This is a genomic window from Thermostichus sp. OS-CIW-20 (assembly GCF_054061455.1).
Genome location: NZ_JBSSEF010000009.1, coordinates 1 through 56879, shown reverse-complemented (window position 1 = coordinate 56879; position 56879 = coordinate 1). Strand labels below are relative to the sequence as shown.

At 62.1% G+C, this 56879-nt stretch carries 51 protein-coding genes and 1 pseudogene (1 of these 52 running past the window's edge); 37 read left to right on the top strand and 15 right to left on the bottom strand.

The genetic code is table 11. The features are described 5' to 3' along the window. Nucleotides 1-114 carry the beginning of an anti-sigma factor domain-containing protein gene (locus ACVWXC_RS05500; RefSeq protein ID WP_011430880.1) on the bottom strand. Its footprint begins 720 nt before the window's first position, so only the first 114 of its 834 coding nucleotides appear in the window; it begins with the start codon at nt 112-114; the stop codon falls past the left edge of the window. Between the two features lie 238 nt (nt 115-352). Then, nucleotides 353-631 carry a twin-arginine translocase TatA/TatE family subunit gene (tatA, locus tag ACVWXC_RS05495; protein ID WP_011430879.1) on the bottom strand — a complete coding sequence of 93 codons (279 nt, stop codon included), beginning with the start codon at nt 629-631 and terminating at the stop codon, nt 353-355. Nucleotides 632-831: 200 nt separating this feature from the next. On the opposite strand from tatA, the gene glgB reads away from it, so the two are divergent. After that, entirely contained in the window at nt 832-3144 is a 2313-nt protein-coding gene (glgB, locus tag ACVWXC_RS05490) for a 1,4-alpha-glucan branching protein GlgB (protein WP_457391512.1), read from the top strand. Nucleotides 3145-3168: 24 nt separating this feature from the next. Then, a complete protein-coding gene (locus ACVWXC_RS05485; RefSeq protein ID WP_457391510.1) occupies nt 3169-4560 on the top strand; it encodes a TldD/PmbA family protein in 1392 nt (463 codons plus the stop codon). Between the two features lie 38 nt (nt 4561-4598). On the opposite strand, the gene ACVWXC_RS05480 is transcribed toward ACVWXC_RS05485, so the two are convergent. Then, the gene (locus tag ACVWXC_RS05480) at nt 4599-5906 is read right to left on the bottom strand and encodes a class I SAM-dependent methyltransferase (protein ID WP_240530957.1); all 1308 of its coding nucleotides are present in this window, start codon (nt 5904-5906) and stop codon (nt 4599-4601) included. 99 nt (nt 5907-6005) lie between these two features. After that, complete coding sequence (gene lpdA, locus ACVWXC_RS05475; protein WP_457391508.1) at nt 6006-7388, bottom strand: dihydrolipoyl dehydrogenase; 1383 nt, start codon at nt 7386-7388, stop codon at nt 6006-6008. Nucleotides 7389-7532: 144 nt separating this feature from the next. On the opposite strand from lpdA, the gene ACVWXC_RS05470 reads away from it, so the two are divergent. The 13 genes from ACVWXC_RS05470 to ACVWXC_RS05410 all read left to right on the top strand — a co-directional run bounded on the left by ACVWXC_RS05470 (nt 7533) and on the right by ACVWXC_RS05410 (nt 18801). Further along, the gene (locus ACVWXC_RS05470; RefSeq protein ID WP_457391527.1) at nt 7533-8309 is read left to right on the top strand and encodes an HAD family hydrolase; all 777 of its coding nucleotides are present in this window, start codon (nt 7533-7535) and stop codon (nt 8307-8309) included. Continuing rightward, entirely contained in the window at nt 8306-9154 is an 849-nt protein-coding gene (locus tag ACVWXC_RS05465; RefSeq protein WP_457391506.1) for a M28 family peptidase, read from the top strand. The genes ACVWXC_RS05470 and ACVWXC_RS05465 overlap by 4 nt, the downstream gene beginning before the upstream one ends. A gap of 246 nt (nt 9155-9400) precedes the next feature. Beyond that, nucleotides 9401-10162: a ChaB family protein gene (locus tag ACVWXC_RS05460; protein ID WP_011430870.1), complete on the top strand. Its 762-nt coding sequence runs from the start codon at nt 9401-9403 to the stop codon at nt 10160-10162. Between the two features lie 121 nt (nt 10163-10283). Continuing rightward, nucleotides 10284-11216 carry a DnaJ C-terminal domain-containing protein gene (locus tag ACVWXC_RS05455; RefSeq protein WP_011430869.1) on the top strand — a complete coding sequence of 311 codons (933 nt, stop codon included), beginning with the start codon at nt 10284-10286 and terminating at the stop codon, nt 11214-11216. Then, nucleotides 11213-11494: a chaperone modulator CbpM gene (locus ACVWXC_RS05450; RefSeq protein WP_011430868.1), complete on the top strand. Its 282-nt coding sequence runs from the start codon at nt 11213-11215 to the stop codon at nt 11492-11494. The genes ACVWXC_RS05455 and ACVWXC_RS05450 overlap by 4 nt, the downstream gene beginning before the upstream one ends. A 52-nt stretch (nt 11495-11546) precedes the next feature. After that, nucleotides 11547-12296, top strand: coding sequence for a PRC-barrel domain-containing protein (locus ACVWXC_RS05445; protein ID WP_011430867.1), 750 nt, complete (start codon nt 11547-11549; stop codon nt 12294-12296). 157 nt (nt 12297-12453) lie between these two features. Then, nucleotides 12454-12861 (top strand): 50S ribosomal protein L21, encoded by a 408-nt coding sequence (rplU, locus tag ACVWXC_RS05440; protein ID WP_011430866.1) that lies wholly within the window; start codon nt 12454-12456, stop codon nt 12859-12861. 59 nt (nt 12862-12920) lie between these two features. Next, nucleotides 12921-13190, top strand: coding sequence for a 50S ribosomal protein L27 (rpmA, locus tag ACVWXC_RS05435; RefSeq protein ID WP_011430865.1), 270 nt, complete (start codon nt 12921-12923; stop codon nt 13188-13190). 126 nt (nt 13191-13316) lie between these two features. After that, nucleotides 13317-14810: a cellulose synthase gene (locus tag ACVWXC_RS05430; RefSeq protein ID WP_099834820.1), complete on the top strand. Its 1494-nt coding sequence runs from the start codon at nt 13317-13319 to the stop codon at nt 14808-14810. A gap of 258 nt (nt 14811-15068) precedes the next feature. Further along, nucleotides 15069-16835: an MBL fold metallo-hydrolase gene (locus ACVWXC_RS05425; RefSeq protein ID WP_457391502.1), complete on the top strand. Its 1767-nt coding sequence runs from the start codon at nt 15069-15071 to the stop codon at nt 16833-16835. Nucleotides 16836-16894: 59 nt separating this feature from the next. Continuing rightward, on the top strand, nt 16895-17638 hold the full coding sequence (locus ACVWXC_RS05420; protein WP_011430862.1) for an ABC transporter ATP-binding protein: 744 nt from the start codon (nt 16895-16897) through the stop codon (nt 17636-17638). A gap of 87 nt (nt 17639-17725) precedes the next feature. Next, a complete protein-coding gene (locus ACVWXC_RS05415) occupies nt 17726-18310 on the top strand; it encodes a TIGR04376 family protein (protein WP_011430861.1) in 585 nt (194 codons plus the stop codon). A 197-nt stretch (nt 18311-18507) separates the two neighbouring features. Next, nucleotides 18508-18801 (top strand): PipX family protein, encoded by a 294-nt coding sequence (locus ACVWXC_RS05410; RefSeq protein WP_457391499.1) that lies wholly within the window; start codon nt 18508-18510, stop codon nt 18799-18801. Between the two features lies 1 nt (nt 18802). Here ACVWXC_RS05410 and pheS read toward each other — a convergent pair whose 3' ends face one another. Beyond that, complete coding sequence (pheS, locus tag ACVWXC_RS05405; protein WP_011430859.1) at nt 18803-19804, bottom strand: phenylalanine--tRNA ligase subunit alpha; 1002 nt, start codon at nt 19802-19804, stop codon at nt 18803-18805. Nucleotides 19805-19955: 151 nt separating this feature from the next. Further along, complete coding sequence (locus ACVWXC_RS05400) at nt 19956-20567, bottom strand: chromophore lyase CpcT/CpeT (protein WP_041438454.1); 612 nt, start codon at nt 20565-20567, stop codon at nt 19956-19958. Between the two features lie 719 nt (nt 20568-21286). Here ACVWXC_RS05400 and ACVWXC_RS05395 point away from each other — a divergent pair. From ACVWXC_RS05395 to murJ, 6 genes are all read left to right on the top strand, one after another. Beyond that, nucleotides 21287-21805 (top strand): globin family protein, encoded by a 519-nt coding sequence (locus tag ACVWXC_RS05395; RefSeq protein WP_011430857.1) that lies wholly within the window; start codon nt 21287-21289, stop codon nt 21803-21805. 187 nt (nt 21806-21992) lie between these two features. Then, nucleotides 21993-22475 (top strand): globin family protein, encoded by a 483-nt coding sequence (locus ACVWXC_RS05390; RefSeq protein WP_011430856.1) that lies wholly within the window; start codon nt 21993-21995, stop codon nt 22473-22475. Between the two features lie 274 nt (nt 22476-22749). Further along, a complete protein-coding gene (locus tag ACVWXC_RS05385) occupies nt 22750-23607 on the top strand; it encodes a phycobilisome rod-core linker polypeptide (RefSeq protein WP_011430855.1) in 858 nt (285 codons plus the stop codon). A gap of 32 nt (nt 23608-23639) precedes the next feature. Continuing rightward, entirely contained in the window at nt 23640-24467 is an 828-nt protein-coding gene (locus tag ACVWXC_RS05380; protein WP_099813014.1) for a HEAT repeat domain-containing protein, read from the top strand. 213 nt (nt 24468-24680) lie between these two features. Further along, on the top strand, nt 24681-25046 hold the full coding sequence (locus ACVWXC_RS05375; protein ID WP_011430853.1) for a DUF4278 domain-containing protein: 366 nt from the start codon (nt 24681-24683) through the stop codon (nt 25044-25046). A 165-nt stretch (nt 25047-25211) separates the two neighbouring features. After that, the gene (murJ, locus tag ACVWXC_RS05370; RefSeq protein WP_011430852.1) at nt 25212-26846 is read left to right on the top strand and encodes a murein biosynthesis integral membrane protein MurJ; all 1635 of its coding nucleotides are present in this window, start codon (nt 25212-25214) and stop codon (nt 26844-26846) included. Nucleotides 26847-26856: 10 nt separating this feature from the next. Here the strand turns inward: murJ and sigC are convergent, their stop codons facing one another. Then, entirely contained in the window at nt 26857-27951 is a 1095-nt protein-coding gene (gene sigC, locus ACVWXC_RS05365; protein WP_011430851.1) for an RNA polymerase sigma factor SigC, read from the bottom strand. 458 nt (nt 27952-28409) lie between these two features. Between sigC and ACVWXC_RS05360 the strand changes: the two genes are divergently transcribed. Continuing rightward, complete coding sequence (locus ACVWXC_RS05360) at nt 28410-29066, top strand: cofactor assembly of complex C subunit B (RefSeq protein WP_083759167.1); 657 nt, start codon at nt 28410-28412, stop codon at nt 29064-29066. 2 nt (nt 29067-29068) lie between these two features. On the opposite strand, the gene mutS is transcribed toward ACVWXC_RS05360, so the two are convergent. Then, nucleotides 29069-31756 (bottom strand): DNA mismatch repair protein MutS, encoded by a 2688-nt coding sequence (mutS, locus tag ACVWXC_RS05355; protein WP_457391494.1) that lies wholly within the window; start codon nt 31754-31756, stop codon nt 29069-29071. Between the two features lie 209 nt (nt 31757-31965). Here mutS and ACVWXC_RS05350 point away from each other — a divergent pair, with 209 nt between their 5' ends. The 6 genes from ACVWXC_RS05350 (at nt 31966) to ACVWXC_RS05325 (ending at nt 40243) form a co-directional block, all read left to right on the top strand. Further along, a complete protein-coding gene (locus ACVWXC_RS05350) occupies nt 31966-33246 on the top strand; it encodes an RNA-guided endonuclease InsQ/TnpB family protein (RefSeq protein ID WP_457391492.1) in 1281 nt (426 codons plus the stop codon). A 391-nt stretch (nt 33247-33637) separates the two neighbouring features. Continuing rightward, nucleotides 33638-34681, top strand: coding sequence for a FecCD family ABC transporter permease (locus tag ACVWXC_RS05345; protein ID WP_011430847.1), 1044 nt, complete (start codon nt 33638-33640; stop codon nt 34679-34681). Continuing rightward, nucleotides 34678-35523, top strand: coding sequence for an ABC transporter ATP-binding protein (locus tag ACVWXC_RS05340; protein ID WP_011430846.1), 846 nt, complete (start codon nt 34678-34680; stop codon nt 35521-35523). Before ACVWXC_RS05345 ends, ACVWXC_RS05340 begins: the two co-directional genes overlap by 4 nt. A 37-nt stretch (nt 35524-35560) precedes the next feature. Beyond that, nucleotides 35561-37981: a TonB-dependent hemoglobin/transferrin/lactoferrin family receptor gene (locus ACVWXC_RS05335; RefSeq protein WP_099813016.1), complete on the top strand. Its 2421-nt coding sequence runs from the start codon at nt 35561-35563 to the stop codon at nt 37979-37981. Between the two features lie 40 nt (nt 37982-38021). Further along, on the top strand, nt 38022-39341 hold the full coding sequence (locus tag ACVWXC_RS05330; protein WP_011430844.1) for an energy transducer TonB: 1320 nt from the start codon (nt 38022-38024) through the stop codon (nt 39339-39341). Nucleotides 39342-39370: 29 nt separating this feature from the next. Next, nucleotides 39371-40243 carry an ABC transporter substrate-binding protein gene (locus tag ACVWXC_RS05325; RefSeq protein WP_457391489.1) on the top strand — a complete coding sequence of 291 codons (873 nt, stop codon included), beginning with the start codon at nt 39371-39373 and terminating at the stop codon, nt 40241-40243. A gap of 54 nt (nt 40244-40297) precedes the next feature. Here ACVWXC_RS05325 and ACVWXC_RS05320 read toward each other — a convergent pair whose 3' ends face one another. Further along, complete coding sequence (locus ACVWXC_RS05320) at nt 40298-40690, bottom strand: hypothetical protein (protein WP_414401376.1); 393 nt, start codon at nt 40688-40690, stop codon at nt 40298-40300. A gap of 78 nt (nt 40691-40768) precedes the next feature. On the opposite strand from ACVWXC_RS05320, the gene rppA reads away from it, so the two are divergent. From rppA to recF, 5 genes are all read left to right on the top strand, one after another. Next, a complete protein-coding gene (gene rppA / locus ACVWXC_RS05315) occupies nt 40769-41458 on the top strand; it encodes a two-component system response regulator RppA (protein WP_457391486.1) in 690 nt (229 codons plus the stop codon). Between the two features lie 21 nt (nt 41459-41479). Then, complete coding sequence (locus tag ACVWXC_RS05310; RefSeq protein ID WP_011430840.1) at nt 41480-41737, top strand: hypothetical protein; 258 nt, start codon at nt 41480-41482, stop codon at nt 41735-41737. Between the two features lie 223 nt (nt 41738-41960). Next, nucleotides 41961-43202 (top strand): sensor histidine kinase, encoded by a 1242-nt coding sequence (locus ACVWXC_RS05305; RefSeq protein WP_457391484.1) that lies wholly within the window; start codon nt 41961-41963, stop codon nt 43200-43202. A gap of 90 nt (nt 43203-43292) precedes the next feature. Beyond that, nucleotides 43293-43985, top strand: a complete 693-nt coding sequence (locus ACVWXC_RS05300) for a DNA-binding protein (RefSeq protein ID WP_457391482.1) — start codon at nt 43293-43295, stop codon at nt 43983-43985. A 103-nt stretch (nt 43986-44088) separates the two neighbouring features. Next, nucleotides 44089-45231 carry a DNA replication/repair protein RecF gene (gene recF / locus ACVWXC_RS05295; RefSeq protein ID WP_011430838.1) on the top strand — a complete coding sequence of 381 codons (1143 nt, stop codon included), beginning with the start codon at nt 44089-44091 and terminating at the stop codon, nt 45229-45231. A 61-nt stretch (nt 45232-45292) separates the two neighbouring features. Here recF and ACVWXC_RS05290 read toward each other — a convergent pair whose 3' ends face one another. Further along, the gene (locus ACVWXC_RS05290; RefSeq protein WP_011430837.1) at nt 45293-46843 is read right to left on the bottom strand and encodes a YifB family Mg chelatase-like AAA ATPase; all 1551 of its coding nucleotides are present in this window, start codon (nt 46841-46843) and stop codon (nt 45293-45295) included. Nucleotides 46844-47051: 208 nt separating this feature from the next. Between ACVWXC_RS05290 and ACVWXC_RS05285 the strand changes: the two genes are divergently transcribed. Continuing rightward, nucleotides 47052-48926 (top strand): gluzincin family metallopeptidase, encoded by a 1875-nt coding sequence (locus ACVWXC_RS05285; protein WP_011430836.1) that lies wholly within the window; start codon nt 47052-47054, stop codon nt 48924-48926. A gap of 121 nt (nt 48927-49047) precedes the next feature. Here the strand turns inward: ACVWXC_RS05285 and ACVWXC_RS05280 are convergent, their stop codons facing one another. Next, nucleotides 49048-49485: a hypothetical protein gene (locus tag ACVWXC_RS05280; RefSeq protein WP_457391479.1), complete on the bottom strand. Its 438-nt coding sequence runs from the start codon at nt 49483-49485 to the stop codon at nt 49048-49050. Between the two features lie 186 nt (nt 49486-49671). Between ACVWXC_RS05280 and ACVWXC_RS05275 the strand changes: the two genes are divergently transcribed. Further along, nucleotides 49672-50199, top strand: a complete 528-nt coding sequence (locus tag ACVWXC_RS05275; protein WP_414346831.1) for an adenine phosphoribosyltransferase — start codon at nt 49672-49674, stop codon at nt 50197-50199. 12 nt (nt 50200-50211) lie between these two features. Here the strand turns inward: ACVWXC_RS05275 and ACVWXC_RS05270 are convergent, their stop codons facing one another. The 3 genes from ACVWXC_RS05270 to glyA are packed head-to-tail and all read right to left on the bottom strand — an operon-like array spanning nt 50212 to nt 53290. After that, a complete protein-coding gene (locus ACVWXC_RS05270) occupies nt 50212-50829 on the bottom strand; it encodes a hypothetical protein (protein ID WP_457391477.1) in 618 nt (205 codons plus the stop codon). A gap of 7 nt (nt 50830-50836) precedes the next feature. Further along, complete coding sequence (locus tag ACVWXC_RS05265) at nt 50837-51940, bottom strand: glycosyltransferase family 4 protein (RefSeq protein ID WP_240527843.1); 1104 nt, start codon at nt 51938-51940, stop codon at nt 50837-50839. 24 nt (nt 51941-51964) lie between these two features. After that, complete coding sequence (gene glyA, locus ACVWXC_RS05260; RefSeq protein WP_457391475.1) at nt 51965-53290, bottom strand: serine hydroxymethyltransferase; 1326 nt, start codon at nt 53288-53290, stop codon at nt 51965-51967. Nucleotides 53291-53523: 233 nt separating this feature from the next. Between glyA and psaM the strand changes: the two genes are divergently transcribed. Beyond that, nucleotides 53524-53616 (top strand): photosystem I reaction center subunit XII, encoded by a 93-nt coding sequence (gene psaM, locus ACVWXC_RS05255; protein WP_041438450.1) that lies wholly within the window; start codon nt 53524-53526, stop codon nt 53614-53616. Between the two features lie 159 nt (nt 53617-53775). After that, the gene (recG, locus tag ACVWXC_RS05250; RefSeq protein ID WP_414389654.1) at nt 53776-56199 is read left to right on the top strand and encodes an ATP-dependent DNA helicase RecG; all 2424 of its coding nucleotides are present in this window, start codon (nt 53776-53778) and stop codon (nt 56197-56199) included. A gap of 14 nt (nt 56200-56213) precedes the next feature. Here recG and ACVWXC_RS05245 read toward each other — a convergent pair. After that, a pseudogene (locus ACVWXC_RS05245) lies at nt 56214-56786 on the bottom strand (RNA-guided endonuclease InsQ/TnpB family protein); the annotation flags it as partial. Nucleotides 56787-56879: the final 93 nt, after the last annotated feature.

Sequence of the window (56879 nt, the reverse complement as noted above, 5' to 3'; positions counted from 1 at the left end):
GGACAGCGCGATCTCCAGCAGGCGCTTTTGGTAGCGATCCTTAAGTAAAAAGTGGCTGCGGCGATCCCGCAGTTGGATCTGGCGCATCAGCTCGAAATCGGTCGGCTCCGCCATAGCCCCCCATCTGCTGCGCCTGTCCAGCCCGGCTTTGGGTCAAGCGGTAGCGCCAGGCCGGTAGCTTTTTCAAAAATATACATCAGCCCTGGATCCAGCTCACCGGCAAGCCGACTTCATTTTGTTGCGGCTGGTGCAGATGCCGGCCGTGCAACTTGCGGTATCCGCTTTTACTCGCACCTATCTCCTACAAAACGAGGAGCCGACCCAAGACACCATTTTTTCAGTGCAGATGCCCTCAGGCGGCATCTTTCTCGACCACCTTCTCCGCTTCTACCTTCAGGGACTCCGTCCCGCTGACGCGATCGGCACCGGCGGTGGGCTCGTCATCGCTGCTGGGGTTGTTCATCTCTTGCTTGAAGCTGCGCAACGCTTTGCCGAAGGCGCTGCCCAACTCCGGCAGCTTCTTGGGGCCGAACACGACCACTGCAATTATCCCAATCACGGCCAGCTCTGGCAGGCCCATGCCGAAGATGCTCACGGCCAGGATAGGTTCGCTCGACAGCAGGATAGCCATAAGTCCCCAAAACCCCAAAAATAGAACAAGCCAACCAACCTCGCTGGCAAGGAGGGGAATTATCCCCTCCCAACTCTAGCAGGTTTTCCCGGGGGCAGAAAGGTTTGGCTGCTACTGCCATGGCTCTGGAATCCATGAGCTGCCAAAAGCGGCAGCCGACGACCGCTAGACTGAGATTGTTGCTTTGTTGAAGCTTGCCGATGGGCTTTCTCCTGTCTGCCGAACAAGTGCTTCAGTTCGTCACCAACCAGTGGCAGGATCCCTATGCTGTTTTGGGGCCGCAGCAGATAGAGCAGGGGGAGACGTCCTTCTGGCTGGTGCGGGCCCTGGTGCCCAATGCCAAACAGGTTTGGTTGGTAGAACGCGCCACTGGGCAGGCCTACCCCATGCAGCCGCTGCATCCAGAAACGTTGTTTGAGCTGTGCTTTGCGCCTGGCACGCCGGTTCCAGACTACTTTCTGCGGGCGCAGCGGGTCTGGGATCCGGAGGGCCAGCACTTGGAAGAGTGGGAGGATCCCTATCGCTTTCCCCTGGAGAAGGTCAACCACATCGGTGAGCTGGATCGCTACCTCTTCAACGAGGGCAACCACCACCGCATCTACGAGAAGTTGGGCGCTCATCCCATCAGCGTAGATGGGGTTCAGGGAGTCCACTTTGCCGTCTGGGCTCCCAACGCCCGCAATGTCAGTGTCATTGGCGACTTCAACCACTGGGATGGCCGCCAACACCAGATGAAGCGGCTGGGCGAAAGCGGCATCTGGGCGGTGTTCATCCCTGGTGTTGGGCCAGGAGCCGTCTACAAGTACGAGGTGAAAACTGCCTGGGGGGATATCTACGAAAAGTCAGATCCCTATGGCTTTCAGCAGGAGGTGCGACCCAAAACCGGCTCAATTGTAGCCGACCTCCACACCTATACCTGGCACGACCAGGAGTGGCTGGAAAAGCGGGCTGCCACCGACCCCCTGCGCTCGCCCATCTCGGTGTACGAGGTGCATTTGGGATCCTGGATGCACGCCTCCACCGAAGACCCGCCCGCTGATGGGCACCTGGTGCCGGTGGAGCAAAAGCCCAACACCCGCTTTCTTACCTACCGGGAGCTGGCGGACAAATTGATCCCCTATGTCAAGGAGCTGGGCTTTACCCACATCGAGCTCTTACCCGTGGCCGAGCACCCCTTCGACGGCTCCTGGGGCTACCAGGTTATTGGCTACTACGCGGTAACCTCCCGCTACGGCTCGCCCCAAGACTTCATGTACTTTGTCGATCGCGCCCACCAGGAAGGGATCGGCGTCATTGTCGATTGGGTGCCGGGGCATTTCCCCAAAGATGGGCATGGGCTGGCCTTTTTTGACGGTACCCACCTCTACGAATATGCCGACCCCCGCAAGGGCGAGCACAAGGGCTGGGGCACTTTGGTTTTCAACTACGGCCGCAACGAGGTGCGCAACTATCTAATAGCCAATGCCCTCTTTTGGTTTGACAAATACCACATCGACGGCCTTCGGGTGGATGCGGTGGCCTCAATGCTCTATCTGGACTACGACCGCAAAGAATGGATCCCCAACTGCTACGGCGGGCGAGAACACCTGGAGGCCATCGACTTTTTTCGCCAGCTCAACACCCTTATTTTCAAGTACTACCCTGGCGTTCTTTCCATTGCCGAGGAATCCACTGCCTGGCCAATGGTAACCTGGCCAACCCATGTGGGTGGTCTGGGCTTTAACCTCAAGTGGAACATGGGCTGGATGCACGACATGCTGAATTATTTTCGCATGGATCCCTGGTTCCGCCAGTTCCATCACAACCTAGTGACTTTCAGCCTCATGTATGCCTTCAGTGAAAATTACATGCTGGCTTTTTCCCACGATGAGGTAGTGCACGGCAAAAGCCACATGTTGGGCAAAATGCCAGGGGATATGTGGCACAAGTTTGCCAGTTTGCGGGCCCTCTACGGCTACATGTTCACCCACCCCGGCAAGAAAACTTTGTTCATGAGCATGGAGTTTGGCCAGTGGAACGAGTGGAATGTTTGGGCAGATCTAGACTGGGAGCTGCTGCAGTATGAGCCCCACGCTAAACTGCGCCACTACGTAGCCACCCTCAACCATCTATTGCGCTCGCAGCCAGCTCTCTACACTCAAGACACCAAGCCAGAAGGGTTCCGCTGGATTGACTGCAGCGACCATCGGGGCATTATCTCCTTTATCCGATATGGGGAGGATCCCAGGGAGTGGCTAGTGGTAGTCTGTAACTTTACGCCGGTGGTTTGGCCGAATTACCGCATTGGCGTGCCGCAGCGAGGGTTTTACCGGGAACTGCTCAACAGCGACGCGGTAGAGTTCTGGGGCAGCGGGGTTGGCAACCTAGGGGGCAAGTGGACGGATGACTGGCCCTACCACAACCTGCCCTACTCGCTTGAGCTCTGCCTGCCCCCTCTTTCAACCTTGGTGCTGAAGTGGCAGCCGCCCCAGCTGGCGGAGGATTCAGGCGAAAACAAAGCTATGCTGGAGTGAGTACGGCCTTCCCTGCTCATTGCCATGCGAGATCTGCTGCGCGACATCCTTCGAGACTATTCTGGCTTTGTGGAACTGCGCTACCACAGCAAAGTCTTTCGCAGTGTCACGGCGGAAAAGGGGCGCATTGAGCGCACAGCGGTTCGACGGCGCTCAGGTGTGGGGGTGCGGGTGCTAGAAGCCGGCACCTGGGGCTTTGCCGCCACCGGGGATCCCTCGCCAGCAGCCATTCGCAAGGCCATTGCCGAAGCTCAGCAAGCGGCCCGCGCCAGCGCCGACTGCCGCAGGCAGAAGCTGAAGGCTTTGCCCAGCGTATCCCTGGCCCAGGGGGAGTTCTGCGAGCCCGGCGTGGAGGAGGTGGTCAACAAACCCCTGGAGGCCAAGATCCAGTTGGCTCTGGAAACAGAAGCCCAGGCGCGCAAGTCTTCCGCCCGCATCACCTCCGCCAGTTGCACTTACAACGAGATCTACGAGGAAAAAGCCATTGTTACTACGGATGGGGCGGATGTGGCCTTCCGGCTGGTGCGCCCTGAGCTGCGGATCCAGGCGGTGGCCGAGGCGGATGGCCAACTCAGCAGCGGTACTGAGTCCATTGGCGTGACGGGGGGGTGGGATTGCCTTTTTCGGACGGATCCCTTGCAGATGGCGGAGAAGGCGGCTGCCACGGCAGTGGATCTCCTCTCTGCAGGCTATGCCGAGGGGGGATGGGCCACCGTCATCCTCTCTCCTTCCATCGTGGGACTGCTGGTGCATGAAGCCATTGGCCACACGGTCGAGGCCGATTTCGTCCTCGCGGGCTCGGTGGCGGCTGGCAAGCTAGGGCAGCGGGTGGCCAGCGAACTGGTTACTCTCAAGGACTCTGGCCGTTCTGAATTGATGCCGGGGGCAGGGGGAACGCTGCCTGTGGACGATGAGGGCGTCCCCACCCAAACCACCACCATCATCCAGAACGGCATCCTGGTGAGCTACCTGCACAACCGCGAAACGGCTGCCCACTTCGGCGTCGAGCCCACCGGCAATGCCCGCGCCTGGGAGTACGCCGACGAGCCGCTCATCCGCATGCGCAACACCTATCTCGAGCCGGGATCCCAGACATTGGAGGAGATCATCGCCAGCACTCCCGACGGCTACTTCCTGGATGGGGCCAGAAACGGGCAAGCCGACTCCACCGGTGAGTTCATGTTTGGCGTGGAGCGGGCCTACCGCATTCGCAACGGCAAGCTGGCGGAGCTGCTGAGGGGAGTTACCATCACGGGCAATGCCTTTGAGGTGTTGCAGTCGGTGGATGCCGTGTCGCGGGATTTCCGGTGGGACTTGGGATCCGGCCACTGCGGCAAGGGTCAGCCGGCCAAGGTAGACGCCGGAGGGCCCTACATTCGCTGCCGTGCCATTGTGGGGGGCCGACAGCCTGCTTAGCCCTCACCCCCAGCCCCTCTCCCAAAGGGAGAGGGGAGTTAGGGAGCAACTCTTAGAACCAGCCGGTCGGCTTCCCACTGCTGGAAGAGGCGGAGGACGTGGCCGGCTCTCTCGCGATGGTCGGCCAAGATCTCGGCGCCGGAACGAGCTTGCTTGGCCAATGGCAGCAGCAGCTCCACCACCTGGTAGCGGCTAGAAGCGATCATCTTGCCCGGGATGCGGGCGATGGGCCAGAAGATGTCCATCTTTTGGGTCACGATCTGGGCCGGATCCACTTTGCCCAGCAGATCCGAAAAGGGGATCTTTTGATCCCAGTAGCGCACCTTGCCGTACTGGAGAAAGAGGGGGTTGAGCTGCCAACGGGAGCTTTGGAAAAACTCGGGAGTAAAGGGATCCCAATGGGCCAACTTTTTGCCCTGGTGGCAGCACCAAAAGAGATTTTGCGTGTGGTAGAGGGGCTCCAGGTACTCGATGACCCGCAGTTGGTCAATGCGGGCAAGGGCCTCGTAGCGGCGGTGGAACTCCGGGTGGGTGGCGGCAATCAAGGGCCTGGCGTTCCAATAGTCCAAGTAGGGGGCGACATCGATAAACTCCAGTCCCGCCTGGGCCACCAGGTCGGGAATCTCGCCGATGTCAAAAGGGATGTCGTTGGCGTGGAAAAAGTTATCGACGATATTTTCATCGTGGAGGTAGTAGTCCTGGTGGGCCTTGGCATGCTGGGCCAGCATGGAAGTAGGATGAGCTGCCTTTAATAATTGCCGCACAAATTCGATCTTTTCCGGCGTGGCCGGTGGGGTAATCCCCAGCAGCTCCAGAGCGCGGCGAATGCGGTAGAGGTGCCAACGACCAGAACGGTTGTAGAGCATCAGGGCCATTACCCCGTCAGGGGCCAGGCGCGAGGCCAGGTTCTGCAAAGCCTTGACCGGATCGGCGGTGTGGTGAATTACCCCATAGGAGCTGATCATGTCGAAGCTCCCCTCCGGCCAGGTGGAGGGATCCATGAGATCGCCGTAGTGCACCGAGCAGTTGCGCAGGCCGTGGTACTTGATCCGCTTCTGGGCAATCTCTAGGGCCGGGCGACTGAGGTCGATCCCGACCACGGCGCCATAGCCGGGGTTGCTGGCGGCAATGCCGTGCACCTCCCAGCCGGTGCCACACCCGGCCACCAAAAACCTGGCCCCAGTGGGCTCTTGCAAGGTGCGGGTGCGGGCATATTGGGCCAACGTATAGCTGCCCAGGCTGGAGAAGCCCTCAAAGGGTTGGTCGTAAGGCACAGGCGGGTAGGGAAACGCCTCGTACTGGGCCTGCACTGCCTGGGTGATCTCCGCTTCGCTTGCCAAAGGCACGTCCTCCCACCTCTTCCCCCCTATCCTAAGAGTCTTTGTAGATTCTTAGACCGGTTTTGGCCGTCAAGTCGGCCCGTGTCGGTCGGCAGCAGGGCAGGGCTAGGCCGCCGTCAAACTGTGGGCAGCTCGCCGGTAGGCCTCCTCCAGCGTCTCTGCCAAGGTGGGGTGAACATGCACCAGGCGGGCCAGCTCTTGCACCGTGGCGCGGCGGGCGATGGCCTGGGCTGCCTCGTGGATGAGATCGGCGGCATGCGGCCCAAAAATGTGGGATCCCAGCAAGAGGCCCGTCTCTTTATCAAAGACCAGCTTCACCATGCCCTCAGTCTCGCCAGCAGCAATGGCCTTGGAGTTGCCGCCAAAGTAGGTGCGCACCGTGCCTACACTATAGCCCTCGGCTTTGGCCTGCGGCTCGGTTAGCCCCACAAAGCCCATCTCCGGATGGGTGAACACCGCCGCCGGGATGCTCAGGTAATCCATGTAGGCAGGGCGGCCACAGATGTTTTCCACGGCCACTCTCCCCTGGGCTGCCGCCGCGTGAGCCAACATCATTTTGCCGGTCACATCCCCAATGGCCCACAGGTGGGGCAATTCGGTGGCCATGCGGCTATCCACCGGCACAAAGCCGCGCTTGTCCGTAACAACCCCCAGCTCCGCCAGGCCCAGCCCTTCTGAGACCGGGATCCGCCCAGCGGCCACCAGGCAGCCATCCACCTGCAGCGTCTCCCCGTTGGAGAGGTGGATCGTCACCGGCTGGCCGGGGATCACCTGCTTGGCCAGCACGCCCACATAGGTCTGGATCTGGCGGGGTTTAATCAGCACCCGCTGGGCCAGGCGGGCAATGTCGGGGTCAAAGGCCGGCATCAGGGTCTCCAGCGCCTCGATGAGAATAACTTGGGATCCCAGCGCCGTGTAGACGTCGGCAAATTCCTGGCCGATGTAGCCGCTGCCGATGATGGCCAGCCGCTCCGGGATCCACTCCAACCGCACCGCCTCGTCGCTGGTAAACACGGTGCGGCCATCCACCTGGATCCCCGGCGGCACAAAGGGTCGAGAACCCGTGGCCAGGATCACATCCCGCGCCGTGTAGGTCTGGGATTCCTTCTCTTCCTGGACTTCGACCGTTTGTGGCCCCGCCAGCCTGCCCCGCCCCCGCAGGATTGTTACCCCCAGCTTCTCTAGGGAGCGGGTCATGTCGGTGCGGATCTTCTCCACCACCTGGGCAGCATGGGCAGCAATGGCTCCTCGGTCGGCCTGGACGGATCCCACTTGGATGCCCAGCTCAGGGGTGTGTTGCAGTTCCCGCAGGCGTCCGGAGGCGGCCAGGAGAGCTTTGGAGGGGATGCAGCCGCGGTTGATACAGGTGCCGCCCATTTCCGCACCTTCGACGATGGCGGTTTTGAGGCCGGATTCGACGGCATGCAGCGCCGCGCCATGGCCGCCGACGCCAGCACCGATGATGATCAAGTCAAAATCAAAGCTCATGGCGAGACTTGGATAACCGGTGCCTCATTTTCTCATCTTGTTGGCCTTCCCAGGAACCTGGCTGAGAGCATCCAAACCATGAGGTAGCATAGGGTCGCTTGCCCAGTTGACAAGAGGCTGGCGGGGTGGGAACGGGGGATGCGCATGGAACTGCAGGCGTTCATTTTTGATGTGGATGGCACGCTGGCAGATACGGAGCGGGATGGGCACCGCGTGGCTTTCAACGCCGCCTTTGCCGAGGCAGGGTTGGACTGGCACTGGTCGGTGGAGCTCTACGGCCAGCTCCTGGCCATCACCGGCGGCAAAGAGCGCATTCGCCACTTCGTCCAGACCTGCCAGCCGCCCCTGCCTGCCGGCGAAGACCTGACCAGTCTAATAGCCCGGCTGCACCAGGCCAAGACCCGCCACTACACAGCTCTGTTGGCCCAAGGAGGGATCCCTTTGCGCCCCGGCGTCAAGCGCCTCTTACAGGAAGCCAGAGCCGCCGGGATCCGCCTGGCCATCGCCACCACCACCACGCCCGAAAACGTGACGGCCCTTCTGGAGCACACCCTGCCAGAAAGCCTGAGCTGGTTTGAGGTGATCGCTGCCGGCGATATTGTCCCCGCCAAAAAGCCAGCCCCCGACATCTACTGCTACACGCTGAAACAGATGGGGCTGCGCCCCCAGGAGTGCCTAGCCTTTGAGGACTCGGAGAACGGGCTGCGCTCGGCCCAGCAGGCGGGCGTCCCGGCCGTGGTGACAGTAAACAACTATACGCGGGAGCAAGACTTTTCGGGAGCGGCTTTGGTGTTGGATCACCTAGGGGAGCCTGGGCTGCCGTTTCAGGTGTTGGCGGGAAGGGCGGGATCCCACAGCCACTTTACTCTGGAGCTGGCTCGCCAAGTCCACGCTCAAGCCCTCGCCGGACAAGAAAAGTGACCCGAGAGCCCAATCTGCAACAGCGCCTCCGGGAGCACCTGCAGCAAGTAGCTCAGCCCCGCGATCCCGACTGGTCGCCTTTGGGCCATCGGCAGGTGGAGCAGTATGTCCAAAAACAGCTTTCCGAGTGCGGCCCGGTGGAGCCCTTCCCCTTTGAGGCCAATGGCTGCCAGCACCGCAACTGGATCTTGAAATTGCCGGGATCCCAGCCTGGCCGCAGGCCCATTTTAATCGGGGCCCACTTCGACGCCGCGCCTGCTACCCCCGGCGCCGACGACAACGCCAGCGGCGTGGCGGTGTTGCTGGAGTTGGCCCGCCATTTTGCCGCCGAGCCCGCCCCTTCCCCCCTGTGGCTAGTGGCCTTCGACCTAGAAGAGCGGGGCCTGCTAGGGAGCAAAGCCTACGCCCGCTTTCTCAGACAACAGCGCCAACCCCTGCGGCTGATGCTCTCTCTGAAGATGCTGGGCTACCGGGATCCCACGCCCGGATCCCAGCGCTACCCCGCCGGCCTGGAGCGGCTCTACCCCGACCGGGGAGATTACATCGGTCTCATTGGCAACTGGCCCGCCCTGGGGGATCTGCTTAGGCTGCAGCGCGGTTTTCAGCAGGTGGGGATCCCGTGTTGCTGGCTGCCAGCCGGCCAGCGGGGTTTGTTCCTGCCGGTTACCCGCCTCAGCGACCACTCCCCCTTTTGGGATGCGGGCTACCCTGCGGCTATGGTGACCGACACCGCCTTTTTGCGCAACCCCCACTACCACAAGCTGAGCGACACCCTCGAGACCCTAGATCTTGCCTTTTTGAGTGGGGTCTGCCGCGGCTTGAGGCAGGGTCTTGGATCCCTCTAGGCCGTGAGATCCCTCGATTCCCAACTCCCCTCTCCCTCTGGGAGAGGGGCTGGGGGTGAAGGCCAGCGGCGCGGGGCGCTTGGGCAGGCCTCCTCAGTACGGAGATCGCTCCAGGAGTTTCGCGATCCCTCGACTCCCGCTTGGGCGACAGAGGGAGATAATAGGCGGCATAGGCAAAGAGGGGAAAAGTTTGCCAAAAAACCTCCCTTAGCCTTTTGGGTCAAAACTTTCACAGGAGCCTTTTTCATGAATACCTTCGCCCAAGCCCCCAAAAAGTGCGTCTCTGCCGTTTTCAAAGAAGAAGCCAAAGTCCAAGAGTGCATCCAGCGCCTGCTCAACCGCGGTATCCCCAACGACCGCATCTCCATCATTGGCCGCAACTTTCAAACGGAAGCCAAAATTAGTGGCTTTATCACTCGCAAAGATGTGGTTCTCGATGGCTTGACCAGCGGCGCCATCTACGGATCCCTGTTTGGATCGCTGCTGGGGCTCCTCACGGGGGTAGGGGTGCTGTTTATTCCCTTTTTGGGGGCGGTGGTGGCCGCCGGGCCACTAGGAGCGGCGCTGCTGGGGGCAACCGGTGGCGCTCTCTACGGGGCGCTGGGAGCGGGGCTGGGATCCGCCCTCATTGCCCTGGGCATGCCACAGGAGAAGGCCGCCATCTACCAGACGCGGGTGCAGGCGGGCGAATTCCTGTTGGTGGTGCAGGTGCCGGAGGAAAAAGCGGGCGAAATCTACTTGCTGCTGCAAAGTGCCGGCGGCGAAGAGGTGGCCACTGCCGACTTGAACTTGCCCAGCGAGCCAGAGGGATCCCTGACTCCCGAAACCATCTCCCCCGAGATCCGCGCCGATCTCTCAGAAGAAGCCCAGCAAACCTTTGTGGAAGCCTATAACCAGGCCAAGGCAGAGGGCAGCCCGGTCACCCAGGCGCTGCTCAAGGCTTGGGAAAAGGTCAAACAAGTTTTCACAAGAGACGACAAGGGGATTTTCTCCAGGCGCAAACCCTAGGGGAGTGCTCTCAGGGGCAAGGACAGAGCTAAGTGTTTCTCCCTCGCTCTGGGTTTTCCGATTGCACCTCTAGCCTGAAGGTATCCTAAAAGCCTTAACCTGATTTCGTAGGGGTGAGCTTATGGCTGCGAGCGATTTCAAGGACTACTACCAGATCCTGGGCGTCAGCCGAGATGCCTCTTTAGAGGAGATCAAGCGCGCCTATCGCAAGCTGGCTCGCCAGTATCACCCCGACGTCAACCCCGGCAACAAGGCGGCCGAGGAGCGCTTCAAGCAGATCAACGAAGCCTACGAGGTGCTCTCGGATCCCGACAAGCGGCGGCGCTACGACCAGTTTGGCCAGTACTGGCAACGGGTGGGCAGCGGCGCGGCGGCGGGGCCGGGCATGGAGGGATTTGCCCAGTACGCCAGCTTCGAGGACTTCATCAACGAGCTGCTGGGCCGCATGGGATCCCGCCGCGGCGGCTTCCAGGGCTTCACCACGGGGTTTGGGCCGTTTGTCTCGGTGGATCTGCCAGGGCAAGACGTAGAAGCCACGCTGGGCCTCACCTGGGCAGAGGCCTTCCACGGCACCCAAAAGCGGCTGAGCGTGGATGGCGAAACCCTCACCATCCGCATTCCTCCCGGCGCCAAACCGGGCAGCCGCATCCGCGTCAAGGGTAAAGGCCAATATAGCCCCTTTGGCGGGCCGAGGGGGGATCTCTACCTCACCCTGGAGCTGCCCCCGCACCCCTTCTTCCGCTTCGACGGCGACAACCTGCTCTGCGAGCTGCCCATCACCCCTGACGAGGCGGTTTTGGGCGGCACAGCGGAAGTCCCCACCCCCACCGGTCGGGTGCAACTGAAGATCCCTGCCGGGGTAGACAGCGGCCAAACCCTGCGGCTGCGCGGCCAGGGCTGGCGGGATCCCCAAGGGCAGCGGGGCGACCTGCTGGTGCGGCTGAAGGTTGTCACGCCCAAATCCCTCTCCCCTACTGAGCGGGATCTCTACGAGAAGCTGCGGCAAAATCGGAGCTGGGATCCCCGCGCCTACTTGCAGGAGGTGAGGCTATGAGCTTGGCCATTGTGCGGGTAGAAGAACGGCTCTACACCTTTGAGCAGGCCAGTGAAGTAGCCGGGATCCCGACCCACCTGCTGGAGTGGCTGCTGTTGCAGGGGCTGGTGGAAGCGCAAAGCAGCTACCTCACCCCCCAACAACTGCGGCGCCTGCTGCAGATGATCCGCCTGCATCGGGACTTGGGCCTCAACTGGGTTGGGGCGGCCATGGTTTTGGATATGGCCCAGGAAATTGCCCGCCTCAGGGCGCAGCTACACTACTACCGCGGAGGCTAAGCAGCCCAAGCCTCCATCTCCCTTAAATCCCGCAAGTCAGGAGAACTTCTCTATGGAACAAGTCGTCCGACGCAGCCAAGTGGTGGGCCTGCTGGCCCTGGATAGCAGCACTGCCACGGCCCTGGGCACTGTCGAAGAAATCTGGGTCGATGGACAAGGGCGGGTCTGCTACTTCACCAGCCAGCAGGGCTACACCCCCCTGGAGCAAATCTCTCTCATCGGGCCGGACGCGCTGCTGACCTACTCCACCGTCTTCGCCACTCCGGCAACGCCGCTTAGCTCCCTCTACCGGCGAACCGTGCGTATTGGGGATCAGCCGGTGGGCTGGATCGAGGATTTTCTCTTCGATTGGGAAACCGGAACGATTGCCGCCTACATCCTGGGGGGCAGCATCGCCGAGCCCTGGGGAGGGCGCGCCGTCCTGTTGCCGGAGGATGTAGAGGCCATCGACGTAGATGCCGTGGTGGTCAAGGAAGATGCGCCGCAGCGCCTCAAATCAGAAACTGAGGGCCTAAAGAACTTTTGGAGCGAAAAGTCTCGCCAAGTCAAGCAGCTCATCCAGCGCATGGGGGATCGCCTCAAATCCCTGGTCGGCCCCCAGGATCCGCCGGAGGTGGTGCGCGTCAAGGTCAAGCAAGTGCGGGACGAGCTGGCCAAAGGGGGCAAGTTCGACCTCTCCCTGCTCGATGAGGCGGCAGAGTTTTTGCAGCAAAAATGGACAACCTGGCAGCAGCGCCTTAGCCGCGCCGCCCAGCGCATGCAAGCTGCCCTCCAGGCCGCCTGGGAAAAGCTGACCGAATGATGCTCCAACTCCCCTCTCCCAAAGGGAGAGGGGATGGGGGTGAGGGAATAGCCCTAGCTGACAGAGGGCAGGTTTTTCCGCTAGGATTAAGAATCGCTGTCAATGCTCGGATCAGGTTGCAAGACCCCTAGGGGCACCTGTACGGCAAGGAAAAGGCATGACCTACGCAATTGTGGAAACCAGTGGCAAGCAGCTTTGGGTAGAGCCAGGGCGCTTTTACGACGTCGATCGCCTGCCCGGCACAGAGGAAAACAGCCCCTTGGCCCTGTCCCAGGTGTTGTTAATCAACCACGAGGGACAGGTGACGCTAGGGCATCCGTATGTTCCCGAGGCAGTGGTCAGGGCACGGGTCTTGCAGCACCGCCGCGGCAACAAAATCATCGTCTACAAGATGAGGCCGAAGAAGGGAACCCGCAAAAAGAGAGGACACCGGCAGCCGCTCACCCGCGTGCTGATCGAGTCCATCGAACTCAACGGCACAACCCTGGCCACGGCCCAGTCTGCTCCGCCATCCACTTCTGAGGCGACCACTGACACCACAGGGATCCCAGCGGCGGAGGAATAGATCCTAAACTCAGGATCCCAACTTATCTTTGGCGACGACACAGTTGCAGAGGAGGCGTTATGGCTCACAAGAAAGGAACCGGCAGTACCCGCAACGGTCGCGACTCCAATGCCAAGCGGCTGGGGGTGAAGTGCTTTGGCGGCGAGCTGGTGCACCCTGGCTACATTTTGGTGAGACAGCGGGGCACCAAGTTTCATCCAGGGGTGAACGTGCGCCGCGGCGGCGACGACACCTTGTTTGCGGTGGCCACCGGCATTGTTACCTTTGAGCGCTACGGCAAGTGGCGGAAAAAGGTGAGCGTCTACCCGGTTGAGGCGGCTGCCCAATAGGCAGTGAGCTTCCCGTTCTGGCTGGGCAACTGGGCAAGACAGCTCAACTGGTTCCATTCCTCAGCCTGCAGCTGGGCAAAGGGGGGATCCTGGCTTGGCCCAATCCCAATCCTGTGTGGAGCGCCTGTGAGATCCAGGGCTGTGCGGGTGTACTTGTTTCGGGGAGTGGGGTTGCTCCACCTTATCGCTGGGGTGGCGTACCTCTACTGGCGCATCAGCGAGGGGCTGACCGGTCTGGGATCCCTTCTGTTTTGGGGGGCAGAGCTGTACGTTTGGCTGGCGGCGGTGGGCTTTATCCTCAGCCGCTATCCCCAGGTGCCGCAGGAGGGGGTGCCCGCGCCCGAGGTGCTGCGGCGGGCGTTTTTTCAACTGCCGCGGGTGGACGTGCTGGTGCTGCGCCAGCGGGATTCCGTGGAAGCGACCCGGCAGACGGTGCTCTCGGCCCTGCGCCTGGATTACCCCTGGGAGCGGCTGTTTGTCCATATTGTGGATCGGGTGGAAGATGCGGAGATGGCTAAAGTGGCGCGGGCCATCCCCTGCGAGTACTGGTCTTGCCCAAGCCCCACGACCGATCCCCTAGCCTACATGCTGGGATCCGGCCAGCTCCAGGGAGAATATCTGCTCCTGCTGCATCCCGGCCATTTTGTCGAGCCGGATTTTTTGTGGCAGACGTTGCCCCTGTTTTACGACTTTCCGGAGCGGGCCCCGATTGCCAATGCCACCGGCTTTGTGCAGGCAACGCTGCGCACCCTGGGCCAGCCCAGGGCGGTTCACCCGCTGCAGCAGCTTTTGGCGGTGGGATCCCAGGGCTACCAGGCGGCGCCGCTGCTGGGATCTGGCTGTCTCATTCGGCGGGCAGCTTTGGAGGGGATCCCGCAAATCGACATTCGCCGCCCTGTGCAGTTGGGGTGTCAGATGCACTGCCGCGGCTGGCAGTCCCACCTAGTGCGCCCAGCCCAGGTCACTGGCATTTTGTTGCCGTTGCGCAACCGCCGCGTCGCTCTGCTGGCGGTGTTTTCTGCCCTGCGGGAAAACCCCTTCTGGAGCAAGCCCACCACGCAGCAGCAGCGCTTTCAGTACCTGTGGCTGGCCCTCTGGGCTGCGGGCGGGGTGGCGGAGCTGGCCTATTTGGCGGTGCCCATCCTCTTTCTCTGCACAGGCTGGATGCCGGTGCCGGCCTTTGATAGAGTCTTCTTTGCCTGGTTTCTTCCCTACGCCCTGCTGGGGCGCCTCACCTGGCTGTTGGCTTTTCCCCCGTCGCTGTGGGGAGCGGCGTGGCAGTCGGAGCGGCAGACGGGCAGCCAGTTTTTCCAGTCCATCCAGGCGCTGGTGCAGGCGGTGCGGGGGGTGCCCCCCTACCCCGAACAGCCGTCCCAGCTTGCCCTCGGCCCGCAGGCGCTGGCTATTGTGCTGACGTTGTTGGCCATGGGGGTGGGATCCCTGCGCTTTGCCGGCAACTGGGATCCAACCTGGCCAGAGCTGCTGTTTGGCCTAGTCTGGGCCTTCTACAACCTGATGGTTCTAACGGTGCGCCCGGACGATCACGATTTTGCCGGCTTTGCCTTGCGTAGCCACAACCCGGCAGCGGAAGAAACAACAGATGCGCTCTCCAACTCCTAGGGCTGCCAAGCCAGGCACACGGCAAAGCCAAATCCCCCTATTATTCCGCTGTTGCATGGAGAGCATAGAGAAAATGGCCGGCTGCCCCGGCGGAAGTGGTCAACAGCTATGCTGGAAGAAGGATAGGATAGCTAGATCGGCAGAGGTTGCCCCTGCCTTTCCGGGAGGTGTACGGAGGGGGAGGGGCGATCCCTGGCCGAGCCGCCCTTGTGGTTTGCAGGATTGAGCGTGGTCTTCTAGCTTAAAAACAACACATCTGTGGAGTCAGAAAGACCCCCCCTTCGACTGTTTCCCCTGGGCACGGATCCCCGCCGGCAGGGCTGTGCCTACTGGCTGGAGATGGGATCCCACCGCTTGCTCCTCGATTGCGGTTTGCCTGCTTCCTCCCTCTTCAAGGCCCTGCCAGGGATCCCGGATGCGGTGATCTGCAGCCATGCTCACTTTGACCACCTGCAGGGGCTGCCCGCCTTTTATCGTCGCTACCCGCAGGTGCCTATCTATGCCACTCCCCTGACCGCCCACTTGGCGGGCGGCCTGTGGGAGCGGGGCGTTTGGCCGGGCTACGACCGGGAAATTCGCTTTCCTCCCTTTCGGGCACTGCCCTTTGGCCAGGCACGAGAGATCCTGCCCCATCTGATGCTCACCTTTTTCACAGCCGGGCACCTGCCGGGAGCAGCGGCAACCCTGCTGCAAAATACCCAGACCACTCCGGCCCAAACCTGCGTCTACACCGGCGACTGTTCCCTGGCCTCAACCCGCTTTGCCCCCGGCTTGGATCTCACCGCTTTGCGCCATTGGCAGCCGGACGTGCTGCTCATCGAAGCCTCGCTGGGATCCACTCGCCATCCGCCCCGTCGCCATCTGGAAAACCGCCTGCTGGAGCGTCTGATCAGCGCCTTGGCAGCAGGGCAGACGGTGCTGTTTCCGCTGCCGGTGTTGGGGCTGGGGCAGGAGCTGCTCTTCCTCCTCAAAGCCCACCACCGCTTTACCCAGGCTTCCCAAGAGCTGACCGTGTGGGTGGCGCCGGGGCTGGCGGCAGGCTGCAACCTCTACGAACGCTTGCTCCCCTACCTGCCGGAGCCGGTGCGCAATTTCGCCACCTATCAGCCCTTGTTCTGGGAAGACCGCCTGCAGCCGCGGGTGCAGCCCCTCACGGAGGCGGATCCCCTGCCCCAGGGCCTGTTGCTGTGCGATGCCGATGCCGGGCCTGAAGCCTGGGATCCCATCTGGTCGCGCTTGCTGGCCCAGCCGCAGCGCTCCTGCCTGCTGCTGCGGCTGCCGGAAGTGGAGCTGGCCACCCCCTTTGACCAATGGCCAGCGCCGCTGCGCTCCCGCATCGGAGTGGAGTGGCTGGCTTGGCACAGCCACAACGACGTTGGGCATCTGACCCAGATCGTCCACACCTTTCGCCCCCAACATGTGGTCTTGGTGCACGCCAGCCCCCAGCAGGCGCAGGATCTGGCGGATCTGCCGGAGCTGTGCAACCGTTACCATGTCCACTGCCCCCAACCCGGCCATTGGTTGGAGCTGCCCGACGGCCGCCTGCAAACCCAAGTCAAGCCGTCAGAATTTCCCAGGGATCCCGCCTTGCGCTACGAGGGGGAGGTGGAAGAGATCTGGCAGGAGCAGGGCTCGCCCCGCGCCTTGGCCGGCGTACAGGTACGGCTGCCCCCTCAGATTGCCCAGGATCCCCGCTGGGCCGCCTGGGCTGAGACTGGCTTGGTGGAGGCCCGCTGGCAGGGATCCGAACTGGTGTTGCGCGGCCTTTCGCCGCGGGAGCTGATCCGCCCGGCAGGGGCCGCCCCCGCACCAGCAGGAATCGTGCCGCGTCCAAAACAGCCTTCTGCCTCCACCGATAACGGTGGCAGAAAGTGCCAGAACTGCCGCTTTGCCCGCCAGATCTTAACCTCACAAGCCCAAGCCTTTCGCTGCGACCAAGAGCGCTCCCCCCTCTACCGCCTCCGGGTGGATCCGCAAGGAAGCTGTCCCTACCATCAGCCGCTGGAAATCCGCTCTTCCGGTTAGTCAGCCCCCGAAGCCCCAGCAGCCCAAAGGCTAGAATGGGGCCAGTCGCGGTACCCACCATGCTTGAGCAACAACCCTGGGCAGATCGTCGCCAGGGGCTGGTCGGATCCCTGGAGCGCCCTACCACACCCCACCTGCCCGTGGTGCAAATGGTCGGGGTGAACAAAGTCTACCCACTGCCGGAAGGCAGCTTTCAGGCCCTCTACGATATCGACTTGGCGATCGAGGCAGGGGAGTATTGCGCCATCATGGGGCCCTCTGGCTCCGGCAAGTCCACCCTGATGAACCTCATGGGCTGCCTGGATCGGCCCAGCTCAGGGCGCTACTGGCTGGACGGCGTGGAAGTCTCTACTCTGACGGATCGGGAGCTGGCCCGGATTCGCAACCAAAAGATTGGCTTTGTCTTCCAGCAGTTTCACCTCCTGCCCCTCTTGACGGCTCTGGAGAACGTGATGCTGCCCCTGGCCTACGCCGGGATCCCGGAGCCAGAGCAACGCCGGCGGGCCAAGCAAGCTTTAGAACAAGTGGGCTTGGGGAGCAAGCTGCACCAGCGCCCGGCTCAACTCTCCGGCGGCCAGCAGCAGCGGGTGGCCATCGCCCGTGCCATCGTCAACCGGCCACAACTGTTGTTGGCTGACGAGCCTACAGGAGCCCTGGACAGCCGCACCGGCCAGGAAGTGCTCAACCTCTTTGCCGAGCTGCACCGCCAGGGCATTACCCTTGTCGTGGTTACCCATGACCTGGAAGTGGCCCAGGCCGCCCAGCGCATCATCCGCGTTGCCGATGGGCATTTGCTGGTCTAGGCTGCGATCCAACGGGGGCCTATCGGGAACGAGCCGGCTTGCGCTAGCCTAAACGCAACTGAGCGCTCGGCCAGTGAGGATCGGCCCATGAAATTGATCGAAGATATCATCCGATTTTTGGAGACCCGCCTAGAGGAATTCCTCAAAGCCCACCCAGAGATCGAGTTGCAAGCCCTCGACGAGCAGTTGCGCCAGCAGGAAGAAGAAACTCGACGGCTGCGTCAGGAAAGCTTGGCCCAGAAGCAAGCCCTGAGCGAAGCTCTCGCCAAGCTGGGCGAGGAGATCAAGACCTGGCACTTTCGCATCGAAAAAGCTGAGCGGGCCAACCGCCCCGACCTGGCCGAAGGGGCGCGTCGACGGGAAGCCGAGCTTTTGGAGAAAGGAAGCCGGTTGTTCAACCAAGGGAAGGCTCTGGAGGAGAAAATCCAGCAACTGGAAGCTCTGCTGCCGCAAATTGCCCGGCGCCGCCAAGAGGTGAAAACCAAGCTGCAAGAAGTCAAGGCCGCCCAAGCCAAAACTGCCGCCGAGCCGGCTTGGGGCTTCAGCCCCTGGGGAAAACCGTTTGAGGAAGATAAGTTGGAGGAGGAATTTCGCCGGCTGGAGATGCGGCTAGAGGTAGAGAAGGAATTGCATGACATGAAGAAAAAGGTGGGGGAACAGCAGCGGCGGTAGCAGCCTGGCCTGTGTCTAAAAAAACTCTGTTAACCTCGAATCCAGTTGCAACAGCCGAACCAAAATCAAGCTGGGTGGAACCTACGATTTGCGCTCTCGGTCTCAAGAGCCGGAGCGAAATCGTTTCGGCAACTTTCTCGGCCACCGAACGAGAAGGAAAGCCCCTCTTCTCCACCAAGAGTGGTACGCTATTGGGCATGAATGAGCTCTATCTAAATCACCCTACATTTGGTTTGCTCTACGGCCTGTGTCAGGTTAACGAAGGGGAGGCCATCTTCACCACCCTTTATGCCCAACGGCTGTTTTTTCGGGTCTACTTCAAGCCCCCCGCTGACGACGACCCCTCTGCTGTGGAAGAATTGGTCTTTGACCCGATTAGCCGCAACGAAGCCCGCCAGGTCATCGAAGAACAAATGCGCCTGTTGCGCCGCGCCAATCGCAAAGACGAGCTGGAGCACCTGCAGTTGGTTTACAAACGCACTTTCTCTTGACCTAAAATTGCGACAAAAAGCGCAGGTCGCTGCTGTAGAACAGGCGGATATCTTGAATGCCATGTAAGAGCATGGCCACCCGCTCAACGCCGATCCCTGCCGCAAAGCCGGTGTAGCGCTCCGGGTCATAGCCGACCGCCTGAAATACATTGGGATCCACCATGCCGCAGCCAAAAATTTCCAGCCACTTGGAGCCAAAACGCACATCCATCTCGGCAGAAGGCTCCGTGAACGGAAAATAGCTGGGCCGGAAGCGGGTTTCTCGCTGGCCCAACAGGCGAGTGACAAACTCCTTGAGGGTGCCCTTCAGGTCGCAAAAGGTGAGGTTCTGGCCCACCGCCAAGATTTCCATTTGGTGAAACACAGCCGAGTGGGTGGCATCGACACTGTCGCGGCGCATCACTCGCCCGGCATGCACAATGCGCAGGGGCGGCTGGTGTTGCTCCATATAACGCACCTGCACCGAAGAGGTTTGGGTGCGCATCAGATAGCCCTTTTCCAAATAGAGGGTATCCTGCATGTCCCGCGCCGGGTGGTCGGCGGGGGTGTTGAGGGCCTCGAAGTTGTAGTACTCTGTCTCGATCTCCGGGCCGTGGACCACCGTGTAGCCCATCCCCACAAAGATATCGAGCATGCGGTCGATGGTGGCCTGCAAAGGGTGAATCCGCCCTAGAGGCCGGCGCGGCCCCGGCATAGTGACGTCCAGCCGCTCCGCCTCCAGGCGAGCCTGGAGCTGAGCTTCGGCCAGGGCCCGTTTGCGCTCATCCAGCCTAGATTGCAGGGCCTCTTTGAAGGTGTTGGCCAAAGCGCCAATGGCAGGCCGTTCTTCCGGGGGCAGCTTCCCCATGCCCCCCAAGATCTTGGAGAGCTTCCCCTTCTTGCCCAGATAGTCGATGCGGATCTGCTCCAAGGCGTCCAGATCGGCGGCCTGCGCCACCTGGGCAAGCGCCTCACCTTGGAGGGTGAGAAGCTGTTGGCGAAGCGTGTCTCGTTCGTCTTGCATGGGGAAAGTTCATTCGCACATTCGCGTCAGCGTTGCCGAGCAGCCGGCAGACAAGGATCCCTATTGGACATGTAGCGGGCCGCAGTTGCTTTCTCCCAAAGTATCATCTTTCACCGACGGCGCCGAGATTGGCAAGGGATTCTCTTCCCACCTACTGCAGCAGCTCCGCCTGCCAATCGACAACCTTGCGAAAGCGAAAAGGGCCGGCCACAGCTCCCCACACCTGGCGGTGGGTAACCGGATCCATGCCGCGATCGTGGCTGCAAAACTCGTTCTCGCTCAGGTGCAAGGTGGTCTGCAAATAGGTGGTTTGACCGTTGCGCACCACGCAACAGCGGCAACCCGGCTCCGTCACGCCGACAAAAAGGGATCCCTGCCTCTTCACCTGCACATCACACCCCGGCAGGTAGGCCAGATCGGCAGCGCTCAGTTGGCTGAGTTGCTCCGCCCTCCCCCGAGCACACCCCCGCCACCGCTGCGGCTGCAGAGGACGGTAGTTGCGGATCACGATCCCGTCCCCCACTTGAGTGAGTTCCACCACTGCCTGACGATAGGGCTCCTCCAAATGGCCGCTGTAAGCCTGCTCCACATAAAAGCCGATTCCCCCCAGCACAGCAGTTGGCAAGGGGCGATAGGCCACCCGGATCGAGGCAAAAAAAGGTGGGTTCTCCCAGGCTTGCTCTTGGTTGCTGAAGTCTCCCGCCAGCCAACGTGCCATCTGCAACAGCTCAGGGGAAGAGGTGGACTCCAACCAGTTCGACATAACCACGCATCCAGAAATACCGTAGGGACTTATACCGAAAATCCCAGGCGGTCGATGAAAACCTGCTCAGATTTTCCCCTAACCTCTGCTCTGCCGAGGAGGTTCCACAAATGTTAAATTATGTATCCTTTATGAGAAGGTTTGCGTGGATACTGAAGCGGGCTTGCCTCTTGGCCGAAAGCCACAATCACGGTTTATATTTTTCTTCATGTCGTAAAGCTGTGTAAAGTAACATTTTTTTCTGTAAAAACTAAGGCCCTGAAGGATGGAGAGAAGAGGGCGGGATTGCCCGTCTGGATGAGGATCCAAGACTTTTTGCGGCAAGTAAAGTCCCTTTACATTTTTTGATTCAATCGCTCCCTGTCCTCGCGATAGAAAAAGACTGGAAACAAGGCGAGCCAGATTTTCCTCATCTGTCCAGTTCAGGTTGTCGGCAGTGGAGGATCTTTAAGAAGCGGGATCCGTTGACATGTGTCGGCAAGCGGCTTCGCCTGCGAGGCCGTTTGACTGGAGGTGGGTCGAGGATTAGCTTGCCCATCTTGTTTCTACGGGCTTTGATCCCGTGGGCAGGTCTGTTGGGACAAGGAGCTGTGCCAACGGTGCCGGTCGGCATCAGGGATCGGGGCATTGCTGCATTCCTGGCTGGCGGGAGCTTCCACTTCCGCGGCAGGGAGTGACGATTCATAACCTCTTTTGCTTTCGCTAGGAGATTTAAAGCCATGAACGATGTATTTGGCAAAGTTGTTGCGCAAGCTGATTCCAAAGGCGCTTTCTTGGGAGAAAACGAGTTTGCGGCTCTGCAGCAGGTGATTGCCGAGGGGAACAAGCGCTTGGACGCCGTGAACCGCCTCACCAGCAACGCTTCTAAAATTGTGACCGATGCCATCCGTCAGTTGTTTGCCGAGGAGCCCAATTTGAACGCTCCCGGCGGCCCTGCTTATCCCAGCCGCAACGTGGCCGCCTGTATGCGGGATATGGATATCATCCTCCGCTACATCACCTATGCGGTGGCAGCCGCTGACCCCAGCGTGCTGGACGAGCGCTGCTTGAACGGCTTGCGGGAAACCTATCAGGCGCTGGGCACCCCTGGCAGCTCTGTGGCCAACGGCATTCAAAAAATGAAAAAAGCTGCGGTGGCGGTGGTGAGCGATCCCAACGGCATCACCCGGGGTGATTGCAGCGCTTTGATCGCCGAAATCGAGTCCTACTTCGATCGCGCCGCTGCTGCCGTGGTCTGATAGGGCCGGAATCTCCATCGCTTTGCCTGGAACAGTCGGATCCTAGGGTGAAGGCCGCCGTGGAGTTCAACTCGGGTTGGCCTGGGATCCCTGAGAAGACAACCTTTTTTGCAGTCATTTTGCAGTTAAGCCGCTTTTGCAGTGTTGGATTTTTGCGTTGAGCTTAAGTAAAGGAGCGTTTTGAATCATGCAAACCCCTATTGTCGATGCCATTGCTACCGCGGATAGCCAGGGGCGCTATCTGAGCAACAGCGAGTTGCAGGCCATCAACGGCCGTTTTCAGCGGGCTGCCGCCAGCATGGAAGCTGCCCGTGTCCTGAGCAGCCGTGCCGAAGAGCTGGTGCGCGGCGCCACCGAGGCCGTCTATGCCAAGTTCCCCTATACCACTCAGCCTGGGGGACAATGCCACACCCAAGCGGGCAAAGACAAGTGCGCCCGCGACGTGCGCCACTACCTGCGCTACATCACCTACTGCTTGGTAGCCGGTGGCACCGGCCCGTTGGACGAGTATCAGTTGGCCGGGATCCGCGAGATCAACGCCGCTTTTGAACTCTCCCCCAGTTGGTTTATCGAAGCGCTACGCTACATCAAAGCCAACCATGGCCTGACGGGGCAAGCGGCCACCGAAGCCAACACCTACATCGACTACGCCATCAACGCGCTCAGCTAGGTTCTGCAGCTTGGGATCCCCCAAAAAGGTGGCCAGCCCGGCGCTTGAGGGGGATAGCGAAGAAAGGTTGTCGAGGGCAACGGTGGCGAGAAAGGGATCCCTTTGGCCGGTTGGGTCTGAGGATCTCTCCCCCAGAGGGAAAAGCGCCGCTGTTGCTCTCGCTTCAACCCCATATTTGTGCTGCTGAGGGTTGTTGAGTTGAGAAGTGAACCCAAGCAGCCTTTTCAAGCTTTTTTCAAAGTTAATCCAGCCAGTTTCATCATGAGGAATTAACATGAGTGGAATCACAGCGGCAAGCCGAATGGGGATCCGGGGCATTACAGAGACGACTCCCTTAGAATTGCGCCCTAATGCCAGCCAGGATCAGCTCAATGCGATCCTGCGGGCCATCTATCGCCAGGTGCTGGGCAACGATCACCTGTTTGGCGCAGACAGGAAGGAGCTGGCCAGTGCGGAATCGCTGCTACGGCGGGGCAGCCTGACGGTGCGGGAGTTTGTGCGCTTAATCGCCAAGTCCGAAGCCTACAAGAGGCGGTTTTTGTACCCTAACTCCCAGACCCGCGCCATCGAGCTCAACTTCAAGCACCTGCTGGGGCGAGCTCCCACCAGCCCTAAGGATATTGCCCGACACCTGGACATCTACCACGCTGGGGGCCACAGCGCGGAGATCGATTCCTACATCGACAGCCCAGAATACCTGGAAGCCTTTGGCGACAACATCGTCCCCTATCCGCGCGGGTTTGAATATCGCAAGGCCCATACCACCCGCGACTTCACCAACCTTTTTGCCCTCTACGGGGGCTACGCCAACAACGACCGTTCCCAGGGGCGCAGGCCGCGCTTGATGGTACCCCTCGCCACCGGCTTTACCCCGGCCATCCGCCGCATCGGGGTGCGGGGGCTGCTGCCCCCCAGCCCCATTACCAAACACTTGGGGCCGCCAACGGGCCAGTCCGATCGCATGTTCTGCATTGAGGTGACGCGGCTGCTTAACCCGCCCTCGGCCCTGGCCACCTCCAGCCGGGTGCGCAAATCCAACCAGCAGATCTTTGTCTCTGCCGATCAGCTCTCGGCGACGATGCAGCGGCTGCTCAAGTCGGGCGCCAAGATCGTCAGCGTCCGCAGCGCTTGAGGCCTCTGCAGGCGCTCTGGCCTGTTGATGCTATGACCACGGCTGTTCCTTCAGATCTCCCTCCGGCCGCCGACCTCACCCCCGCTGGCCAGATCGCCAAGCTGCGCCATGGGGATCCGGGGGAACGTTACTACGCGGCTTGGTGGCTGGGGCGCATGCGCATCCCCGAAGGGATCCCGGCCCTGATCGAAGCCTTGGCCGATGAGACAGATCGCACCACGCAGGGGGGATATCCGCTGCGGCGCAACGCCGCCCGTGCCCTGGGCAAGGTGGCCTCCCCTGCTGGGATCCCGGCTCTGAAAGAGGCTTTACGCTGCTCCGATGGCCAAGTGGTGGCAGCAGCAGCCCAGGCGCTGGTGGAGATCGCCCTAGCCAATAATCTGGATCGGGATCCCAGGCAAGCCGAAGAGCTGGGAGTGGCGTTGCTCGAAGGGCTGCGCTGGGTGGAGCAGGGTCTGCAGACAGAAGCGCCTGCCGCCTTGGAGGCTTTGATCGAGGCGCTTGGACAGTTGCAGGTGGCTGCCGCCCTGGGGCAGATCCGCCCTTACCTAGAGCACCCCTCAATTCGCCTCCAATGCGCGGCAGCGCGGGCCTGTTACCGGCTGACAGGGGATCCCACTTTTGTCCAACCGCTACTGTCGGTGTTGAGCCACCCCAACATCCATCTGCGGCGGGCTGCCCTGCTGGATCTGGGGGCCAGCGGCTATCTGCCGGCGGCCCAAGCCATGGCAGCGGCAGCGGTGGAGGCCAATATCAAGCTGCTCGCCCTCAAGCAGTTGGTGGAGCTGAACCTCAGACGGGGAAAAGAGGCCGGCACCGACCTGCACCAGGTGCTACGGCTAATCGACGAGCTGCTCTAATTCTCTGGATAGGGAGACGACCTCGACCCAAAGTTGACACCCAACTGCTTATTTTGTTAATTTCGATACAGAATAAAATTGGGTTTTACCCTCTGAGCTGCGCCGAGGAAGCCGAAGCTGTTGTCTAACGGCTCTCAACAAGCTGGCTCAGGGGCGTCGCTTTCTTCCTCAGCTCTTTAAAGATCGCCGCAGTCTATTTGGGGGAGTCTTCCTATGCAACTGACCTACCGGGGCATTGCCCACGACTTTGTCCCTTCTGCCCCCGCAACCTGCCAGCGGCAGGAGGTGCCAACGCGCTACCGGGGCCTGGCGTGGAGCTGGCCAGCCCAATCGGCGGTTGTGTCGCTGCCACAGTTTTCTGCCTTGAGGTATCGAGGCCTTGTCCTCAATCCGGCGGCGAAGGCAGCGAGCAGGGTGCCGGCGGCTATTTCCCCGCGCAAGGACTTTATAACCTTGGTCGAAGAAACCCATCGGCAAAACCTGCTGCGGCGACTACAAGAGCGCATTCGCGCTGCCCAGGCCCGCGGCGACGAGCATCTGTTGCGGCAACTGGAGCAGGAGCGACAACTGCTGGCCTGAGCTCTGCCTTGCCCTCCCTCCAGAGGTCGGGAGAATCCGGGATAATGGTGCTGCCCTATGCCGAAGCGAGGGGGGTAGCGGCTGTGAGCCTGTGGGTGAATCCTGGGAAGATTAGGGCATCCCGACAGTTGCCCATTGCCAAGGCGGCGGTGGGGAGCTAGGGGTATGAAAGAGTCTGCCCCGCGAATCCCATCCGCCGCGTCTTCTCCACCCCGTTCCTTGCTCTCGGTAGCAGGGCTGGTGGCAGGGGCCACGCTGCTCAGCAAGGGCATGGGGTTTATCCGTCAGGCCCTAATCGCGGCAGTCTACGGCTCGGGGACAGAGTACAGCGCCTTTAGCATAGCCTATGTCCTGCCTGGCTTTTTGTTGATCTTGCTGGGCGGGATCAACGGCCCCTTTCACAGCGCCATCGTCAGCGTGCTCAAAAAGCAGCAGCCGGGAAGAGAGGATCCGGCCCGTTGGCTAGAGTCCATTTCTACCTTGGTGGGCTGCCTGCTCTTAGCGGTGACGTTGGGCCTCTGGTGGGGAGCCGACTGGGTGGTGCGCCTGAGCGCACCAGGGGCCAGCCCCGAAGTGCATGCTCTTGCCGCCGAGCAGTTGCGGATCATGGCGCCGCTGGCCTTGCTCTCGGGCTGGATTGGCATTGGCTTTGGGGCGCTGAATGCGGCCGAGCACTACCTCTTGCCCGCCCTTAGCCCGTTGATCTCCAGCTTGTCAGTCATTGGGATCCTGCTCGCGTTGGGATGGACGGGGATCCCGACGTTGCTGGCCTGGGGGGTGCTCATCGGGGCCATCGCCCAGTGGTTGGCGCAGGTGCCGCTGCAGCAGCGGCTGGGGCTGGGGCGGCTGCGGCTGCGCTTTGAGTGGGGATCCCCGCCGGTGCGGGCGGTGGGCCTGCTGCTGTTGCCGGCGGTGATCTCCTCCGGCATGATCCACATCAATGTCTATGTGGATCTCTTTTTTGCCTCCTTCGTGCCCGGGGATCGCACCATCGGCAACTTGGGCTATGCCCAGCTTTTGGTGCAAACCCCCCTGGGGATCCTCTCCAACATGGTGCTGGTGCCCCTGATGCCTCTCTACGCCCAGCTGGCGGGGGATGGATCCCGCTGGCCGGAGCTGCGCCAGCGTATCCGCCAAGGGCTGATGGTGACGGCCATCCTCACCCTGCCCCTGGCGATGGTGTTGGTGGCCCTGGCCGAACCTATCGTTCAAGTAGCCTACCAGCGCGGTCGCTTTACGCCGGAGGTGACCCAGGAGGTGGCGGCCCTGCTGATGGCTTATGGGCTGGGGATGACCTGTTACCTGCTGCGGGATGTGCTGGTGCGTATCTTCTACGCCCTGGAGGATGGGGCTACGCCCCTGCACATCAGCGGCCTGGCCATCGGCCTCAACGCCCTGCTGGACTTCCTGTTTTTGCCAACCTTTGGAGCACCGGGCATTGCCTTGGCCACGGCAGGCGTTAACCTGATGGCTCTGATTGGGCTGGGGATCCGCCTCCACCAGCGCTTGCCGGAGATCCCCTGGCAGGAGATGGGGCAGGCCCTGCTGCCGTTGCTGGGGATCACCGCCTTGGCCGGGGGCCTCAGCCATTGGCTGTGGACGCAACTGCGCTCCCACGAGATTCTCGGCTCTTCTCTAATCACCGCCGCCCTCTGGGCCGGTCTGGCCGCCGGCATCGGTCTCAGCTTGTTTGCGGCAGGGGCCCTGTATCTGCGGATCCCGGAAGTGAACTGGCTGGCAGCCCAGATCCAGACGCGCCTGAGCAAGATTGCCAGCCAGCGATCTCCATCCAGATCCTAGGCAGGCCCGACTAGCTGATGGCTTCGAGGTAGTCTCGCACTCGGTTGCGCCGCTTCGGCTGCCGCAGCTTTTGCAGGGCTTTGGCCTCGATTTGCCGTACCCGCTCCCGCGACAGATCCAAGGCGCGGCCAATTTCCGCCAGCGAGTAGGTGCGCCCATCCCCCAACCCAAAGCGCATGCGGATCACATCCCGCTCGCGGCTGGTGAGATCTGCCAGCAACTGCTGTAGATCGCGATGCAGGGCCTCCCGCATCATCGTCTCTTCGGGGGAGATGTCGTCGGTTTCCAGCAGATCCCCCAGCTCAGTGTCCTTGTCTTTGCCCACCTTGGTTTCCAGAGAAACCGAGCGCGGCACCCGCACCAGCAGCTCCCTGACCTGGGGCACCGTCATCTCCAGCTCGGAAGCAATATCCTCAATGGTGGGGGTACGGCCTTTCTCCTGGGAAAGCTTGCGCTGGGCTTTTTTGATCTTGTTCAGCTTCTCGGTGATGTGAACGGGCAAGCGGATAGTGCGGCTCTGGGTGGCGATGGCGCGGGTGATGCCCTGCCGGATCCACCAGTAGGCGTAGGTGCTGAAGCGATAGCCCTTCTTGGGATCGAACTTCTCCACCGCTCGCTCCAGGCCCAGCGTGCCCTCTTGGATCAAGTCCAGCAGCTCCAGGCCGCGATTTTGATATTTTTTCGCCACTGACACCACCAGGCGCAGGTTAGCTTTGATCATGTGCTCTTTGGCGCGCTTGCCAATTCGCTGGATCTGCTGTAGCTTCTCGGGGGTGAGGTTGGCCCATTCGGGGTACTGGTTGGCCCTAGCTGCCCACTCGGCCAGAGTTGGCTCCCGTCCCAACTCTTTCTGCAGGCGCAGGCGCACATCCAAAAGCTTCATGTAGTCTTGGACTCTTTGGGCCAGAGCCACCTCCTCATCGCGACCCAGGAGGGGAACACGACCGATCTCCTGCAAATAAAGGCGCACCAGATCGGTGGAGCGGCGAGCTGGCTCCTCTTCTGCAAACTCGCTCTCGGCCAGATCTACCTCTGCTTCCTCAGCGGGATCGAGGAGATCGCCATCCAACAAAATGTCGTTGAGCTCAGGTTCGTAGTTAGACATGTAAGGTATTGCTGAAACAGCGACAGAGGCAGGCAAACCAAAAGGGCAGGACTGGGAGGAAATCTCTAAGGCTGGTGTCTCCCTGGAGCGGTTGCTTTGCGCCGTCATCGCTCGAGTGGGGCAGGCACCCTCCTCCTCAACCCTCGCTGCAGAGCTCTGCCCTCTTAAAGGAGGCTACCCTGGAAAGGGAGAGAGACAAGAGTCAGTAAAGCAGAAGCCTCTTATCATAACTTATTATAGTTGCACTTCCCAGCCGAGAGGCACGAGATCCGGCGTAGCCTCCCCTCCTCTTGAACTGCCACTGAGGTTGCTGAAAAGCGCACTGCCCTCCGAGGGGTTTTTTGCCCATGCGAGCTACAAAGCGATAGAGGTGGCAACTCGGTTTTTCTTTGGAGGAGGGGGCGGCCAGCTCCTCTGAGAAGTCTAAACTGGTCAGCAGGCGTGTAAACTAGCATTCCATGAACTGCTTTCTTGCCAAGTCTCCTTCTTTCTGGTCAGGAGAGAAAGCCCCGATCGCAGTTGCGCTGCCCATCAACTTTGGCTCTCTATCCGAGGCACGTGCGGCAGTAGCCGCCTCTTCTTCCTTGCAAGGGGAGACAATTTCAACGCTACTGCTTACGGTCTTGCTGGCCATCGGCCTGTTCTTTTTTCTGCGAGCCTCTGGCAAAGACCGCGTCGAAGCTCGTCTCTATTTTAGCAGTCGCAACCTGGAAGAAATGGGATCCCTTCTCCGAAAGCACCTGGAGGGGCGCGCCTATCGCTTGCAATCTGCTGACCCGGAGGGGATCGCCACCTTTGTGGGTCAGGCGCGGGCCAGTGTGGGGTTGGCTGTTTTTTTGACGGGGCTGGCGGGGGCAGGGCTGGCCTGTTTGGCCCTGGTGCTGCAGATGCTGCAGCCGGCTTGGGGAGCCTGGCCTTGGACGCTGCTGCTGGCCTCTCCTTGGGCGGGCTGGTACTACTGGAGGCGCAGCCACCGCCCGCAGCAGATCCGCCTGAAGCTGCAAGAGGCCGCTCCGCCCCCCGGATCCCACCTCTGGGTGGAGGGGCAGCGGGAGGAGCTGGAGGTGCTGGCCGCCACCTTGGGGCTGGAAGAACGGGATCCGGAGCGAGGATAGACCTAGAGCTCCTCGGGGTAGAGGGAGGTCGGGATCAGGGATAGTTGATCCCCAGCCTTGGCATCGCAGTTGGGTATCCCGCGGGAATTGGATTCTTGCTTGAACCGTTTCTTGGGGTTGTTTGAAGAAGGGCGGCTTTTCCCCTGGCTGCGCAGGCCGAGGCCGATGCGGCTGTGTTGTTCCACCAGGGCCAGCACCTGTTTGGCCCGCTCGATCACCGGCTGGGGCAGGCCGGCCATGCGCCCCACCTCGATGCCGTAGGAGCGGTCGGCTCCGCCAGGTTGCACCTGGTGCAAAAAGATGATGCGATCCCGGAGCTCTTTGACCACCACCTGGAAGTTGGCCACGTTGGGCAGCAGGGTTTCCAGTTGGTTGAGCTCGTGGTAGTGGGTGGCAAAGATCGTGCGGGCGCGCACCTGGGTGGCCAGGTACTCGGCTACGGCCCAGGCGATAGAAAGGCCGTCGAAGGTGGCGGTGCCGCGGCCAATCTCGTCCAAAAGCACCAGGGAGCGCTCGCCGGCGTGGTTGAGGATGTTGGCCGTCTCGTTCATCTCCACCATGAAGGTGGACTGTCCCGTGGCCAGGTCATCGACGGCGCCGATGCGGGTAAACACGCGGTCGCACAGGCCCAGCTCCGCCCGCCGCGCCGGGACAAAGCTGCCCATCTGGGCCAGGATCTGGATCAGCCCAATCTGCCGCAAGTAGGTGGACTTGCCGGACATGTTGGGGCCGGTGAGGACGATGAGATCCGGGCCGTGGGGGGATCCCAGGCGCACCGAGTTGGGGACAAATAGGCCCTGGGGCAACGATTTCTCCACCACGGGGTGGCGCCCCTCTTCGATGATCAGGCGGCGATCGGCGGTGATCACGGGACGGGTGTAGCCCTGCTGCACAGCCACTTCCGCCAAGCCAAACAGGGCATCGACGGCGGCCAGGGTCTGGGCCACCTGGCGGATGGCGGCAGCTTGGGATCCCGCCTCTTGGCGCAGCTGCACAAACAGCTCGTATTCCCGCTGGTTGATCTCCGTCTGAGCGGTGAGGACGCGGGCTTCTTTTTCTTTGAGCTCAGGGGTGATGAAGCGCTCTTCGTTAGTCAGGGTCTGCTTGCGGATGTAGTCTTTTGGCACCTGCTGGGCCTTGGCGCGGCTGATGCTGAGGTAATAGCCAAAGGCCTTGTTGAAGCCCACTTTGAGGGTGGGGATGCCGGTGCGCTCGCGCTCGGTTTTCTCCAACTGGGCAATCCACTGGCGGTCTTGCTCCACCTGCTGCCGCAGCCTGTCCAGCTCCGGATCGACGCCGGGCCGGATCAACCCCCCTTCGGTGAGCACAGGGGGCGGCGAGGGCAGGAGGGTGTGCTCGATGCGGCGGCCCAGGTCAACCAGAGCGGGATCCACCTGTTGTAGGCTCTGCAGGAGGGGGGTTTGGGCTTCGGCCACCAGCTCGGCCAACTGGGGCAGTTTGCCCAAAGAGGATCCCAGGGCCACCAGCTCGCGCGGGTTGGCGGTGCCGGAGGCGACGCGGTTGGCCAGCCGCTCCAGGTCGTAGAGAGAGTCCAGCAGGGATCCCAGGCGGGTGCGCAGGGAGGGGCTTTCCAAGAGCTCCTGGATGGTGTCTTGGCGGAGGCGGATTTGCTCTGGATCTCGCAAAGGCTGCAACAGCCAGCGGCGTAGGGTGCGTCCCCCCATGGCGGTGCGGCTGCGATCCAGCACCCAGAGCAGGGATCCGACAAAGGCCCCCTCGCGGATGGTCTGGGTCAGCTCCAGGTTGCGACGGGTTTGGGTGTCCAATATCAGGTAGTCGGTGAGCTGGTAGGTGCGGGGCGGGCGCAGGAGCGGATGGCCCCCCTGAGGGGAAGGCTGCACCAGGTTTTTTTGAGTTTCTTCCAGGTAGTGGAGCAATCCTCCCGCCGCCCGAATGGCCAGGGGCAGCCCCTCGCAGCCCAAGCCCTCCAAGGAGCGCAGGCCGTAGGTCTGCAGCAGGTTTTCCCGCGCCGTGGCCAGCTCAAAGGGTTCGGCTGGCCGCAGGGTATAGGTGTACTGGCCGGGCAGGCCCAGGGGGGCTTGGGGATCCCCGGGCCGCATCAGGCCCAGGCCCAGCCCCTCTTCGGTGGGCAGCAGGATCTCCGCCGGCTGCAGCCGCGCCAGCTCCTGTTCTAGCTGCTCTTGCCCCTCGCCCTGGCAGACCCAGAACTCGCCGGTGGAAATGTCGGCATAGGCCAGGCCCCAGACCGTTTGCTTGGAGCCTCTCAGGCGGACAATGGCCGCCAGGTAGTTATTTTGCCGCGCCTGCAGCAGCTCCTCTTCGATGACGGTGCCGGGTGTGATCACCCGCGTCACTTCCCGCCGCACCAGGCCTTTGGCTTGATCCGCCGGCTCCATCTGGTCGCAGACGGCCAGGGCGTAGCCTTTGGCCACCAACTGGGCGGCATAGCGGTCGAAGGCGTGGTAAGGGATCCCGCACATGGGCACCCGGCCAATGGCCCCTGCCTCTCGCCCGGTGAGCACCAGCTCCAGCTCCCGCGACACCAGTTGCGCGTCCTGGAAAAACATCTCGTAGAAATCCCCCAGGCGGTAGAGCAGAATGGCGTGCGGGTATTGCCGCTTCAGCTCCACGTAGTGCTGCATCATGGGAGTGAGCAGGGCGGGATCCACCTGCAGGGCATCCCAAGTGGTCTCAGCAGAAGAAGCCATGGCACCAATGCTTGCAAGAGGGGGCCAAATTCAGGGTCCATCCAACCCAAGCTAACCGGCTTGGGCCATTCTATTTGATTTGAGATCTTCCCCCCTCTCCCTCCGGAAGAGAGGAGATTACCAAGCGGCGCCATAAAGCCCCGCCCTTTAGGTCAGGGATATAAGGCGCAGATTGTTTTATCTGATAAGACCCAGAATAAAATAGATTCATGTTAGTCAGGGAAGCCAAACTCCTCAACGGGACGCCAAAGCAGTATCAAGCTTTGGACGAAGCCATCCGCACCGCACAGTTTGTGCGCAACAAATGCCTGCGCCATTGGATGGACAATCGGGGGGTAGGGAAGAAGCATCTGTATGCTTTCTGCAAAGACTTGGCGAAGGAGTTCCCATTTGCGAATAAGCTCAACTCTGCTGCTCGGCAGGCGAGTGCGGAGCGAGCATGGCTATCGATTTCCAACTTCTACAGACGGTGCAAGCAGGGCGAAAAGAAGAAAGGCTATCCCCAGTTCAAGAAGCATTGCCGGTCTGTGGAATACAAGCAATCGGGCTGGAAGTTATCTGATGATGGCCTGTCTATCACCTTCACGGACGGGTTTGGAGCAGGGACCTTTGCGCTGTACTGCAATGGAGAAGCAAGACAGGATATCCTGAGCTCCAAAATCAACCGTGTGCGGGTGATCCGAAGAGCAGATGGGTACTATGCCCAGTTCTGTCTGGATGTAGACCGCAAGGAGCAAGGACAATACACAGGCAATGTTATCGGTATTGATCTTGGGCTCAAGCATTTCTACACCGACCAGAACGGCAATACCGTGAATTGCCCGAAGTTTTTGCGCCGCAGCGAGAAGCGGCTAAAAAGGCATCAACGCAAGTTGAGCAGGATGTTCGCAAAAGGGAGAAAACCGCAATCAAACAACTACCACAAACAGAAGAACCGAGTAGGTAGGATTGACCTCAAAGTCCAGCGCCAGCGTAGAGACTGGGCGATTAAGCTAGCCCGGTGCGTAGTGATGTCTAACGACATCGTGGTGTATGAGGACTTGCCGGTGAAGAACTTGGTCAAAAATCGTCATCTTGCCAAATCGATCCAAGATGCTAGCTGGTCGCTATTCACTCACTGGCTAGACTACTACGGCAAGGTGTGGGGCAAGGCAATCGTAGCAGTGCCGCCTCAATACACCACGCAGGATTGTAGTGGTTGTGGGCATAGAGTGGTTAAGACTCTGTCTACGCGAACTCATATTTGCCCCAAGTGTCTGCTTGTGCTGGATAGGGATCAGAATGCAGCTCTGAATATCCTGAAGAAGGGGCTAAGCCTTTTGGGGCTCAGCATCTTTAAGTTAAGCGTCTTAGGGTTGAAATGGCAAAACGGTACCTTAGGGCATAAGGGAACCGCTGCCCCCCGCCTCCCTGTGTCCCCCCGTATACGGGGGGATGTAGGGGGGCCTGGGGGTCGGGAACGCTTGGGGAGAGATGCACCGCTGCTGTAGAGGGGCAACCCGATACGGTAAGTGCGCCCGTAGAACCAAGAACAAGAATCCCCTGCCTTTAGGTAGGGGAGTATGTCAAGGACTTCCCATTCCACGGCTGCTGGGAATGACCCTACCCGGGGCAGTCGGATCCCTGGCAGGTTAGGCCTGAGTAGGTTGGGTGTTGCCCGATCTCACGCCAAAGGGTTGGCACTCAAGGGGGGGACGCGGGCAGAAGCTTATTAGAACTGACTTGCAATAACCCAGAAAGCCTGTTATTCTGGCAGCTACGTCTTTATTGAATCTAAGTCTCAACAAGCTGGAAAGCTTGGCGGGGTTGGGCTCGCTGCTCTGGCGAGCCGGTCGGAGCTGTCTTGCGGCTCTCCCCCTCTCAAAAGTCCTGAGGTTTGCGATGTTGGCCAATCAAGGGCGTCTGTCATCAGGAGTTGACTCGGAGACACGCTGGGGGCAGGCCAGGCGGATCCTCTCGCCGGTCGGCTTGGCGGTTTTGCTACTGAGTGTCATCCTCTTGCTGCTTTGGATCTCGATTGCCTTGGGATCCGTTCCCATGACTTTTGCGGAGCTGTGGCAGGCCCTGTGGGGGCAAGGGGATCCAGTCCGGCAGACCATTGTCTGGCAGTTGCGGCTGCCGCGGGCACTTTTGGCCCAGTTGCTGGGGGCGGCCTTGGGGATGGCGGGGGCCCTGCTGCAGGGGATGTTGGGCAATGGGCTGGCGGATCCCTACCTGCTGGGCATCTCGGCGGGGGCGGGCCTGGCGGCGGTGGGGCTGCTCACCTGGGGGGAGTGGACGGCTTGGGTGCCCTTGGCGGCTTGGGTGGGCGGGGTGCTGACCACGGTGTTGGTGTATGGCCTGGCGCGCACCCGCTCCGGGCTGGCGGTGGAGCGGCTGATCTTGGCGGGGGTGGCCGTCAGCGCGCTCTTTGGGGCCATTAGCTCCACCTTGTTGTTGATGGCCGATGAGCGGGTGCAGGTGGCCCTGACGTGGTTGATCGGCAGCCTGAGCGGGCGGGGCTGGCCGGAGGTGCGGGTGGCCGGGGTGTACATCCTGGTCGGGCTGGGGCTGGGCTGGGCGCAGGCGCGGGCTTTGAACCTGCTGGGCCTGGGAGAAGAGATGGCGGTGAGCTTGGGGATCCCGTTGGCGCGGACGCGGGTGGCCATCGGCCTGGTGGCAGCTTTGTTGGCGGCGGCAGCCGTCAGCGTGGGGGGGTTGATCGGCTTTGTGGGGTTGGTGGTGCCCCACATGGTGCGCCAGGGGGTGGGATCGGATCACCGCTGGCTGTTGCCCCTTTCGGCCCTCGGGGGGGCAGCTCTGTTGAGCGGCGCCGATCTCCTCACCCGGCTGGGGGCTGTGGAGCTGCCGGTGGGGATCGTCACGGCGTTGATGGGGGCGCCGTTTTTCGGCTGGCTGCTGCGGCAGCAGGGGGCAGAGCGATGAGGGAGGGCCGGCCAATTTTGCAGGCCGAGGGGCTGAGCGGGGGCTATGGCTCGCGGCAGGTGATCCATCAGGTGAGCTTCAGCCTGCAGGCGGGGGAATGGCTGAGCATTGTCGGCCCCAATGGCTCCGGCAAATCGACGTTGCTGCGGCTGCTGAGCCGAGTGTTGATCCCGCAGGCGGGGCGTGTGTACCTGAACGGTTGGGATCTGCACACCCAGCTCAGCCCGCAACAGGTGGCCCGGCAGTTGGCCCTTTTGCCCCAGCAGCCGCGGATCCCGGCAGGGCTGACGGTGTGGCAATTGGTGAGCTTGGGGCGTTCTCCTCACCAGCCCTGGTGGGTGTGGCAGTTGCCGCGGGCAGATCGGCAGCGGGTGGAATGGGCGCTGGCGCAGACGGGACTGGGATCCCTGGCCCTGAGGCGGGTGGAGACGCTCTCCGGCGGCGAGCGGCAGCGGGCTTTCCTGGCGCTGGCCCTGGTGCAGGAGCCGCAGGTGCTGCTGTTGGACGAGCCCACCACGTTTTTGGATCTGCGCCACCAACTGGAGCTGCTGGAGCTGTTGCGACGGCTGCAGCAGGAGCAAGGGCTGACGGTGATTACCGTGCTGCACGACCTGAACCTGGCCATTCGCTACAGCCGGCGGGTGGCCCTGCTGGGATCCGGCCAGTTGCAGGCCCTGGGATCCCCGCAGGCGGTCTTGACCCCCAGCAGGGTGCAGGAGGTGTTTGGCCTGGAGGTGGAGTGGATGCCAACGCCGGTGGGGCCGCAGCTTTGCCCCCTGCGCAGCGCAGACCCAGCAAGGCCCCTCTGGCTGGGAGGAAAGGGTGTTGAGGCGAAGGTTTGACTTGGTTTTTTGTGGGTTTTTGGGAGAGTGAAACGTTATGCGAGTAACCGGTTGGGGCTGGAAGGCGGTGAGCTTGGGGCTGGGCCTGGGGCTGAGTTGGGGATCCCTGGCCCAGGCGCAACCCGCGGCTCGGATCCCTGAGACTCCTTTGCTGGCCCAGGCCACCCCTCGGGGAGCCACCACCATCCAGGAGCAGATTCGCGAGCTAGAAGCCCAGATCGAAGCTGCCCGCCGGCGGGGGGATCAGGCGGAGGTGGAGCGGCTGCAAGCGGATCTGCAAGTGCTGCGGCAGGGCACCCCCGTCTTCAACCTGCAGCAGGTTACGGTCACCGGCACCCGCACCGAGCGCACCCTGGCCGACTCCCCGGCCACCATCACCGTCATCGACCGGGAGCGCCTGCGGCAGGAGCTTATCCAGAACATCCAGGATCTGGTGCGCTACGAGCCGGGGGTGAGCGTGCGGCGAAATGTCCGCTATGGCCTGCAGGACTTCAACATCCGCGGCCTCGACGCCAACCGGGTGCTGATCCAGGTGGACGGGATCCGGCAGCCGGAGCGGTTTTCCTTCGGCCCCTTCAACATCGGGCGGGACACCTTTGAGCTGGAGACCCTGAAGACGGTGGAGATCATCCGCGGCCCCGCTTCCACCCTCTACGGCAGCGATGCCTTGGGGGGCGTGGTAACCTACACTACTCTAGACCCGGCGGATCTGCTGGGGGAACGGGACAGCCATGTGGGCCTCTCCAGCCAGTACGACAGCAAAAACCAAGGCTTTGTCAACACCCTCAGCTTGGCGGGCCGGCAGGGGAACTTGGAAGCCCTGCTCATCTACACCCGCCGCGACGCCAGGGAGCCGGATATCAAAGCGGATCCCAGCTTTAAAGATCGACAAACGGTGGATGGGGACAACGTTTTGGCCAAGCTGGTTTACCGCTTCAGCCCCTTGGAAAGCCTCACCCTGACCGGCGAGTACTTCAACAGCCGCACCACCACCACGTTCTCGCGGCGCAACCTGGATCCCGGCATCAGCTTATTTAGGGAAACCATCGACACCGAGCGCAGCCGCCTCAGTTTGGAGTATCGCTACGCCAACCCTGAGAATCCCGCTTTTGAGTTGGCCACCGCCCAGATTTACTACCAGCCCGCCCGCACCCGCGAGCCCAGCGTGGAAGAGCGCACCATCACCGTGCAGGGCCGACCCGTACCTGTGCGGCGAGATACCTTCAACGAGCTGGTCAGCAACATTTTAGGAGCCAGCCTGCAGGCCCAAAGCCGCTTCCAAACCGGGGATCTCTCCCACCGCCTGGTGTATGGCATGGAGATTTCCACCACCCGCAACGAACGACCCCGCAACCGTTTTCAGACCAACCTGCAAACCGGAGCGGTAACCCAAAACATTCCCCCAGACACCTTTCCCACCAAAGATTTTCCCGACTCGGACACCGTCCGTTTTGGGCTGTATGTGCAGGATGAGATCGATTTCGGCGGCGGCAACTTGACGTTGATCCCCGGCATCCGCTACGACACCTACAACCTCACCCCCAGTCCCGATGAAGCTTTCCTCAAAAGTGGGTCAGAAGCGGCCAGCCTCTTTGCCGATGCCGTTTCCCCCAAGCTGGGCCTGGTGTGGAGGATAAACCCCAACCTTACCTTTACGGCCCAGTACAACACCGGCTTTCGGGCCCCCCAATACAACGAGATCAACAGCGGCTTCACCAACTTGGTCAGCCCCTTCTTTCGCTATCGCACCCTCTCCAACCCCGACTTGCGCCCGGAAACCAGCCAGGGTTTTGAAGTGGGTTTGCGAGGGATCTACCCGCAGGCCAGCTTCAGTTTGGCCGCCTACTACAACACCTACAACGACTTTATCGAGGCGTTCCGGCGGGTGGGATCTGAGCCCTCGCCCCCCGGCCCCCCCGGCAGCCCGCCGCCCCCGCCGGTCATCCTCTTCCAGAGCCAAAACGTCAGCCGCGCCCGCATCTACGGCGTGGAAGCGACAGGGCAATATTTCTTCAGCCCCGACCTAACCGGCTGGAGCCTAAACGGCAGCTTTGCCTGGGCGGTGGGGGACAATCTTACAGAAAACAAGCCCCTGCTTTCGATTGAGCCGCTGACGGCGGTGCTGGGGCTGCACTACGACGATCCCAGCCAGGTGTGGGGGGCGAGGCTGGTGGCCACGCTGGTGGCGGATCCGCGGGATCCGCAGCGGGAGGTGGTGCAAACCAACCCCAACGCTCCCCCGCAGATTCCCTTTGTGCCCAGCGGCTATACGGTGGTGGATCTGCTGGGCTACTACAACCTGGACGACAACTGGCAGCTCAATTTCGGGGTGTTCAACCTCTTCGACGAGAAGTATTTTCTCTACTCCGAGACCCGCACCCTCTTTGTCGGCCCTGAGGTGGAGCGGCGGGCCCAGCCGGGGCGCCATGTGGCCCTCAGCTTCTCCAGCCGCTTCTAGGACTCCCCGCCAGCCGTGCCCATCGAGATAGCCCCGAGCCATGCTCGCCGAACCCCCCACTCACACCAACCGGGGATCCGCTTCTTCGGGGAGGGGATCCCACCCTCGGCTTTTGTGGCGCCTGCAGATGGGGTATTGGCAGCAGGCAGGCATGGCCTACGGGGTGGGTCTGGCCTGGCTGGAGCTGGGGCTGTGGGCAATGGGGCGGCGCCAAAGATCTGGAGGACTGCGTTGGATCGGCTGGGGGGAGAAGCTACTTAGGGAGGCGCTGCTGGCGGGCTATTGCTCCCTTGCCCTCTCAGTTGCCTGCGCCTCGCTGGAGGATCTCCCTGAGTTGCCTGGGCAAAGTCGGGAGCCCCGCCCGCTGCGCTGGGAGACTTTGCTCTCGCTGCTTCTGCATCTGCTGGGGCTGCTGGGATGGGTTGGGTGGGGATTTCGACCTCTGCTGGAGCCCGAAGTGCGGATCCCGGTCACGCTGTGGCTGGAGGATCCGCTGCCGCCGCAGCTTGCGGCAGAGGCAGATTCGGCCTTGCCCAAGCCGGCAGGGGAGCCGAGCGACCCGGCCCCGGAATCACCTCCCGCGGATAACCCACCCCCACCGGCTCCTGCGCCTCAGGAGAGAGTAGAGACCACGGCCGTTCCCAAGTCTGAGCTGGCTTTGCAAACGCCGCCCCCCACCCCTACGCCTGTTCCCACAGCAAAGCCGGAGCCGACCCCTCCACCCACGCCGATGGCCGCACCAACCCCTCCTCCGCCCTCCCCAACACCGACGGTCACCCCCTCACCACAGCAGCCCCCTCCAACTCCGGTGGCTACCCCCACGGCTGCACCTGTGGCCGACAGGCCGCCCCCCGTGGCTGCTACGAGCGCTCCCATTCCCCGCTTCACCCCCCTCATCCAAGGGATCCGTTCGGGTGGCGGGGGCACTGCTTCCCCCGGCGGGAGCGAGGGATCTGGATCCAGCGCTCCTGGGACGGGTGGCCTCGGTGGATCCCAAGCGCAGGGTTCTGCGCCGACAGCGGCAGAAGGGGCCGGGGAGGCATCCTCCCCCACCTCCTCGCCCGCAGCAGTGGCTGCCAGGCCGGACATCCTGGCCCGCCCCATCCCGGGGCGCAACCCGCCGCCGCAGTACCCTCCCCAAGCCCGCCGCCTCAACCAGCAGGGGCAAGTGCTGTTGCGGGTCAAGGTGGATGCCCAAGGGCAGGTGCAGCAGGTGGAAATTGTCTCTTCCAGCGGCTTCCCGGCCCTGGACAGGGCCGCACAAGAGGCGGTGCAACGCTGGCAATTTAGCCCCGCCTTGAGGAACAACACCCCGATTGAGTCGTGGGTAACGGTGCCGATTCAGTTCACCCTCAATTGACTGTTTTGGAACTGTTTTGGAGATCGTCCATGCTGTCTTGTCTTTCTCGCCGTCAACTCCTTGTCTTGGGCCTGGCCAGCCTGGGGGTTTGGGGAATGGGTCGCTTGGCCCGCGCCCAAAGCCAGATCCCGCCAGCTCCGGTTCGGCGAGTGGCCAGCCTCACCACCTTGACAGCCGATATTCTCTATCGCCTGGCTCCGGACAAGCTGGTGGGGATCCCGTCCGGGCGCTTGTTGGAGGCGGATCCCCGCTTTCAGGGCATAACTCGGCTGGGGCTGGGCAACCAACCTAACCTGGAGCAAATCGTGGCCCTGCAACCGGACTGGGTGGTGGGGGCCAGTGGCTTTCACACGGCTTTGGCAGAACGATTGCAGGCATTGGGGATCCCCACCTATCTCACGCAGGTGGACAGTTGGGCTGCCCTGGAAGCAACCATCGCCACTCTGGCTGCTGCCTTGGGGGCGGATCCGGATCCCTTGCTGCGGGAGTACGGATCGCTTTTGCCCCAGGAGCTGCCCCCAGTTCGCCCCAAAACCCTGCTTTTGGTGGGCACCCAGCCGATTCTCTCTCCCAACCGGCAAAGCTGGGCCGGGGATCTGCTGGAGCGCTTTGGCGCCGATAACCTGACGGCTGCCCTACAAAGCCAAGGGCAATTTCGCGGCTATGTCACCCTTGCGGCAGAGCGCATCCTGGAAGCCAACCCCGAGGTTTTGTTGGTGGTCAACCCGGAGGCGGCGGATCCCTTGGCCTTTTTCCGTTCCCGCCCCTTTTGGAATCAACTGCAAGCTGTTCAAACCCAGAGGGTCTATGGATTTGACTACTACGGCTTGGTCAACCCCGGCACCCTGGAGAAGATTAGAGCGGCCTGCGAGCAGTTGGCCCGGATTTTTTCGGAGGGCTGACCCAAGGGAACGCGGGAGATAGCCTTCCTGTTTGAAATATCTTGAAATATCTTTCTAGTCCAAGCTGTAGCGGGTGAGGCGCTGCACCTGGTCGGGGGTGAGGCCCAGCTCTTGGGCAATCTGGGCGGCCACCCGATCCGGATCCAGCTCCGGAAATTCAAATTCCAGCTTGCGCAAATGGGGATTGGTGGTCGTCACCTCCACCTTGGTGTAGCCGCGGCGGCGGCGGATCTCCGCTTGGATGGAGAGAATATCCAGAGTTAGAATGGCCTGCTGCTGGCTGCGAATGGCCAAAGGCTGGACCTGCGGGCGGGGACGGCTCAGCACTTGGCCGGTCACCCATTCTCCGCCCACCCCAAACAGGATCCCGGCCAGGGGCAAGGCCAGCCAGAAGTCGGCCCCCAGGCTGGGCTCACGTGACTGAAGAAGCTTGAACGGGTTGGCCATGGTTTGAGGGATCCGGGAGATGGCTTTTCTCCGCCATCCTAGCCTGGCAGAGTGGGATCGGTGGGTAGCAAGCGGGACATGCGAATTTTGTTGGTGGAAGACGACCTGGAGCAGTTGGAGCCTTTGCAGGCTGCTCTGGCCAAGTGCGGCCATGTGGTGGACTGCGCCAGCGAAGGGGAGACGGCTGCCTGGCTGATGGAGGAGAAAGCCTATGATCTCCTCATCTTGGATTGGATGCTGCCGGGGATCAGCGGGATCCAACTCTGTCAGCAGTACCGCCGCTCGGGGGGATGCGCACCGGTGCTGATGTTAACCGCCAAGGATGCCACGTCGGACATCGTACAGGGGTTGGATGCGGGGGCAGACGACTACCTGGTCAAGCCGGTGGATCTGATAGAGCTGCTGGCACGGGTGCGGGCTCTGGGACGCCGTTCCCCCCAATGGCAAGGCGACAGCCTCAGCCTGGGATCCCTGCACTTGCACTTGGCCAGCCTGACCCTAGAGCGGCAGGGGCGGCAAGTGCAGCTTTCGGGCAAAGAGTTTCAGTTGATGGAGTACCTGATGCGCCACCCCCACCAGGTGCTCAGTCGGGGCCAGATCGAGCAGGCGGTGTGGGAGTGGGGCTGTGAGCCGGAAAGCAATGCCGTGGCGGCGCTGGTGCGGCGGTTGCGGTTACGGTTAAAGGAGGTGGAGGCCCAGGATTGGCTGGAGTCGGTGTACGGCCAGGGGTACCGGCTGCGCATCCCCTCCCCGGAAGCAGACCCATAGAAGCAGTTCCCTAGAGGTGGCATGGAGGCCAAAAGAGCCGGGCCAAAGCATTCTCTCCCGCGGCTGGGCTGGGACTGGGTTTCTCTGAGGCCAACTTTTCAGCAGCACCTGAGCCAGAAGGCCGCGACAAAAGAGGCGGAATTGTTTCAGCACAGCCGCCGTCGCTTGGCCCGCAGCTTTGCCGGGGTCATGGGGGGGATCCTGCTGGTGTTTGCCGCCGTCTTCTACCGCTTGGAAGTGGAGCATGCCTCTAACCCCCAAAACCCTGAACTTTGCTGAATTTACTGAGCTTTAGGCGGTTTGGCAAAAGTCATTGAGAGGGATATAGTAGACCAAGTTTCCCCCTGATCCTTGAGTCCACCGCAACGGTTGCCGGGAAGTGAAGGGGGAAAGCGCTCGGGGGGTATTCCTCAGGGCTTTGCGGGATACCGCCTTCCTGCTCAGAGATAAGCAGGATGCGATCGCTTCTTTCCTGAACCATGTTCAGGAGAGTTCAGCGTGAATGTATCAGAACCAGTTGCAGGCTTTTGACGAGGAGCTGCAGGTTCAGGCCGGGATCATGGCGGCAGCCATTAAGTACGAGCTGCGCCAGGGGCAGTGGCGGTTGGTGTTGAACGAGGTGCCCTTTTTGGGGGGGAAAACCCAACCCCTCGACCATCACTTGGCCTATGTGCGCTGGTTCGATCCTGCTCCCGGCACCGGAAGGGAAAGCTTGGGATCCCTGCGCCAGTACACGGGATCCCGGCCTCCTCTGGAGCTGTTTGACTTGGATGGCCCGCCTCACCATCTCCAACTGGGTTTCCAAACGGTGGAGGGAGAGAGCGGCTTACTGTTGCGCCAGCTCACGCTGCCGGTGCAGCAGGAGGAAAAGCTACTGGGCTACTTGCAACTGGCGGTGCCCCTGGAACCGCTGCAACTTACCCTGGGTCGCTTGCGCTGGGGGTTGGGGATCGGGATCCCGCTGACGCTGGCGTTGATCGGCGGGGCCGGCTGGATCTTGGGGGGGCTGGCGATGCAGCCGATTCGTCGCTCCTACGAGCAGTTGCAACGCTTCACTGCCGATGCTTCCCACGAGTTGCGCGCCCCCCTGGCCGCCCTGATGAGCAATGCTCAAATGGCTCTGCTGGCCCCGGAACAAGTTCAACCTCGCCTGGAAAAGGTGGTGAGCGGTGCCCGCCGCCTCAGCGTGCTGATCGATACCTTGCTGCAGTTGGCCCGCCAGCAGGGATCCCTGCCTTTGGAGGATCTGCCCCTGGTGGACTTGCGGGAGCTGGTGCAGGAGCTGGGCGAACAATACCGGCCCCAAGCGGAGTCCCTGGGGCTGCGCTGGCAATGCGACCTGCCGGGGCCTGCCGGGAAATGGCTGGTGCGGGGGGAGGCGGCCCTGCTGCGGCAGGCGGTGGAAAACCTGCTGCGCAATGTCCTGCAGTACACCCCCGCCGGCGGCACGGTGCAGGTGAGCCTGGAAAGCCGGCCTCCCTGGGTTAGCATCCACGTGAAGGATACAGACATCGGCATCCCTCCTGAGCACCTGCCCCACCTGTGCGAGCGGTTTTACCGGGTGGACACGGCCCGCGCCCGCCATACGGGGGGATTTGGGCTGGGCCTGGCCTTGGCCCACCAGATCGTTACCGCCCATCGGGGATCCCTGCGGGTGGCCAGCCGGGTGGGGGAGGGGTCGGTGTTTACGGTGGAGCTGCCCTTGTCATCTTCACGTCATTTTCTTTCGCCATTCTCAAGATAAGCCGCAAGGGAAAGCCCCCAGAACTCCGCCCAAAGAGCGCGAACGGGCCAACCCCAAACCGGCTTGTCCTGTCGATTGGAGTTTGTAACCATGACGATGCGTGCTTCCTTCACCCGTACCCTCGGCTGTTCCCTACCGATTTTGGTGCTCCTCACTCCCCTGGTGCTGGGATCCCCGGCGCAAGCCCAGCGGGGCCGGCCCTCGGCTCCTGGAACTGCAGCCCCCGTGCCAATGCAGCCGAGTTGGCAGAGCCCGCGGGAGCTGGAGCGAGTCAACCACGACCTGGCCAAAGCGCAGCGGGACCTGGCGGAAGCCAGCTTCTTCGCCCAGCGGGGATCCTCTCCGGAAGCGGCCCGTCTTCTGGAGCTGAGCCGCCAGAGCTTTGCCGAGGCCCAGAAGGCTCTGCAAGGGGGGAATGTCTTTGCCGCCCGCGAGCAGGCCAAGGCGGCGGAAAACCTGGCCAAAGCCGCCAAAGCTCTGTACAAAGCGGAGCTAGGCTTTGGGGGCCCTCCTGGCCGTTCCTTCTTCGAAGCCCCCCTCCGCGCCCAAGAGTCCCTCAGCCGGTTGCAAGCGGAGATGACCTTCGCCAACATCACCTCCGGCCCTGTAGCCGAGCTGCAGCAGCAAGCCCAACAGTTGTTGGGCAGGGTCAATGCCGATCCCGCTAGCTACACCTTCGCCGACTACAGCCGCAGCAAAGCCGCCTTCCACTCGGCCCGCGCCGCCTTGCACCTGTTGGCGGCTGAGCGCCTGAGCGGTCTGGGATCCCTGAGCAGCTTCTGAGTGGGTCTGCTGACCCCGAGGCAGTTGCGTTAGAGTAAAAGCCCCCGCCGCGGGGGCTGTTCTTCTGCCCAGAAATCCAGAGCCAAGAGCGCACGGCTGTCGAGTGTACCTGCGTTTTCTGCACCTGTGGCACTTTCGCAACTACCGGGATCAAAAGATCTCCTTCGAGGCGCCCAAGACCATCCTGGTGGGGGAGAACGCCCAGGGCAAGACCAACCTCTTGGAGGCGGTGGAGCTCTTGGCCACCCTGCGCTCGCGGCGGGCCGGTCGGGATCGGGAGTTGGTGCAGCAGGGGGCAGAGAAGGCCCGGATCGCCGCCACGGTGGAGCGGCTGGGGGTGGCCCACGAGCTGGCGATGGAGCTGCGCAGCCAAGGGGGGCGATCCCTAAGGGTTAACGGCCAGGGGCTACGGCGACAATCGGACTTTTTGGGGCAGGTGAGTGCCGTGGTGTTCTCCAGCCTGGATCTGGAGCTGGTGCGGGGAGCTCCAGAAGCGCGGCGCACCTGGCTGGACGGGGTGTTGCTTCAACTGGAGCCGGCTTACCTGGGCCTGGTGGAGCAGTATCGTCAGATCCTCAAGCAGCGCAATGCCCTCTTGAAGCAGGATCCCTTGGCTGCGGGCGACAAAGTACCTCAGATGGCCTTTTGGGACGCGCAACTGGCCACCCTTGGCAGCCGCATCCTGCGCCGCCGCGCCCGGCTGTTGCAGCGGCTAGAACCCCTGGCCGCCCGCTGGCACCAGGCCATCAGCGGCGGACGGGAGACCCTCAGCCTCACCTACCGCCCGCAGGTGCCCCTGCCGGATCCCCAGGCCGATCCCAAGGTGGTTCAAGCCCAATTTTTGGCCGCGATCCGCGCCAAGGCTGCTGCCGAACAGGCCCTGGGCACCTCTCTGGTTGGCCCCCACCGAGACGAGGTGGAGCTGGGCATCGACGGAGTTGCCGCCCGCGCCTATGGATCCCAGGGGCAGCAGCGCACCTTGGTCTTGGCCCTCAAATTGGCGGAGCTGGAACTGATCGAGCAGGTGAAGGGGGATCCGCCCCTGCTGCTGCTGGACGACGTGCTGGCAGAGCTGGATCTGCACCGCCAAAACCAGCTCTTGGAGGCGATTCAAGAACGGGTGCAGACTTTGGTTACCACCACCCACCTGGGATCCTTCGACGCCGCTTGGCTCCAAGGGGCGCAAATCCTGCAAGTGCACCAGGGGCAGATTGCTCCCTCCCCCGCCTCGCTCCCCTTGGCTTAAAGCAGGCCAATCCCATACCATACTCCCCTCTCCCTCTGGGAGAGGGGCCGGGGGTGAGGGCTCAGGGCCGCCCGCGATCCAGGCTGCGATACTGGATGGCCTCGGCGAGGTGGGTGGGGGCGATGGCCTCGGCACCCTCCAGGTCGGCGATGGTGCGGGCCACCTTGAGGATGCGGTCGCTCCCCCGCGCAGACAGGCCCAGCTTTTGGATGGCGCTCTCCAAGAGTTTGCGACAGGGCTCGGACAGGGCACACCACTGCCGCAGGTGGCGGGGTTGCATCTGGGCGTTGCAGTGGATCCCTGGCTCGTTTTGGAAGCGCTGCCGTTGGCGCTGCCGCGCCTGTTCCACCCGCTGCCGCACCGCTTGGGAAGATTCGCCGCCCTGGAGGCGGACAATTTCTTCTGGCTTGAGGCGGTTGACCCGCACCTGCAAGTCGATGCGATCCAACAGCGGCCCGGAGAGCTTGGACCAGTAGCGCTCCCGCTGCTGCGGCGTACAGGTGCAGGGCTGAACGGGATCTCCATAGAAACCGCAGGGGCAAGGGTTGGTGGAGGCCACCAGGGTGGTTTGGGCGGGAAACTCCAGAGAAACGCGGGCGCGGGAGATGGTGACCTTGCCATCTTCCAAAGGCTGGCGCAGCACCTCCAACACCTCCCGCCGGAATTCCGTCAGTTCATCCAGGTACAGGACACCGTGGTGAGCAAGGGAGATCTCGCCAGGCTTGGGGTAGGGGCCACCACCCACCAGCGCCACCGCCGAAGCCGAGTGGTGGGGAGCCCGAAAGGGCCGCTGCGTAATCAGGGGAGTCTGGCGCCCCAGGTGGAGATTTTGCCGCAACAGGCCGGCTGCCGAGTAGATGCGGGTAATTTCCAACATCTCTTCCCACTGCAGCCGCGGCAAAATGCCGGGCAGACGACGCGCCAGCATGGTCTTGCCCGCTCCCGGGCTGCCCACCAGCAACAGGTTGTGGCCGCCGGCCGCCGCGATCTCCAGGGCCCGTCGGGCGTGCTCTTGCCCCTTGACATCGGCCAAATCCAGCAGGGGTTCCGTTTCGGTGGGCAGCATCTGCTCCCGCTGGATCCGCACCGGCTCAACTCCCTGGGGGTTTTGCAGCCAGCTCACCACTGCCGCCAAAGAGGGCAGCCCATACACCTGGATCCCTTGCACCAGCGCCCCTTCCGGGCCGTTTTCTCGGGGCACCACCAGGCGGCGGATCCCCATCTCGGCGGCGCTGGCGGCGATGGGCAAAACTCCCGCCACAGGACGCAGGGTGCCATCCAGGGCCAATTCCCCCAGCAGCAGGGTGTTGGCCAGCGCTTCCCGCTCAACTACTCCTGCGGCTGCCAGGATGCCGATGGCAATGGGCAGATCGAAGCTGGGGCCCTCTTTGCGCAGATCGGCGGGGGCCAAGTTGACGATGATCCGCCGCTGGGGCAGGGCAAAGCCGGAGTTCTTGATGGCCGCCCGTACCCGCTCTTTGGCCTCCTGAACGGCTGTATCGGGCAGCCCCACCAGGGTAATCTGGGGCAAGCCACCGCCCACATCCACCTCTACCGTGACCCCCACGGCCTTGAGTCCCACCAGGGCAGCAGCAGTGACCTGAGCAAACACTCCAGTTGCCTCCCCGAGGAAAGTCTTTAGCTTAATCCTGGCAGAAGTTTTGGCCTCTGCCCTGGCCAGGGATCCCTGCGCTCTGGCTGCAGGGGCTTGGGGAGAATGTCACAATCGTTTCAGGCTTTCCCTGCCCCTCAAAAGGGGGCACTCCCCTCAGCCGACAAGGCAATGGAGGGAGGGCCCTCATCGCTAGGAGGCTATCCCAGTGGTCTTTCCTACTTCCGACCCTCCCTTTGACCATTTTTCTGGCCCCGGGGAAGAGCCCATCCCAGCGTGGGATGAGCTGGAAGAGCAGGTACAGCAGTTTGCCCGCTGCTACCGAGGGCAAGTGGCCCAGCTCAGCCCACCAGAGCTGGGAAAGGCGCTGCAAGTCTTGTTGCAGCTAACACAAGCCCTGGCAGCTCACCTTGCAGAGGGCAGGGAAGGGATCCCGGCTACCCCTGTTCAGGCCCCAAGCTGGCGGGATCTGGAACGGGCTATCTCCCTGCAAAGCCACTTGCTCTTTTTCCCCCTGGAGCTGCAGTCCCTGTTGGCTGTCTCTCCCGACGAGCCTGCCGCCGAGTTGCCGCCCGAGCCAGAGGAGCGGCGCTTGGATCTTTTGGCTGCTGCCTGTGCCGATCCAGGGCTGCGCCCCTTTCGCCAGTTTCTGTGTGGCCTCCTCCAGCAGCGAGGTCACCAGCAGGCGGAGCCTCTGGAACGTCTACTCCACCAGCAGCGCCTGGCCGGACGCTTGGCCTGGCGGCAGTTGTGGCAAGTCACCCTTAGCTCCCCCGCTCTCCCCCAACAGCAGTCGACTGAAACCCTTGCCCACCTGCAGAGCCTGCAAACCCACCCCAGCGCTGAGATCCGCTGGGCGGCCTACCAGCGGTTGGGCCAACACCTAGAAGCCCATGCAGAGCTAGGGGGATTTATTCTCAGCGTCCTCATCCGCGACCACCTCTGGGAAGCCCAGTGGCGGGGCTACGATTCTGCCGCCGAGCTTTACCTGGCTCGCCATGGCCTCGGCCAGCCCTTTTGGGAGCAGCTGCTGGACGGGATCCGCGATCGCTTCGACCTGTTCCAGCGCTACTACCGCCTAAAAAGCCGCGCCCTGGGCCGTTCCATCCGTACCTGCGACCTCTATGCGCCCTGGGGGGATCCGGCTCCTCCCCTCACCGCCGCCGAGGCTACCTCCCTGGTCTGGGCGGCCCTGCAAGAGTTCTGCCCCGACTGTGCAGCCCAGGCCAAACCCTGGTTACCGGAAATCCGCTCCAACTTGGAAGCACCCGCCGGCAAGCCAGAGACGCCATCGTTAGGGGGTGAACCCCTCGCCTTGCTGCTGCAAGCCCTTGAAGCCCTCAGCCGGCGGCTCCGGCCTGAGGGGCCTCGGGTTTGGCTGGATCTGGAGGAGCTGCAAGGAACTATCCAGCCCTCCTGGGAAATTCGGGTGCACACCGCGTTTTTACAGCAGATGCTGCTCGACTACCTGCTGGAGGGGGCGCGGGGCACGCCGGCGCCACCTCGTCTCCGCGATCGGGGAAGCGGGCCGGAGGCCTTGCGCTCCGGCAGCCTTACCTTGGCCCAGGCCCTGTTGATTCACCACCTGGAGGCGCAGTTGCAAGCCGTGTTCTACCAGAGCTTGATTGCGCGGCTGGAGCTGCTCCTCTACCGGTCGGAGATCTCGCAAGGCGACACCGCTCCACTGGCCCCATCCGAGGCTGGCCCTACCTACTGGGTCGGCGAAGAGTGGCTGAAGCTGAGCCAGGAGCTGTGCGGCGATGCGGTGGAGCTGTTGCCGGAAGAGCAGTTCCGCTGGGTGGGGATGCCGGAGCTGTTTCTGCGCCCCTTCAGCGCCCCTCAGGTCAGCCTGGCCAGCCTGGTTGCCCTGGCCTGTTACCGCCAGTATCATCTGTCTCCGCGGACCTTTTTGCCCAGCTACCTGAATTGGCTGGCCAGCCCGCCCGGATCCCTAAGCTGGGCAGAATCGGCCCAGCTGCTCCAGGTGGAGCTAAGCGACCCAGAGGCAGTGTTGCAGGGGTTGGAGGAACTGGAGCATTGGATCGAGGTGCTGGAAGAGCTGCTGGAAGAGGATCAAAACTAGGGGACTGCGGCCAGCTGACCTTTGGCGTAGCGAGAAGGAGACAGCCGCGCCATCAACTGCCACGGCCGCAAGCGCGGCTCCGTCACTGAGGTGCTGGTCTTGTCAAAATAGCTGGCCCTGGCTACTCAATCACCACATTCTTGGGCGCGCCGTTCACCTCGGGGCGCCCCTGGTTGAAATTGGCCAAAAAGGTATCCGGATCCTTGAGGCTGAAGACCAGCTTTTTGCAGGGTACTTGCAGCCCCAGCGGCCCCAGCAGAGGGATGAAGAGGGTCTTTTCCTGCAGCAGCGGAATGGCAACCACCCCCTGGGTGCTGGTTACCGCGCCCACCAACCCCTGGAAATCGGTGCGCACACCCAGGCCGTAGAACCAGGGCCAAGAGAAGCGCTCCCCGCGTCCCAGCTCGCCTAGAGAAAAGGTTTCGTTGAACAAGTTGCCCGCCCGCACTACTAGCTTGTCCTGGAGCAGGTCAACGTAGGCCGACTCACTGCCTACCCCAAACAGCGCCAGGGGCAAACTTGCCAGGGGGTTGGAGTCAATGGCCATGTAATAGCGCATGGGAAATCTCCAAGGTCAGGAACAAAAAGAATGAGCCGCGGCCCCTAGCCTTGCAATTATAATCTCCGGCCTTGCCAGCTTGGCCAAAAGGAAACCCGTTCGCTAAGGCCCTGAGCGGCTATGATGGGTTGCTGGGAGCGGCCTTCTACACCCTTTGAGCTGGCCACTGCTGAGCCAGGAGAACTCATGGATCTGCGCCCCCTTGTCCGCCTAGTGCCCGATTTTCCCAAGCCCGGGATCCTCTTTCGCGACATAACCCCCTTGCTGCAGAATCCAGCGGGCTTTCGGGCCGCTATCGAACAGTTGGCCGCCGGCACTGCCACCATGGGATCCCTAGATTACGTGGTGGGCATTGAGTCGCGGGGGTTTATTTTGGGGGCTGCCTTGGCCCAACACCTGGGTTTGGGGTTTGTCCCCGTTCGCAAGCGCGGCAAACTGCCGCCGCCAGTGCTCAGCCAAACCTACACGCTGGAGTATGGCCAAGACGAGCTCCAACTACAAGCCCACGCCCTGCGCCCTGGCAATCGGGTGGTGATTGTCGATGACGTCTTGGCAACTGGCGGTACCGCCGCCGCCACGGCTGAACTGGTGGCTCAGAGTGGCGCCCAGGTAGGCGGGTTTGCTTTTCTAATCGAGCTAGCTTTCTTGTCGGGCCGCAAGCTTCTTCCTCCACAAATCCCAACCCACGTGCTGATGGTGGAAGACTCCAACTGAGGGATTTGCCCCTCACCGCAGGCGTAGCGGCTGGCGGACGGCTACTTCTGTTGCCTTAGCTTTGGGCAGAGGTTGAGTCAAGGGGCTGAGCTGAGCCTGGGCCTGCAGTTGTTCCTCAATCCAGTCGGCCAGCTCCAGCATGTAGAGGGCCACGTGGGGGGCGTAGTCGCGCCGCAGCGGCTCTACCCCTTTTTCGGCCAGGCGGGCCAGGATGACCGGATCGCTTAGCTCTTCGAGAGCGGCAAAGTCTTCTGGCTGGTCAAACCCCAGCTCTGCCATCTTTTCAAACACATATCCCAGCCGTAGGCCCGTAGCCTCGCAGTGGGAAGGATCCCTCGCGACATAGGCAGCGGTGCGGTAGGCCGTTTGGGCAATGGAGCGCCAGGTGCCGCGGTGGATGTGCAGGCTAAGCTGCTGCTGATTCCAGCCCAGGGCTTCTCGCACCAGCAGGCCGCAATTGCAGCGGGTACTATCCCGCCAGCAGTACTCGCGATCCCAAAAGCCCCAGTGCTGGGCCTGCAAGCGATCGGCGGTGCGGCGCAAAAGGGCCGCCAGCTCCGGTGTAGGACGCATCATCAAGGCGGCAGAGGAGATCCCTTCCAGTCTAGGCAGGCGGGCGGCTGGGAACAACCCAGGCTTAATCCTTTTTTGAATTAACTGAATCTGTTGCTTGAACCTGGGTATCTTCAGCAGCCAAAGACCGTTGCCGCTGACGGTGGCGTTGCCAGGCCCCCCAGCTTACTCCCGCCAACAGCAGCGAGGCCCCGCCCAGATAGGTACCCCCTGCCGGCAGGCCGGCCAGGGCCAAGGCCAGGGATCCCCCCCAGAGGGTCATGGCGTAGATCAAGAGTACTGAATGCCGCTGCGACAGGCCGGCTTTGAGCAGGCGATGGTGCAAGTGGCCCTTGTCGGGATGAAAGGGGGACTTGCCTCTAGCCAGCCGCTTGAGGATCACGGCAGACATATCCAAAATCGGCACGGCCAGGATAAAAAACGGCAGGGCCACCGCCAGCGTGGTTACCCCCTTGGCCACCCCAATGACCCCGATCCCGGCCAGGGTAAAGCCCAGAAAGTAGGCTCCCCCATCTCCCATGAAGATCTGGGCCGGGTTGAAGTTGTAGCGCAAAAAGCCCAGGCAGGCCCCGGCCAAGGCTGCCGCCAGCATGGCCGCCGCCGGCCGATCCAGGAGCAGCGTTACCATCAGCATCACGACTGCTGCGATCCCCGACACGCCTGCCGCCAAGCCATCCAGGCCGTCCATGAAGTTGATGGCGTTGGCCATCCCCACCAGCCACAGCAGGGTAACCAGCAGGCTCAGCCATACCGGAAAGGGCCAGATGCCGATCCCCGGTAGGTTAATGAACTCGATGCGCACCCCCACTCCCCAGGCGGCGGCAGCCACCCCAAACTGCATCGCCAGGCGGGAAAAGGGCGACAACTGGAACAGATCGTCGGCCAGGCCGATCAAAAAAAACAAAACGCCGCCAATGGTTACCCCCCAGATCTCGTACTCCTGCTCGGTGCGCAAGCCGGCGAAGGCTCCGGCTCCCCAGAGCAAGAGTAGTGCCACCAGGTTGCCAAAAAAGATAGAGACCCCCCCTAGGCGCACCATCGGCTGCCGGTGGATCTTGCGCTCATCGGGAAAATCCAACTGGCCGCTGCGGATCCCGACCGCCTTCACCACCGGGGTTGCCCAGAGAACCACACAGGCAGCAGCCAAAAAGGCAACCAAGTAAGGCATGGCAAGCCGTAGCGAGGAGGGGGGTTATCCCAAGTGGGGGTAGAGCGGAAAACGGCGGCAGAGCTCGGCCACTCGCCGGCGACAGGCTTCGAGCACACCCGGATCCCCTGGCTGGAACAGACAGTCAGCGATAATTTCCCCAATTTCCTCAAATTCTGCCGGCCCCAGGCTGCGGGTGGTCAAGGCCGGGGATCCCAGGCGCAGGCCGCTGGCCACAGAGGGCGGCTGCGGGTCAAAGGGGATGGTGTTTTTGTTGGCAGTAATGTGGATCTCTTCCATCAGGCGATCCGCCCGCTTGCCTGTCATCACTGGATCAGCAGCCCCGTTTTTCTCCAGCACTGCCGAGACCGAGCGCAGATCCAGCAACACCAGGTGGTTGTCGGTGCCCCCTGAAACCAGCCGGATGCCCCGCCGCTGCAGCGTTGCCGCCAGCGCCTGGGCATTGGCAATGACCTGGGCTGAGTACTGGGCAAAGCTGGGCTGCAGCGCTTCCCCAAAGGCCACCGCCTTGCCGGCAATGACATGCTCTAGCGGCCCACCCTGGCTGCCGGGGAACACCGCCTTGTCCAGCTTTTTGCCCAATTCCGGGTCGCGGGTGAGGATCAGCCCGCCGCGTGGCCCCCGGAGCGTCTTGTGGGTGGTGGTGGTGACCACATCGCAGATAGGTACCGGGTTGGGGTGGTGGCCGGTGGCCACCAGGCCGGCAATGTGGGCGATATCGGCCATTAGATAGGCCCCCACCTCGTCGGCAATGGCGCGGAAAGCGGCAAAGTCAATGATCCGCGGATAGGCCGAGTAGCCGCAGATAATGAGCTTAGGCCGGTGCTGCCGGGCCAGATCCCGCACCTGGTCGAAGTCAATCCGCTCCGTCTGGGGATCCACACCATAGTGCACCACGCGGAACCACTTGCCGGAGACGTTCACTGGCGAGCCGTGGGTGAGGTGGCCGCCGTGGGCTAGATCCATGCCCATGATCGTGTCTCCCGGCTGCAGCAGGGCCAGGAAAACGGCAAAATTGGCCTGGGCGCCGGAGTGGGGCTGCACGTTGGCGTGGGCCGCTCCAAAGAGTTGCTTGGCGCGGTCGATGGCCAGTTGTTCGATCTCGTCGATAAACTCGCAGCCGCCGTAGTAGCGCTTGCCGGGCAGCCCCTCTGCATACTTGTTGGTCAGCACCGAGCCCTGGGCGGCCAGGACAGCCGGCGAGGTGAAGTTCTCGCTGGCAATCATCTCCAGGTGATCCCGCTGCCGGTTCAGCTCCTGCTGGATGAGGCGGTAGACGACGGGATCCGTTTCCGCCAAAATGGCCAGGTTGTCCCGGGGAGTGGTCAAGCTTTGCGGAGCGGCTACCATGGTGACGCCAAGAGCGAACGTTGCAAAGAAAAAGATCCAGAATTGCCCCGCTGTCGCGACAGCGTTGCGGAGCAACATCGTAACACGATTGGGGCCGGGCTGGGGGATCCCGCAGCGGCCAAACCCAGAGCCAAAGGCCGCTTTGTAAAGAATATTTTTAGGCCCCAGGTCTGGTCACCAGCCGGGGTAAAGTGAGGAGCAGGTTCACAGCACTGGGTTTTAGGGAGTTGGCTATGACCGACGCGCAAGTTTTCACCATCCTGGCCATTGCCCTGGTGCCGGCCGTGATGGCCGCGCTCCTGGGATCCGCCTTGGCCCGCAGCTAGTTTCCATCTGGAATAAGGTTGCTCTGGATCCCTGGGCCTGTCCTACAGAGCAGGCCCTTTTGAGTTGAGGCGCAGAGGCCGCGCCTGGGGCTCTTTGCCATTGGCTAAAGTTGGATTAGAGAGACTACCGGCAGCCGACCCAGAAGCAACTTGAGCCAGGTGGATCTACAGCGGCTTCAGCGCGCCCTTTCTCTAGAGGCGGAGTTGGGATTTACCGACCTGCGGGGGCGAGAGCAGACCTTCTCCCAGTTTTTGCAGAGCGTGTTTGGCCAGGATCCCCCTGCGGGTTGGACGCTGGATGGAGAGGAGCGACGGCGGTGGAAAGAACTGGGATCCCGCTATCGCCTCTACCCCCAGTTGGAGCTGGCGGAGCGGCAGCACCTGGTGGCGGAAACCCGCCGCTGGCTGGATCGGCTGCGTCGTCAGCAAGAGCAAGCCCAATCTGGCCCACCCAGCCCTGCTTTGCCCCCGCCCAAGGGCCTCAGCTTGGAGCAGCCGCTGCAATTTCTCAAGGGCATTGGCCCCAAGTCGGCGGAGAAGCTGGCACAACTGGGCCTGCACACTGTGCGCGATGCCCTCTACTACTTCCCACGGGATCACCTGGACTATTCCCGCCGGGTGCTCATCCGCCAGGCCAAGGTGGGGGAGACCGTTACCCTGGTGGGGACGGTGAAAAGCTGCAGTTGCTTTACCAGCCCCAAAAACCCCTTGCTGACCATCTTGAACCTCAAGATTGCCGACAAAAGTGGCATAGTCACCCTCAGCCGCTTCTACAGCGGGCGGCAATTTGCCCAGCGCAGTTGGCAGGCGGCCCTGGAGCGGCAGTACCCCAAGGGGGCAGTGGTGGCGGCCAGCGGCCTGGTGAAAAAGGGCCGCTTGGGCCTGACGCTGGACAACCCGCAACTGGAGGTGCTGGGGGGAGAGGGCGAGGATCCGGAGAGATTGGGCAAGATTCTACCCGTTTACCCCCTTTCAGAAGGGATCCCCGCCGATCTGGTGCGCAAGGCCGTCCAGCTCGCCCTGCCGGCAGCTGCCTTGGTGGAGGATCCCTTGCCGGAGCCCCTGAAGCGGCAGTTGCAGCTGTTGGACTTGCCCCTTGCCCTGCAGCAGATCCACTTTCCCAAGACGCAAGAGCTGCTGGCCCAGGCCCGGCGGCGGCTGGTGTTCGATGAGTTCTTCTACCTGCAACTTAGCCTCTTGCAGCGGCGGCAGCGCTACCGCGCCCGGGCCCAAGCTGTCCCCCGCTACCAGCCGGCCAGAGGAGAGCTCTTGGACCGCTTCTACCAAATCCTGCCCTTCCAGCTGACCGCTGCCCAGCAGCGGGCCATTGACGAGATCCTGGCGGATCTGCGGGATCCCTTGCCCATGAACCGCCTGCTGCAGGGGGATGTGGGATCCGGCAAAACTGTGGTGGCGGTGGCGGCCTTGCTGGCGGCGATTCAATCCGGCTGGCAGGCGGCCCTCATGGCCCCCACCGAGGTCTTGGCCGAGCAGCACTACCGCAAGCTGGTGGAGTGGCTGAGCCAACTGCAAGTGCCCGTTGAACTCTTGACCGGCTCCACCCCCCCCGCCAAGCGGCGCGAGATCCTGCGGCAGTTGCAGACCGGGGAGCTGCCCCTAGTTGTTGGTACCCATGCCCTCATCCAGCCGGCGGTGCAGTTTCGCAACCTGGGCTTGGTGGTTATCGACGAGCAGCACCGCTTTGGCGTCGAACAGCGGGCTGCCCTGCAACAAAAAGGGGATCACCCCGATGTCCTGACCATGACGGCCACCCCCATCCCCCGCACCCTTACCCTGGCCCTGCACGGGGATCTGGATGTTACCCAAATTGACGAGTTGCCCCCGGGGCGCAAGCCGGTGCATACGGTGGTGGCTCGACCCGGGGATCGCCTGCAGGTGGTGCGGCTGATGGAGCGGGAAATTGCCCAGGGACGGCAGGCCTACGTGGTGCTGCCCCTGATTGAGGAGTCTGAGAAGCTGGATCTCAAGTCCGCCATTGAAGAGCACCAGCGCCTGCAGGAGAAGGTCTTCCCCCAGTTCCGGGTGGGCCTGCTGCACGGGCGCCTAACTAGCAGCGAGAAAGAGGCTGTCATCGAAGCCTTTCGCCGGCGGGAGCTGGATATCCTCGTCTCCACCACAGTGGTGGAAGTAGGGGTGGATGTGCCCAACGCCTCGGTGATGCTGGTGGAGCATGCCGAGCGCTTTGGCCTCTCCCAGCTCCACCAACTGCGGGGGCGGGTGGGGCGGGGATCCGACCAGGCCTACTGCATTCTAATGACGGGATCCCAAAGCGAAGAGGCCCTGCGCCGGCTAAAAGTCCTGGAGCAGTCCCACGATGGCTTTTTCATTGCCGAGATGGACCTGCGCTTCCGCGGCCCTGGGGAGGTGATGGGCACCCGCCAGTCGGGGCTGCCCGACTTTGCCCTGGCCAGCCTCATGGACGACCAAGAGGTGCTGCAGTTGGCCCGCCAGGCGGCCGAGCAGCTCATTGCCCAAGACCCGGAGCTGCAGCAGTGGCCCCGCCTGCGCCGCATACTGGAAGAACGCCAGGCCCGCCTGTTGGGGCCGGCTTTGTTGACGTGACATACTCCCGTCCCTCACCCTAAAGCGCTCCGCGCCGCTGACGCGAACGGGTAGAGGGCGGGCTTCTCGGTGACTCCTGCTACCGCATAGGACGTTTTCCGAGCTTTAAGAACAGGATGCCCCACCGCTCTGGATTTGATTACCCTTGCCGAGTTGTGGTCCCGTGACAGCCTTAGCCCACAGTAGGGGCAATCGTGCCACCTTTCGTGGAGTTTTTTGGGAACCACCTGACCACACCCGGAACACTCTTGACTTGTGCCGTTTGGATTCACTGCAATCGTTAACAGCCCAGCTCTTTCAGCCTTGACCTTAAGGATTTGCAGGAATTGTCCCCACCCGGCATCATAAATAGACTTGGCTAGTCTGGTTCTAGCCAGACCCCCAATAGTAAGCGCCTCATGAGCAATGTGCTTCCCCCTACTTAACAACTCCTTTGCCGTCTTGTAGTGAAAATCTTTGCGCTGGTTGGCTACCTTCTGGTGCGCTTTGGACAACCTCTTTACCGCTTTCTTGTAGCGGTTTGACCCTTTCTTTTTCCGGGATACGGCCCTTTGCAACCGCCTCAGCTTCTTCTCCGTCCGGCGATACAGCCTGTTAAGGGCTCAAGGGGTACAATAGCAGCACTTAGCAAACCAACTTCGGAAGGAGGATGGATTGATCAGTAGTAAAGAAGTCTTCAC

Excerpts from the sequence above, each read along its gene's own strand:
- ACVWXC_RS05335 (WP_099813016.1), top strand. The coding sequence starts at position 35,561 with ATGCGAGTAACCGGTTGGGGCTGGAAGGCGGTGAGCTTGGGGCTGGGC.
- ACVWXC_RS05320 (WP_414401376.1), bottom strand. The coding sequence starts at position 40,690 with ATGGCCAACCCGTTCAAGCTTCTTCAGTCACGTGAGCCCAGCCTGGGG.
- rpmA (WP_011430865.1), top strand. The coding sequence starts at position 12,921 with ATGGCTCACAAGAAAGGAACCGGCAGTACCCGCAACGGTCGCGACTCC.
- ACVWXC_RS05305 (WP_457391484.1), top strand. The coding sequence starts at position 41,961 with ATGTATCAGAACCAGTTGCAGGCTTTTGACGAGGAGCTGCAGGTTCAG.
- tatA (WP_011430879.1), bottom strand. The coding sequence starts at position 631 with ATGGCTATCCTGCTGTCGAGCGAACCTATCCTGGCCGTGAGCATCTTC.
- psaM (WP_041438450.1), top strand. The coding sequence starts at position 53,524 with ATGACCGACGCGCAAGTTTTCACCATCCTGGCCATTGCCCTGGTGCCG.
- ACVWXC_RS05485 (WP_457391510.1), top strand. The coding sequence starts at position 3,169 with ATGCGAGATCTGCTGCGCGACATCCTTCGAGACTATTCTGGCTTTGTG.
- ACVWXC_RS05395 (WP_011430857.1), top strand. The coding sequence starts at position 21,287 with ATGAACGATGTATTTGGCAAAGTTGTTGCGCAAGCTGATTCCAAAGGC.
- ACVWXC_RS05360 (WP_083759167.1), top strand. The coding sequence starts at position 28,410 with ATGAACTGCTTTCTTGCCAAGTCTCCTTCTTTCTGGTCAGGAGAGAAA.
- rplU (WP_011430866.1), top strand. The coding sequence starts at position 12,454 with ATGACCTACGCAATTGTGGAAACCAGTGGCAAGCAGCTTTGGGTAGAG.
- ACVWXC_RS05325 (WP_457391489.1), top strand. The coding sequence starts at position 39,371 with ATGCTGTCTTGTCTTTCTCGCCGTCAACTCCTTGTCTTGGGCCTGGCC.
- ACVWXC_RS05410 (WP_457391499.1), top strand. The coding sequence starts at position 18,508 with ATGAATGAGCTCTATCTAAATCACCCTACATTTGGTTTGCTCTACGGC.
- ACVWXC_RS05375 (WP_011430853.1), top strand. The coding sequence starts at position 24,681 with ATGCAACTGACCTACCGGGGCATTGCCCACGACTTTGTCCCTTCTGCC.
- ACVWXC_RS05280 (WP_457391479.1), bottom strand. The coding sequence starts at position 49,485 with ATGCGCTATTACATGGCCATTGACTCCAACCCCCTGGCAAGTTTGCCC.
- ACVWXC_RS05350 (WP_457391492.1), top strand. The coding sequence starts at position 31,966 with ATGTTAGTCAGGGAAGCCAAACTCCTCAACGGGACGCCAAAGCAGTAT.
- glyA (WP_457391475.1), bottom strand. The coding sequence starts at position 53,290 with ATGGTAGCCGCTCCGCAAAGCTTGACCACTCCCCGGGACAACCTGGCC.
- ACVWXC_RS05450 (WP_011430868.1), top strand. The coding sequence starts at position 11,213 with ATGAGCTTGGCCATTGTGCGGGTAGAAGAACGGCTCTACACCTTTGAG.
- mutS (WP_457391494.1), bottom strand. The coding sequence starts at position 31,756 with ATGGCTTCTTCTGCTGAGACCACTTGGGATGCCCTGCAGGTGGATCCC.
- ACVWXC_RS05420 (WP_011430862.1), top strand. The coding sequence starts at position 16,895 with ATGCTTGAGCAACAACCCTGGGCAGATCGTCGCCAGGGGCTGGTCGGA.
- murJ (WP_011430852.1), top strand. The coding sequence starts at position 25,212 with ATGAAAGAGTCTGCCCCGCGAATCCCATCCGCCGCGTCTTCTCCACCC.
- ACVWXC_RS05345 (WP_011430847.1), top strand. The coding sequence starts at position 33,638 with ATGTTGGCCAATCAAGGGCGTCTGTCATCAGGAGTTGACTCGGAGACA.
- sigC (WP_011430851.1), bottom strand. The coding sequence starts at position 27,951 with ATGTCTAACTACGAACCTGAGCTCAACGACATTTTGTTGGATGGCGAT.
- ACVWXC_RS05390 (WP_011430856.1), top strand. The coding sequence starts at position 21,993 with ATGCAAACCCCTATTGTCGATGCCATTGCTACCGCGGATAGCCAGGGG.
- rppA (WP_457391486.1), top strand. The coding sequence starts at position 40,769 with ATGCGAATTTTGTTGGTGGAAGACGACCTGGAGCAGTTGGAGCCTTTG.
- ACVWXC_RS05380 (WP_099813014.1), top strand. The coding sequence starts at position 23,640 with ATGACCACGGCTGTTCCTTCAGATCTCCCTCCGGCCGCCGACCTCACC.
- ACVWXC_RS05330 (WP_011430844.1), top strand. The coding sequence starts at position 38,022 with ATGCTCGCCGAACCCCCCACTCACACCAACCGGGGATCCGCTTCTTCG.
- ACVWXC_RS05455 (WP_011430869.1), top strand. The coding sequence starts at position 10,284 with ATGGCTGCGAGCGATTTCAAGGACTACTACCAGATCCTGGGCGTCAGC.
- lpdA (WP_457391508.1), bottom strand. The coding sequence starts at position 7,388 with ATGAGCTTTGATTTTGACTTGATCATCATCGGTGCTGGCGTCGGCGGC.
- ACVWXC_RS05300 (WP_457391482.1), top strand. The coding sequence starts at position 43,293 with ATGACGATGCGTGCTTCCTTCACCCGTACCCTCGGCTGTTCCCTACCG.
- ACVWXC_RS05385 (WP_011430855.1), top strand. The coding sequence starts at position 22,750 with ATGAGTGGAATCACAGCGGCAAGCCGAATGGGGATCCGGGGCATTACA.
- ACVWXC_RS05310 (WP_011430840.1), top strand. The coding sequence starts at position 41,480 with ATGGAGGCCAAAAGAGCCGGGCCAAAGCATTCTCTCCCGCGGCTGGGC.
- ACVWXC_RS05265 (WP_240527843.1), bottom strand. The coding sequence starts at position 51,940 with ATGCCTTACTTGGTTGCCTTTTTGGCTGCTGCCTGTGTGGTTCTCTGG.
- glgB (WP_457391512.1), top strand. The coding sequence starts at position 832 with ATGGGCTTTCTCCTGTCTGCCGAACAAGTGCTTCAGTTCGTCACCAAC.
- ACVWXC_RS05460 (WP_011430870.1), top strand. The coding sequence starts at position 9,401 with ATGAATACCTTCGCCCAAGCCCCCAAAAAGTGCGTCTCTGCCGTTTTC.
- ACVWXC_RS05470 (WP_457391527.1), top strand. The coding sequence starts at position 7,533 with ATGGAACTGCAGGCGTTCATTTTTGATGTGGATGGCACGCTGGCAGAT.
- ACVWXC_RS05400 (WP_041438454.1), bottom strand. The coding sequence starts at position 20,567 with ATGTCGAACTGGTTGGAGTCCACCTCTTCCCCTGAGCTGTTGCAGATG.
- ACVWXC_RS05415 (WP_011430861.1), top strand. The coding sequence starts at position 17,726 with ATGAAATTGATCGAAGATATCATCCGATTTTTGGAGACCCGCCTAGAG.
- pheS (WP_011430859.1), bottom strand. The coding sequence starts at position 19,804 with ATGCAAGACGAACGAGACACGCTTCGCCAACAGCTTCTCACCCTCCAA.
- ACVWXC_RS05275 (WP_414346831.1), top strand. The coding sequence starts at position 49,672 with ATGGATCTGCGCCCCCTTGTCCGCCTAGTGCCCGATTTTCCCAAGCCC.
- ACVWXC_RS05445 (WP_011430867.1), top strand. The coding sequence starts at position 11,547 with ATGGAACAAGTCGTCCGACGCAGCCAAGTGGTGGGCCTGCTGGCCCTG.
- ACVWXC_RS05340 (WP_011430846.1), top strand. The coding sequence starts at position 34,678 with ATGAGGGAGGGCCGGCCAATTTTGCAGGCCGAGGGGCTGAGCGGGGGC.